The sequence below is a fragment of the Tenacibaculum sp. SG-28 genome (assembly GCF_002954385.1).
In the GTDB taxonomy this organism is placed as follows: domain Bacteria; phylum Bacteroidota; class Bacteroidia; order Flavobacteriales; family Flavobacteriaceae; genus Polaribacter.
On the sequence record NZ_MQVY01000002.1, the window covers coordinates 1 to 57,671 of the forward strand.

53 protein-coding genes, 2 tRNA genes and 6 pseudogenes (1 of these 61 running past the window's edge) are annotated in these 57,671 nt (G+C 35.0%); 36 read left to right on the top strand and 25 right to left on the bottom strand.

Going from position 1 to position 57,671, the window contains the following annotated elements:
• The first annotated feature begins 274 nt into the window (after window positions 1-274).
• The 6 genes and pseudogenes from thrS (at window position 275) to BSU00_RS05005 (ending at window position 6,325) form a co-directional block, all read left to right on the top strand.
• Window positions 275-2,222: pseudogene (gene thrS / locus BSU00_RS04980) on the top strand (threonine--tRNA ligase).
• 87 nt (window positions 2,223-2,309) lie between these two features.
• Window positions 2,310-2,805, top strand: a pseudogene (gene infC / locus BSU00_RS04985) (translation initiation factor IF-3).
• A 36-nt stretch (window positions 2,806-2,841) separates the two neighbouring features.
• Complete coding sequence (gene rpmI / locus BSU00_RS04990; RefSeq protein WP_093868708.1) at window positions 2,842-3,039, top strand: 50S ribosomal protein L35; 198 nt, start codon at window positions 2,842-2,844, stop codon at window positions 3,037-3,039.
• Window positions 3,040-3,132: 93 nt separating this feature from the next.
• Window positions 3,133-3,477, top strand: a complete 345-nt coding sequence (rplT, locus tag BSU00_RS04995; protein ID WP_105003424.1) for a 50S ribosomal protein L20 — start codon at window positions 3,133-3,135, stop codon at window positions 3,475-3,477.
• 81 nt (window positions 3,478-3,558) lie between these two features.
• Window positions 3,559-4,143, top strand: a complete 585-nt coding sequence (locus BSU00_RS05000) for a hypothetical protein (RefSeq protein ID WP_105003425.1) — start codon at window positions 3,559-3,561, stop codon at window positions 4,141-4,143.
• A gap of 277 nt (window positions 4,144-4,420) precedes the next feature.
• Window positions 4,421-6,325, top strand: a complete 1,905-nt coding sequence (locus BSU00_RS05005; RefSeq protein WP_105003426.1) for a ComEC/Rec2 family competence protein — start codon at window positions 4,421-4,423, stop codon at window positions 6,323-6,325.
• Between the two features lie 128 nt (window positions 6,326-6,453).
• Here BSU00_RS05005 and BSU00_RS05010 read toward each other — a convergent pair whose 3' ends face one another.
• The 5 genes and pseudogenes from BSU00_RS05010 to BSU00_RS05025 form a co-directional block, all read right to left on the bottom strand.
• A complete protein-coding gene (locus BSU00_RS05010) occupies window positions 6,454-6,972 on the bottom strand; it encodes a DUF255 domain-containing protein (protein WP_105003427.1) in 519 nt (172 codons plus the stop codon).
• 94 nt (window positions 6,973-7,066) lie between these two features.
• A complete protein-coding gene (locus BSU00_RS05015) occupies window positions 7,067-8,590 on the bottom strand; it encodes a peptide MFS transporter (protein ID WP_369820274.1) in 1,524 nt (507 codons plus the stop codon).
• Entirely contained in the window at window positions 8,587-8,814 is a 228-nt protein-coding gene (locus BSU00_RS13940) for a hypothetical protein (RefSeq protein ID WP_369820275.1), read from the bottom strand. Before BSU00_RS13940 ends, BSU00_RS05015 begins: the two co-directional genes overlap by 4 nt.
• 72 nt (window positions 8,815-8,886) lie before the next feature.
• Window positions 8,887-10,448, bottom strand: a pseudogene (locus BSU00_RS05020) (peptide MFS transporter).
• Window positions 10,449-10,461: 13 nt separating this feature from the next.
• Window positions 10,462-12,606: a S9 family peptidase gene (locus BSU00_RS05025; protein ID WP_105003905.1), complete on the bottom strand. Its 2,145-nt coding sequence runs from the start codon at window positions 12,604-12,606 to the stop codon at window positions 10,462-10,464.
• 145 nt (window positions 12,607-12,751) lie between these two features.
• Between BSU00_RS05025 and BSU00_RS05030 the strand changes: the two genes are divergently transcribed.
• The 3 genes and pseudogenes from BSU00_RS05030 to BSU00_RS05040 all read left to right on the top strand — a co-directional run bounded on the left by BSU00_RS05030 (window position 12,752) and on the right by BSU00_RS05040 (window position 16,245).
• Window positions 12,752-14,023 carry a hydroxymethylglutaryl-CoA reductase, degradative gene (locus BSU00_RS05030; RefSeq protein WP_105003428.1) on the top strand — a complete coding sequence of 424 codons (1,272 nt, stop codon included), beginning with the start codon at window positions 12,752-12,754 and terminating at the stop codon, window positions 14,021-14,023.
• Window position 14,024: 1 nt separating this feature from the next.
• The gene (locus BSU00_RS05035) at window positions 14,025-14,954 is read left to right on the top strand and encodes a GYDIA family GHMP kinase (protein WP_105003429.1); all 930 of its coding nucleotides are present in this window, start codon (window positions 14,025-14,027) and stop codon (window positions 14,952-14,954) included.
• 79 nt (window positions 14,955-15,033) lie between these two features.
• Window positions 15,034-16,245 (top strand): annotated as a pseudogene (locus BSU00_RS05040) (NAD(P)/FAD-dependent oxidoreductase).
• A gap of 10 nt (window positions 16,246-16,255) precedes the next feature.
• On the opposite strand, the gene BSU00_RS13220 reads toward BSU00_RS05040, so the two are convergent.
• The 6 genes from BSU00_RS13220 to BSU00_RS05070 all read right to left on the bottom strand — a co-directional run bounded on the left by BSU00_RS13220 (window position 16,256) and on the right by BSU00_RS05070 (window position 20,542).
• On the bottom strand, window positions 16,256-16,855 hold the full coding sequence (locus tag BSU00_RS13220; RefSeq protein WP_369820300.1) for an SMP-30/gluconolactonase/LRE family protein: 600 nt from the start codon (window positions 16,853-16,855) through the stop codon (window positions 16,256-16,258).
• Window positions 16,856-17,222: 367 nt separating this feature from the next.
• The gene (locus tag BSU00_RS05050) at window positions 17,223-17,453 is read right to left on the bottom strand and encodes a hypothetical protein (protein ID WP_105003430.1); all 231 of its coding nucleotides are present in this window, start codon (window positions 17,451-17,453) and stop codon (window positions 17,223-17,225) included.
• Window positions 17,454-17,459: 6 nt separating this feature from the next.
• Window positions 17,460-18,062 (bottom strand): thiamine diphosphokinase, encoded by a 603-nt coding sequence (locus BSU00_RS05055; protein WP_105003906.1) that lies wholly within the window; start codon window positions 18,060-18,062, stop codon window positions 17,460-17,462.
• Between the two features lie 62 nt (window positions 18,063-18,124).
• Complete coding sequence (locus BSU00_RS05060; RefSeq protein WP_146104794.1) at window positions 18,125-19,018, bottom strand: DUF6624 domain-containing protein; 894 nt, start codon at window positions 19,016-19,018, stop codon at window positions 18,125-18,127.
• A 16-nt stretch (window positions 19,019-19,034) separates the two neighbouring features.
• On the bottom strand, window positions 19,035-19,964 hold the full coding sequence (locus BSU00_RS05065) for a serine hydrolase (RefSeq protein ID WP_158254393.1): 930 nt from the start codon (window positions 19,962-19,964) through the stop codon (window positions 19,035-19,037).
• Between the two features lie 215 nt (window positions 19,965-20,179).
• Window positions 20,180-20,542, bottom strand: coding sequence for a hypothetical protein (locus BSU00_RS05070; RefSeq protein WP_105003433.1), 363 nt, complete (start codon window positions 20,540-20,542; stop codon window positions 20,180-20,182).
• 209 nt (window positions 20,543-20,751) lie between these two features.
• On the opposite strand from BSU00_RS05070, the gene BSU00_RS05075 reads away from it, so the two are divergent.
• The 7 genes from BSU00_RS05075 to BSU00_RS05105 are packed head-to-tail and all read left to right on the top strand — an operon-like array spanning window position 20,752 to window position 26,934.
• On the top strand, window positions 20,752-21,810 hold the full coding sequence (locus tag BSU00_RS05075) for a sensor histidine kinase (RefSeq protein WP_105003434.1): 1,059 nt from the start codon (window positions 20,752-20,754) through the stop codon (window positions 21,808-21,810).
• The gene (locus BSU00_RS05080) at window positions 21,803-22,519 is read left to right on the top strand and encodes a LytTR family DNA-binding domain-containing protein (RefSeq protein WP_105003435.1); all 717 of its coding nucleotides are present in this window, start codon (window positions 21,803-21,805) and stop codon (window positions 22,517-22,519) included. Before BSU00_RS05075 ends, BSU00_RS05080 begins: the two co-directional genes overlap by 8 nt.
• A 34-nt stretch (window positions 22,520-22,553) precedes the next feature.
• Complete coding sequence (locus BSU00_RS05085) at window positions 22,554-23,633, top strand: diphosphomevalonate/mevalonate 3,5-bisphosphate decarboxylase family protein (protein WP_105003436.1); 1,080 nt, start codon at window positions 22,554-22,556, stop codon at window positions 23,631-23,633.
• Between the two features lie 21 nt (window positions 23,634-23,654).
• A complete protein-coding gene (locus tag BSU00_RS05090) occupies window positions 23,655-24,146 on the top strand; it encodes a toxin-antitoxin system YwqK family antitoxin (protein WP_105003437.1) in 492 nt (163 codons plus the stop codon).
• Between the two features lie 44 nt (window positions 24,147-24,190).
• The gene (locus BSU00_RS05095) at window positions 24,191-25,117 is read left to right on the top strand and encodes a mevalonate kinase (protein ID WP_105003438.1); all 927 of its coding nucleotides are present in this window, start codon (window positions 24,191-24,193) and stop codon (window positions 25,115-25,117) included.
• A 14-nt stretch (window positions 25,118-25,131) separates the two neighbouring features.
• On the top strand, window positions 25,132-26,049 hold the full coding sequence (locus BSU00_RS05100) for a geranylgeranylglycerol-phosphate geranylgeranyltransferase (RefSeq protein ID WP_105003439.1): 918 nt from the start codon (window positions 25,132-25,134) through the stop codon (window positions 26,047-26,049).
• A gap of 45 nt (window positions 26,050-26,094) precedes the next feature.
• Window positions 26,095-26,934 (top strand): pseudouridine synthase, encoded by an 840-nt coding sequence (locus BSU00_RS05105; protein ID WP_199176762.1) that lies wholly within the window; start codon window positions 26,095-26,097, stop codon window positions 26,932-26,934.
• A 29-nt stretch (window positions 26,935-26,963) separates the two neighbouring features.
• On the opposite strand, the gene BSU00_RS05110 is transcribed toward BSU00_RS05105, so the two are convergent.
• From BSU00_RS05110 to BSU00_RS05120, 3 genes and pseudogenes are all read right to left on the bottom strand, one after another.
• Window positions 26,964-27,314: a heavy-metal-associated domain-containing protein gene (locus BSU00_RS05110; protein WP_105003441.1), complete on the bottom strand. Its 351-nt coding sequence runs from the start codon at window positions 27,312-27,314 to the stop codon at window positions 26,964-26,966.
• A gap of 2 nt (window positions 27,315-27,316) precedes the next feature.
• Window positions 27,317-29,561: pseudogene (locus BSU00_RS05115) on the bottom strand (TonB-dependent receptor domain-containing protein).
• 53 nt (window positions 29,562-29,614) lie between these two features.
• Window positions 29,615-30,073 carry a hypothetical protein gene (locus BSU00_RS05120; RefSeq protein ID WP_146104795.1) on the bottom strand — a complete coding sequence of 153 codons (459 nt, stop codon included), beginning with the start codon at window positions 30,071-30,073 and terminating at the stop codon, window positions 29,615-29,617.
• Window positions 30,074-30,132: 59 nt separating this feature from the next.
• On the opposite strand from BSU00_RS05120, the gene BSU00_RS05125 reads away from it, so the two are divergent.
• From BSU00_RS05125 to rodA, 7 genes are all read left to right on the top strand, one after another.
• Window positions 30,133-30,597, top strand: coding sequence for a GAF domain-containing protein (locus BSU00_RS05125; protein ID WP_105003443.1), 465 nt, complete (start codon window positions 30,133-30,135; stop codon window positions 30,595-30,597).
• Between the two features lie 357 nt (window positions 30,598-30,954).
• Window positions 30,955-32,487 carry a bifunctional phosphoribosylaminoimidazolecarboxamide formyltransferase/IMP cyclohydrolase gene (gene purH / locus BSU00_RS05130; RefSeq protein ID WP_105003444.1) on the top strand — a complete coding sequence of 511 codons (1,533 nt, stop codon included), beginning with the start codon at window positions 30,955-30,957 and terminating at the stop codon, window positions 32,485-32,487.
• Window positions 32,488-32,551: 64 nt separating this feature from the next.
• Window positions 32,552-33,580 (top strand): rod shape-determining protein, encoded by a 1,029-nt coding sequence (locus BSU00_RS05135; protein WP_105003445.1) that lies wholly within the window; start codon window positions 32,552-32,554, stop codon window positions 33,578-33,580.
• Window positions 33,581-33,596: 16 nt separating this feature from the next.
• Window positions 33,597-34,424, top strand: a complete 828-nt coding sequence (gene mreC / locus BSU00_RS05140) for a rod shape-determining protein MreC (protein ID WP_105003446.1) — start codon at window positions 33,597-33,599, stop codon at window positions 34,422-34,424.
• The gene (mreD, locus tag BSU00_RS05145) at window positions 34,417-34,923 is read left to right on the top strand and encodes a rod shape-determining protein MreD (RefSeq protein ID WP_105003447.1); all 507 of its coding nucleotides are present in this window, start codon (window positions 34,417-34,419) and stop codon (window positions 34,921-34,923) included. The genes mreC and mreD overlap by 8 nt, the downstream gene beginning before the upstream one ends.
• Window positions 34,920-36,800, top strand: a complete 1,881-nt coding sequence (gene mrdA / locus BSU00_RS05150) for a penicillin-binding protein 2 (protein WP_105003448.1) — start codon at window positions 34,920-34,922, stop codon at window positions 36,798-36,800. Before mreD ends, mrdA begins: the two co-directional genes overlap by 4 nt.
• The gene (gene rodA, locus BSU00_RS05155) at window positions 36,781-38,058 is read left to right on the top strand and encodes a rod shape-determining protein RodA (protein ID WP_105003449.1); all 1,278 of its coding nucleotides are present in this window, start codon (window positions 36,781-36,783) and stop codon (window positions 38,056-38,058) included. The genes mrdA and rodA overlap by 20 nt, the downstream gene beginning before the upstream one ends.
• Before the next feature lie 220 nt (window positions 38,059-38,278).
• Here the strand turns inward: rodA and rpsT are convergent, their stop codons facing one another.
• From rpsT to proS, 4 genes are all read right to left on the bottom strand, one after another.
• Entirely contained in the window at window positions 38,279-38,530 is a 252-nt protein-coding gene (rpsT, locus tag BSU00_RS05160) for a 30S ribosomal protein S20 (protein ID WP_105003450.1), read from the bottom strand.
• Window positions 38,531-38,565: 35 nt separating this feature from the next.
• A tRNA-Glu gene (locus BSU00_RS05165) sits at window positions 38,566-38,637 on the bottom strand.
• Between the two features lie 87 nt (window positions 38,638-38,724).
• Window positions 38,725-38,796, bottom strand: a tRNA-Glu gene (locus BSU00_RS05170).
• Window positions 38,797-38,870: 74 nt separating this feature from the next.
• Window positions 38,871-40,349: a proline--tRNA ligase gene (proS, locus tag BSU00_RS05175; RefSeq protein WP_105003451.1), complete on the bottom strand. Its 1,479-nt coding sequence runs from the start codon at window positions 40,347-40,349 to the stop codon at window positions 38,871-38,873.
• A gap of 144 nt (window positions 40,350-40,493) precedes the next feature.
• Here proS and BSU00_RS05180 point away from each other — a divergent pair, with 144 nt between their 5' ends.
• The 10 genes from BSU00_RS05180 (at window position 40,494) to BSU00_RS05220 (ending at window position 48,046) form a co-directional block, all read left to right on the top strand.
• Window positions 40,494-41,459: a hypothetical protein gene (locus BSU00_RS05180; protein ID WP_146104796.1), complete on the top strand. Its 966-nt coding sequence runs from the start codon at window positions 40,494-40,496 to the stop codon at window positions 41,457-41,459.
• A 21-nt stretch (window positions 41,460-41,480) separates the two neighbouring features.
• On the top strand, window positions 41,481-42,158 hold the full coding sequence (locus BSU00_RS05185; protein WP_105003453.1) for a hypothetical protein: 678 nt from the start codon (window positions 41,481-41,483) through the stop codon (window positions 42,156-42,158).
• 217 nt (window positions 42,159-42,375) lie between these two features.
• Entirely contained in the window at window positions 42,376-42,834 is a 459-nt protein-coding gene (locus tag BSU00_RS05190) for a porin (protein WP_105003454.1), read from the top strand.
• 101 nt (window positions 42,835-42,935) lie between these two features.
• On the top strand, window positions 42,936-43,832 hold the full coding sequence (locus tag BSU00_RS05195; RefSeq protein ID WP_105003455.1) for a NifU family protein: 897 nt from the start codon (window positions 42,936-42,938) through the stop codon (window positions 43,830-43,832).
• Window positions 43,833-43,858: 26 nt separating this feature from the next.
• Window positions 43,859-44,587 (top strand): bifunctional demethylmenaquinone methyltransferase/2-methoxy-6-polyprenyl-1,4-benzoquinol methylase UbiE, encoded by a 729-nt coding sequence (gene ubiE / locus BSU00_RS05200; protein WP_105003456.1) that lies wholly within the window; start codon window positions 43,859-43,861, stop codon window positions 44,585-44,587.
• A gap of 1 nt (window position 44,588) precedes the next feature.
• A complete protein-coding gene (locus tag BSU00_RS05205) occupies window positions 44,589-45,293 on the top strand; it encodes a porin family protein (RefSeq protein ID WP_105003457.1) in 705 nt (234 codons plus the stop codon).
• Window positions 45,286-45,438, top strand: a complete 153-nt coding sequence (locus tag BSU00_RS12880) for a hypothetical protein (protein ID WP_158254394.1) — start codon at window positions 45,286-45,288, stop codon at window positions 45,436-45,438. The genes BSU00_RS05205 and BSU00_RS12880 overlap by 8 nt, the downstream gene beginning before the upstream one ends.
• 150 nt (window positions 45,439-45,588) lie before the next feature.
• Window positions 45,589-46,452: an RNA polymerase sigma factor RpoD/SigA gene (locus tag BSU00_RS05210; RefSeq protein ID WP_105003458.1), complete on the top strand. Its 864-nt coding sequence runs from the start codon at window positions 45,589-45,591 to the stop codon at window positions 46,450-46,452.
• Window positions 46,453-46,581: 129 nt separating this feature from the next.
• A complete protein-coding gene (gene rpe / locus BSU00_RS05215; protein ID WP_105003459.1) occupies window positions 46,582-47,238 on the top strand; it encodes a ribulose-phosphate 3-epimerase in 657 nt (218 codons plus the stop codon).
• Between the two features lie 178 nt (window positions 47,239-47,416).
• Window positions 47,417-48,046 (top strand): Crp/Fnr family transcriptional regulator, encoded by a 630-nt coding sequence (locus BSU00_RS05220; protein ID WP_105003460.1) that lies wholly within the window; start codon window positions 47,417-47,419, stop codon window positions 48,044-48,046.
• Between the two features lie 399 nt (window positions 48,047-48,445).
• On the opposite strand, the gene BSU00_RS05225 is transcribed toward BSU00_RS05220, so the two are convergent.
• From BSU00_RS05225 to BSU00_RS05245, 5 genes and pseudogenes are all read right to left on the bottom strand, one after another.
• Window positions 48,446-49,249 (bottom strand): YgcG family protein, encoded by an 804-nt coding sequence (locus BSU00_RS05225; RefSeq protein WP_105003461.1) that lies wholly within the window; start codon window positions 49,247-49,249, stop codon window positions 48,446-48,448.
• A pseudogene (locus BSU00_RS05230) lies at window positions 49,249-49,688 on the bottom strand (TPM domain-containing protein). The gene BSU00_RS05225 and the pseudogene BSU00_RS05230 overlap by 1 nt, the downstream one beginning before the upstream one ends.
• 4 nt (window positions 49,689-49,692) lie before the next feature.
• The gene (locus tag BSU00_RS05235) at window positions 49,693-50,277 is read right to left on the bottom strand and encodes a LemA family protein (RefSeq protein ID WP_105003462.1); all 585 of its coding nucleotides are present in this window, start codon (window positions 50,275-50,277) and stop codon (window positions 49,693-49,695) included.
• A gap of 19 nt (window positions 50,278-50,296) precedes the next feature.
• On the bottom strand, window positions 50,297-50,626 hold the full coding sequence (locus BSU00_RS05240) for a MerR family transcriptional regulator (RefSeq protein ID WP_105003463.1): 330 nt from the start codon (window positions 50,624-50,626) through the stop codon (window positions 50,297-50,299).
• Between the two features lie 9 nt (window positions 50,627-50,635).
• A complete protein-coding gene (locus tag BSU00_RS05245; protein ID WP_105003464.1) occupies window positions 50,636-51,604 on the bottom strand; it encodes a M23 family metallopeptidase in 969 nt (322 codons plus the stop codon).
• A 153-nt stretch (window positions 51,605-51,757) separates the two neighbouring features.
• On the opposite strand from BSU00_RS05245, the gene alaS reads away from it, so the two are divergent.
• Entirely contained in the window at window positions 51,758-54,373 is a 2,616-nt protein-coding gene (alaS, locus tag BSU00_RS05250) for an alanine--tRNA ligase (RefSeq protein ID WP_105003465.1), read from the top strand.
• A gap of 104 nt (window positions 54,374-54,477) precedes the next feature.
• Entirely contained in the window at window positions 54,478-55,425 is a 948-nt protein-coding gene (locus BSU00_RS05255; RefSeq protein WP_105003466.1) for a GSCFA domain-containing protein, read from the top strand.
• Between the two features lie 12 nt (window positions 55,426-55,437).
• On the opposite strand, the gene BSU00_RS05260 is transcribed toward BSU00_RS05255, so the two are convergent.
• Window positions 55,438-55,746 (bottom strand): rhodanese-like domain-containing protein, encoded by a 309-nt coding sequence (locus tag BSU00_RS05260; protein ID WP_233188605.1) that lies wholly within the window; start codon window positions 55,744-55,746, stop codon window positions 55,438-55,440.
• Between the two features lies 1 nt (window position 55,747).
• The gene (locus BSU00_RS05265) at window positions 55,748-57,505 is read right to left on the bottom strand and encodes an aromatic amino acid hydroxylase (protein WP_105003467.1); all 1,758 of its coding nucleotides are present in this window, start codon (window positions 57,503-57,505) and stop codon (window positions 55,748-55,750) included.
• A gap of 114 nt (window positions 57,506-57,619) precedes the next feature.
• Between BSU00_RS05265 and BSU00_RS05270 the strand changes: the two genes are divergently transcribed.
• A protein-coding gene (locus tag BSU00_RS05270; RefSeq protein ID WP_105003468.1) for a M48 family metalloprotease crosses the window boundary here: on the top strand, window positions 57,620-57,671 show its start. 728 nt of this gene lie beyond the right edge of the window; 52 of the gene's 780 nt are visible here — the first part of the coding sequence; its start codon is at window positions 57,620-57,622; its stop codon lies off the right edge, out of view.

A 57,671-nucleotide genomic window follows, 5' to 3' on the forward strand; every position in this document is an offset into this window, starting at 1 on the left:
TGCATTATACATCGAATACACATAGTTCAAGAATAAAATATCTATAAGAAAGACAGATGTAACTCGTATTGAAAACCAACTACACGCAAAAAACAACACAATATAGCGCTACCACATAAAACGTATTCATAGAGTAACAAAACCAACCTTTGCAAGTCTTGGATAACTTAGCCCTAATTTTAAAAAATAGTATTGTGTGACTTTCCCTTTTACAATATCTTTGCAGGTTGAAAGTTTCCATTTGTAGGGAAACTACGATAAACAATATATACAAATGATTAAAATCACATTACCAGACGGAAGCGTTAAAGAATTTGAAGTTAATAGCACTGCTATTGACGTAGCAAAAAGCATTAGTGAGGGTTTAGCAAGAAATGTTATCTCCGCTAGTTTCAATGGCAACACTATTGAAACCTCAACCCCATTAACAACCGATGGATCTCTGGTATTATACACCTTTAACGACCCGGAAGGGAAAAAAGCATTTTGGCATTCTTCTGCCACGTATTAGCACAAGCAGTACTTGAATTTCATCCGAATGCAAAGTTAACAATCGGGCCAGCCATTGAGAATGGATTCTACTATGATCTAGATTTGGGAGAAGAAACTATTTCTGAAAAAGATTTCCCTGCTATCGAAAAGAAATTTTTAGAATTAGCCAGAGAAAAGGCAGTGTTTTCAATGCGAGAAATCTCTAAAGCAGATGCTATAAGCTATTATAAAGGTAGAAACAACCAATACAAAGTAGAGCTAATTGAAGGGTTAGACGATGGTGACATTACATTCTGTGATCACAGCAACTTTACCGACTTGTGTAGAGGTGGTCATATACCAAATACAGGAATAATCAAAGCCATTAAAATAATGAATGTTGCCGGTGCGTATTGGCGAGGTGACGAAAAAAACAACCAACTAACTCGTTTATATGGTATTTCCTTCCCAAAACAAAAACAATTGAAGGAATATCTGGAACTTCTTGAGGAAGCGAAAAAAAGAGACCATAGAAAGCTTGGAAAGGAATTAGAACTTTTTACGTTTTCACAACGAGTAGGACAAGGGCTACCGTTATGGCTGCCAAAAGGTGCTGCTTTACGAAGTAGATTAGAAGACTTTTTAAAAGTAGCACAAAAAAAGCAGGGTACGAAATGGTAATGACACCGCATATTGGCCAAAAAGAACTTTATGAAACTTCAGGGCATTATGCAAAATATGGGGAAGATAGTTTCCAACCGATTACTACACCAAAACTCGACGAAGAGTTTTTATTAAAACCTATGAACTGCCCCCACCATTGTGAGATTTATGCACACAAACCTTATTCTTATAAAGATTTACCAGTTCGATTTGCAGAATTTGGAACTGTTTACAGGTATGAGCAGAGTGGAGAACTTCACGGTTTAACAAGAGTTAGAGGTTTTACTCAAGATGATGCGCACATATTTTGTACACCAGAGCAATTGGATGAAGAATTCAAAAATGTAATTGATTTGGTATTGTATGTCTTCCGTTCTCTAGGGTTCAAGGATTTCACCTCGCAGGTATCTATACGAGATATGGCAACTCCAGACAAATACATCGGTGATGCTGCTACTTGGGAAACCGCAGAAAAAGCCATTATTAGTGCAGCAAAAGACAAAGGCCTTGATTATGTAATTGAGGAGGGAGAAGCCGCGTTTTATGGTCCGAAGTTAGACTTCATGGTAAAGGATGCTCTTGGGAGAAGTTGGCAATTAGGAACTATACAAGTAGATTATAATTTACCAGAGCGTTTTGATCTAAGTTATAAAGGTTCTGACAACCAATTACACCGACCAATAATGATTCACAGAGCACCTTTTGGTTCAATGGAACGATTTATTGCGGTTTTACTGGAACATACTGGAGGAAATTTCCCATTATGGCTTACACCAGAACAAGTTATAATACTGCCAATCAGTGAGAAATACCAAAATTATTCAGAAAAAGTTTTACATTTGTTAGAAAATTCCGAAATTCGCGCCCTAATAGATAACCGAAATGAGAAAACGGGTCGAAAAATTCGCGATGCAGAAGTGAAAAAGATACCGTTTATGGTCATTGTTGGTGAAAAAGAACAAGAGGATAATACTGTTTCAATAAGGAAACATGGTGAAGGGGATATAGGAACGTTTACTATTGAAGAGTTTGTTTCATTAATAAACAAAGAAGTAAGCAAAACTTTAGTCCCTTTTGGAAGTAATTAAATAGTAATTTTAAATTTATAAGTCATAGCTATAAGAAAAAAAGGTGGGCGCAGACCTGCTAGAGTAATTAAAGAAGATCAGCACAGAATTAATGAAAAAATTCGTTTTGTTGATGAAGTTCGTCTGGTAGGCGAGAATATCGAAATAGGGGTGTATCCTTTAATCAAAGCAAAAGAAATTGCGAGAGCACAAGGATTAGATTTAGTAGAAATTTCACCAAAAGCTGTACCACCTGTATGTAAGGTTATCGATTACAAAAAGTTTGTACGAACAAAAAAAACGTGAGAAAGCACTAAAATCTAAAGCTTCCAAAGTAGTAGTGAAAGAAATACGTTTTGGACCGCAAACAGACGAGCATGATTATGAATTTAAAAAGAAGCATGCTATTAAATTCTTAAAAGATGGAGCGAAACTAAAAGCGTTTGTATTCTTTAAAGGAAGATCTATCATATTCAAAGAACAAGGGCAAATTTTATTGTTAAAATTGGCTCAAGAACTAGAAGAATACGGTAAAGTTGAACAAATGCCGAAATTAGAAGGAAAGCGTATGATTATGTTCATTGCGCCGAAAAAAGTTAAATAAAGAAAGTAATAAGCAAGATAAAACGAAAATCAAGAGATGCCTAAAATCAAAACAAAATCTAGCGCCAAAAAACGTTTTAAGTTAACAGGTTCTGGAAAAATCAAAAGAAAGCACGCGTTTAAGAGTCATATCTTAACTAAGAAGTCGAAAAAACGTAAGCTTGCCTTAACACACGCTGCATTAGTACACAAGTCTGATGAAGCAAATATTAAGCAACAATTAGTTTTAAAATAATTGTTCGCTAGGTAGTAAATTAATTATTAACCATGGAGTTGGGCTCACAAAGTACTTACATTAAGTCGCCTACTACAAAAAACAATTTGAATTATGCCAAGATCAGTAAATTCAGTAGCTTCAAGAAATAGAAGAAAAAAAATCTTGAAGCAAGCAAAAGGTTACTTCGGACGTAGAAAAAACGTTTACACAGTAGCAAAAAATGCGGTTGAAAAAGGGATGTTATATGCCTATAGAGATCGTAAAAACAACAAGAGAAACTTCCGTTCTTTATGGATCCAACGTATCAACGCTGGTGCCCGTCAGTTCGGAATGTCTTACTCGCAGTTTATGGGTAAAGTAAAAGCTAATGACATCGAATTAAACCGTAAGGTTTTAGCAGATTTAGCGATGAACAATCCGGAAGCTTTTAAGGCAATTGTAGATAAAGTAAAATAAGTTTAATAACCTTGCTTATACTAAAAACCCAAACCTTGCGTTTGGGTTTTTTTACTATTCTTTTAATAACAAACAATCATCATGCGATTAATAAAAATTATATTTTTCCTAGTACTATCCAATGCAATTATAGCACAAGAAATAACAGAAAGTAAACCAGACAACTCGATAAAGAACCAATTCGAGACGCTTTATAAAAAATCTGGAAGTTATCAGGAATATAAGGTGGTTAAAAAAACAGCATACGCAAAACTTCAAAAAAACGTTTTAGACACCTTAAAAAATATCGAAAGCAAGGTGGTGAGCCAGCAAAAAAATATAGTTTCTCAAAAGAGTAATATAACTATCCTTGAGGAAAAAATAAAGGAGTTAAATAACACCATAAGTGACCTTTCAGACAAACAAGATGACATCTCTTTGTTTGGTCTTAGTTTTGCTAAAACTAGCTTTAAATTAGGTATGGCTATACTCACTGGTATTTTGCTGTTTTTACTGTTTTTATTCATCTATAAATTTAAAAATAGCAACACTGTTACAAAAGAAACTATTAAGATGCATAACGATATTGAAAAAGAATTGGAAGATTTCAGAAAAAATGCGATTGAAAAAGAACAAAAATTAAGAAGAAAACTGCAGGATGAAATTAACAAACAACGCGGTGTTTAGGCAACGTACTGCATCCTAAAAGTCATAATATACTACACATTTCCTGTCTTATGCGATACTTTATGTTCGTAAAGACAGGAATTTTTGTTTTCTTTTTAAAGTACTAGAGGTCTTTGTATCACTTTCTACAAACTAATCACCGAAGTTATTTCCTCGAGGCTACAAAATGTAGCAAAGAATACATAAACATTTACATTAGTTTACAAAAGTTATAACATTAGCTGAAAAATGAGATAAAATACTGATAATTAGTAATTTTTCATATCTTTACAATGCTATGAAAAATTTATTGGGCTTTGTACCGCTTTACACAGTGGTATGTCTTATTCTTGGTCTTTTACTACAGTATTATTGTAAAATTTGGCGCTATGGTATCGTCGAATTATTTGGAATTATAGCCAGCCTTTTACTCCTTTTATTCATTTTACATACCTCACAAAAACGTTTAGCGTTTGGAGTTACCTACCTCATAAGTATCATCGCACTTGGAATAAGCTCGCTTTTCTTAAAAAATCCGCAAAACTATCCAAATTATTTTATTAAATACATGGAGAAAAATGGGGTAGTATACCTGAGAATACAAAAGGTATTACGAAGTACAGATTACTATGATAAATACCTAGCAAAAGTAGAGCGTTTGAATGGAAGTATGGTATCGGGAACTGTTTTACTTAATATTCAAAAGGAAACAAATACATTGCCACTACAAACAGATAACCGGTTACAACTAATACCAACGTTTACAAGACTACCGAAAACTCTAAATCCATACCAATTTTCGTATAAGGATTATTTATCAAAGCAGGGAGTGTATTACCAAATACACACCAAAACAAATAAGTACAGAATGTTACCTACCGTATCAAAGTCACTATTTGGATTGGCAGAAACGATACGAAATTGGGTGAAAGAACGATTGCATTCTGCACATTTATCCGCAGATGTCCTTCAAATTACAAATGCATTTCTTTTGGGTGAAAAACAATTTTTATCCAAGGATATTCGCAATAGTTATCGCAAGGCAGGAGTCATTCATATTTTAGCAATATCTGGGCTTCATGTTGGAATTATATTTCTTTTATTACAACGTATACTATCCCTATTTGGAATTCGAAAAAGAGGAAGTACAGTTACGTTCGTATTTACTGTTGGATTTTTATGGTTTTTCGCACTTATAACTGGTCTATCTGCCTCCGTTGTTAGAGCGGTAACCATGTTTACCTTTATTGCCATTGGAGAAAAAATAAACCGACAAAGAGTACCCTTATACGCAATTCTGAATTCCATGTTTTTTATTTTGCTATTTCATCCATATTTTATTTTCGACATAGGCTTTCAACTTAGTTATATTGTAGTTTTTGCTATTGTACTGATACAACCAAAGTTAGTCGAATTATGGAAACCAAAAGGAAAAATAACGCAATTTTACTGGAAAACCTTTACCGTTACTCTCGCTGCACAAATAGGGATTACCCCCATTAGCCTTTATTACTTTCAAGAAACATCTTTGTGGAGTATTTTCACAAATATGGTGGTTGTTCCTTGGATAGGAATACTTGTATACACAGCAATACTGCTCTTAGTCATAACGATACTTAAAATTACGCCTGGATTTTTAACAGAGGTATATAACTTTTTAATAAGCGCAATGAATTCCTTTATTGCTTGGATCGCATCTATTCAAAACAATGGAAATTTAGTAATGTCTCTAAACATAGAAGCTTTACTATTATGGTACCTTTTACTAATCATTCTATTTGGAACATCTTTTAAAACTTCTTTTCGCAGGTTAGTGGCTATTTCCGTAGTAATTATCACCTTACAGACATGTTATATTTTGGATAAGATCAATCGAGAAAACAAAAAAGAACTTATCCTATTTCACAAAAACAAACTTAGTGTAATTGGTATACGTAATGGAAATAAAATACAAATACACCACAACATGGATACTAGTATTGTTGCCAAAGAAAAATTTCTTTCCTCCTACCGTATACACGAAAACATTACTATGAACTACACCACTAAATTACCAAGATTATATGCATTCGATAACAAAACTTTTATATGGCTCGACAAAAAGGATGTGAACCCCAATAAAAAAGTAAAAAACGCTATTATTATATTGCGAAATTCACCTAAAATAAACTTAGAACGAATACTTCTAGCGACGAACCTTTAGTGGTAATTGCAGATGGTAGTAACTACAAGAACCTGGCAAGAAAGTGGAGACTCACGTGTAAAACACAAAAAATACCATTTCACGACACGAGTATAAATGGTGCATATTGTTTTTCTAAGTAAAAGAAACTATATAGAACTCTTAAAATTCTTTTCAAACTCCTTCCAAGATGTCTTTTTGTAATTTTCATCATTAAAAAAAGCTAGAATAGTCTCAAACTTTTTCTTGTCTTGGTAGCCGGGAATATGTTGTAATACTTGCTTGTCTTTGTTCAAAAAAGTGGTGGCAGGATAACTTAGTCTTCCTTTCATTAGTCCTGCAGCCAACTCGTGGTAACCTCTCCTTCCTTGCGCTTGGTATACAAAAGTTTTCCCCATGAAAGTAATATCTCTTTTTTCTTCTCCATTTAACTTTACTGCGTAGTAATTTTCATTGATATAGGAAGCAATTACCGGATTTTGGTAAGTATCTTTATCCATTCGTTTGCACCACCCACACCAATCGGTATAAATATCTATTAGAATCGGTTTCGGATTTACGTTACTCTTTGCAACAGCCTCCTCTATGGTTAGCCATTTTACTGTATCTTGAGCGCTAACACCTGTAACGGTTAAGAGTAAAAACAATACTACGGTAAAAAATCTCATAACGAATGGGGTTCAAAATTGATACCAAAGTTACAAAAAAAACCTGCCAATTGCATATCATTGACAGGTTGCTGATATAATTACGGAATAAAAATTATTTTACGCCGTGCATTAATTTTTTCAAAATTGGATGTAATAGTAAAGCTACTAGGCCAAGAGCAAGTGGAACTATAGTAAAGATTAAGAAAAATCCAGACAAACTGTATTCTTTTGTAATCGACTCAATATCCCCTCCAACATAATGGGCTAATTTATTTCCAATTGCAATTGCAAGATAATATACCCCAAACATAAATGCGATCATTCGTGTAGGAATTAATTTACTCAAATAAGATAATCCCATAGGAGACAAACACAACTCTCCCAAAGTATGAAATAAGTATGCAAGTACCAACCAGGCCATACTTAAACTCGCTCCCTCGGCTCCTGCAGGTACATTTCTTGCGCCAAAAGCCAAGAAACCAAAACCTAAGGCCAATAAAGCCAAACCTAAAAAATATTTTACCGAAGCTGGTGGATTGTATCTACTATCCCACCACTTGGTAAACAAAGGTGCAAAAATGATAATAAATAAAGAGTTTAAAATAGCAAACCACGTAACAGGGACTTCTGTTTCAGGACTACTCAACTCTGTGTATAATTTGTATAAGACAATTGCCCAAACAATTACAAAACTTGTTCCTAAAATTATGTTAGATACACCAATTTTTGAATAGGTTTTCTTGAATAACGAAATCAAAACATACGTTATAATTCCAAGAGGAATAACCGTAACTAAAAGATCTATTATCTTAAAAATAGTACCCGAAGTACCCTCTAAAATTCTGTTGGTAAAGTCTCTTGTATATATTGGTAAAGAACCAGCTGCTTGCTCAAATGCAGCCCAGAAGAAAATCGTAAATAAACAAAAAATGGTAAAAGCGATCATTCTATCTCTCTCAATTTTTGTGTATCTAGGAATTCTAACAAGTAACAAAATAATAAAACTAATAGCTGCAATTAAAGCAAAAAATAAGGAGTCTGTCATTGCTCCTACGGCAAAATTCAGGGCATTGATGCCTCCTATTTTACTAAGTGGGTCGTTAATGATAAATATCAAAGCAGAAATGGTAAAAAGACCGATTAAAAAATAATCTACTATTGAGAACGGATTTCTTACTTCTTGTTCCAATTCAGGATTAGTCTCCTTCGCATCAACTTTTACTGGCTTATCTCCTAAAGATCCAAATAAAGATTGTGCATAATAAAATTGAAGCATTCCTAAAAACATAAAAATACCAGCGAGTCCAAAACCAAAGCTCCAACTTATCTTTTCACCAACCCATCCACACAACATAATTCCGATAAATGCACCAGCATTAACCCCCATATAAAAAATATTATAGGCACCATCTTTCTTGTCATCTTTCCCTGCATACATTTTAGATATTATAGATGTCATATTGGGTTTAAAAAAGCCGTTACCAACAATTAGCAATGCAATTCCTATGTAAAGTGTAGTAGGGGTCTCAAAAGCCATAGAAGCATGCCCCAAGGTCATTAATAATGCACCTATTACGACGGCCTTTCTGTAACCAATTTTATTATCTGCGAGCCAACCCCCAACTAAAGGCGTCAAATACACAAACAAAGCATAGGTCCTAAAAGGGATAATGCAGCAGGAGTACTCCATCCCCAACCTGGGTTATCACCTGTTACTATTCCTGTTAAAAAAATAACCAATATGGCCCGCATTCCGTAATAAGAAAAGCGCTCCCACATTTCGGTAAAAAACAAAACAAACAACCCTGCAGGATGCCCTAATACCTTATCTTTAAATAGATTTTCTATATCTGTACTCATTGTTAAAAATTTAAGTTATAAACAAAACAAACCCCATAAGTAAAGTTATGAGGTTTGTAAATTATTTTTTAATTAATTTGCTTCTGCTGTTTCTCTAGAGTGGTTCTCACCATGGGCAATTTCTCTTTCGTTATCCTCAGCTCCGTGAATAAGTCGTTTCAAGGGTTTTAACATAGCGATTACTAACAATCCAAATATTACACAGAAAATAGTAATTCCGGTAAAAATTTGCAATTCTCCAGCTGATTCGGCAGATTCTCCAATGATACCCGCAACTTTGTTACCTAAACCTGTTGCTGCAAAATAAACACCCATCATCAAAGCTCCATATTTAACCGGGGCTAGTTTCGTGATAAAAGATAACGCTACAGGTGATGCACAAAGTTCGCCTAAAGTATGAAATAAGTATGCAAATGCTAACCAATACAAAGCAGATTCACCAGAGGCCTCGTATTGTCTGGAAGCAAAGATCATAAATACAAAACCTAAGCCCATAATAATTACACCGGTTGCCATCTTAAAAATAGAAGAAGACTCTTTATTCCTATGTTTCCACCAAAGCCAGAAGTTTGCTACTGGAACTCCAAAGATAATGATATACAAAGGGTTAAAAGACTGCATTATAGCCGAAGGAACTTGCCATCCTCCAATAAATCTATTAGTTTTTTGCTCTGTATAAATATTCATCAAACCTCCAGCTTGTTCAAATGCACCCCAAAATACGATAACAATTAAAAAAGAGAGTAATAGAACTATAAATCTATCTTTTTCAATTTTTGTTTCTAAATCATTAAATACGGTCATCATAAATCCAACAACTATAGATAAAAACAAGAAAAACACAGTGTACTGGATAACTTCTTTTTCCATAAATAGTTGCGGTATTAGAACTGATACCAAAGCACATAAAGCAAGAACTACAACTGTCTTTTTTGTATTTACCATAGTACTAAAGATTTCTCCTATGGATACATCCTCTGAGCTTTCGGTTTCATGTGTAGGTTTATTACCTACTTCTGTTAAAAATTTTTGCCCAAATAAAAATACTAATTGCCCAAGTATCATCCCTATCGCAGCTAAACCGAATCCATAATGCCAACCGTATTTTGCAGCTACTAATCCAACGATTAAACTTGCTGCGGCAGCACCTAAATTAATTCCAATATAGAAAATAGAAAAACCTTTATCTCTTCTCTCATCACCTGGCTCATATAATCCTCCTACCATGGTAGAAATATTAGGTTTTAATAATCCAACTCCCAAAATTATTAAGAAAAGTCCGGCAAAAAAGGCCCAATCTTGCTCTATGGATAAAATTCCGTGACCGGCAACCAATAACCAACCACCATACATAACGGATTTCTTTTGGCCTAGAAGTTTATCTGCAATAATACCGCCAGGAATTGAAGCAACGTAAACTAACATTGTGTACCAACCATATAAGGCAAGTGCTTCCCCTTGAGTCCATCCTAATCCGGGATTAAGATCAGTAGTTTTTGCAACCATATATAAGGTAAGAATCGCTCGCATCCCATAGTACGAGAAGCGTTCCCACATTTCTGTAAAAAACAGAACGTAGAGCCTACTGGATGTCCAAATAATTCCTTTTGTTGAATAGAAGTAGAATTTGCCATAGTTTTCTATAGTTTATAAATTATTTTTTAAAAAATTAGTCATTTTCACGTACAAATGGTAGCGTGTATTCCCGCCATATATACCGTGATTTTTATCTGGATACATCGCCCAATCAAATTGTTTGTTTGTCTGTATCAAAGCCTCTGCCATACGGTAGGCATTTTGAACGTGTACGTTGTCGTCTGCTGTTCCGTGCACTAACAGATACTTTCCCTTTAATAATTCAGGATAATTCAAAGGAGAATTGTCATCATAACCAGCAGGGTTTTCTTCCGGCGTTCGTAAAAAACGCTCGGTGTAAATCGTATCGTAGAAACGCCAAGTAGTTACCGGTGCTACTGCAATGGCAGTGGTAAACACATCATTACCTTTCAGCAGACAATTGGTACTCATGTGTCCGCCAAATGACCAGCCCCATATACCAATTCTGTTCGCGTCGATATACGAACGTTTCGCTAATAGTTTTGCTGCAGCTATTTGATCTTCCGTTTCATATTTTACCAAGTTAAGATAAGTCGCCTTTTTAAAATCTCTCCCCTTAAATCCGGTTCCACGACCATCTACACAGGCTATAATATAACCCTGCTCTGCCAACATTTGGTACCAATAATCGTTAGAATTATTCCACCTATTTGCCACACTTTGCGAACCAGGACCAGAATACTGATACATCAAGAGTGGATACTGTTTACTTGCATTAAAATTAGGTGGTTTTATCATGAACATATTGAGGTCGTTTCCGTTAACTCTTACAGTAGAAAATTCTTTCTCACTAATATTAAACTCAGCAATTTTAGCTTTTAGAGCAGCATTGTCTTTAATGGTTTTTAATACATCTCCTTTACTATTGCGTAAGGTATACACGGGAGGAGTATTGGCATCAGAGAACGTATTGATAAAATAGTTCATATTCTTACTAAACGCACCGTTGTTGGTTCCTGAGGAGTCACTGAGTAATTTTTTGTTTTTTCCTTGTAAAGAAATGCTGTAGACCCCTCTATTAATAGATCCATTTTCTACAGACTGGTAGTAAATTGTTTTCTTCTTCGGATTAAAACCATAATAGGCAGTTACCTCCCAGTCTCCATTGGTTATTTGGTTTAGCAATGTACCTGTTTTCGAGTAATGATAAATGTGATTATAGCCATTTTTTTCACTTGTCCAGATAAAACTATTGTCTTCTAAAAAGGTCAAGTCATCTGTAATATCTATGTAAGCTTTATCCGTTTCGTGTAACACTACAGAATTCTGTAAGGAAGTAGCATTTACAAAATACAATTTTAAGTCATTTTGATGGCGATTAAGCGTTCTTACCGATAGTGTATTTGCATCTTTCGTCCAGTTTATTCTAGGAATGTATTCGTAGTTACCCAGGGCAATTGTTTTGGTGGTATTGTCTCCTAATGTGTATACGTGTAGGGTAACTTTCGCATTGTCTTCTCCTGCTTTTGGATATTTAAAGACATGTTGCGAAGGATACTTGTCGGTACCATATACGTCCATGGAAAAAGTACTTACCGCACTTTCATCAAATCGCAAAAAGGCTATTTTTTTACTATCTGTACTCCATTCAAAAGCCTTTACAAATCCGAATTCCTCCTCGTACACCCAATCGGTAATTCCGTTGATAACTTCATTTTTCTTTCCATCTTTGGTAATCTGTACCTCCTTTTGGGTGGTAAGATCTTTCACAAACAAATTGTTGTCTTTGGCATATGCTACTTTTTTACTATCAGGTGAAAAAGTTGGTCTTTGAATATCTTCACCAATTAGCGCTATCGATTTCGTCGCTATATCGTACACGTAAAAAGTACCTAAAAAAGATCTTCGGAAGATTGGTTTGAAATTAGTTCCTAGAATTAACTTTGTCTCGTCATTGTTGAATTGATAGGATTGAAAACTACTAATTTCATTAATCTCTGCACTAGATACAATAGTAGCTACTTTTTCTAGGGTTTGGTAATTGTATTTGTCTACTGATGTTCCGCCGCTTTGATAGTTTAATAGGGAATAAAAATCACCATTCATAGAATTCAAGGAATTCATATAATCGGATCTAAATGTACCTTTTTTCCATATATCCTCTAGCGTAATATCCTTTTTCTGAGCGTGAAGTATCGTGGACAACCCAATAAAGAATACGATCATTTTTTTCATGTGTAGTTGTTGTTTGAATAAAAAGTTTGCCAAGTTTACGGAAAATTCGACGAAAATTAAGACAAAAACCATAGAAATATCAATTATAAAAGTGATTTTAACAGGATTCATTTATCTTTGACCCGTCTAAAAACAGCAAAACAGAATGTCTAAAGTTATTTCAGGGTTTTCAAAATTCTCGAAAGAAGAAAAAATTACATGGCTCGCTGCAAATTATTTCAGTAACCAACAGGAAATCATAAAAACACTCAAACAGTACTGGAATGAAGACTCTGCATTACAGCAACTTCACGATGATTTTATAGAAAATACAATTACTAATTTTTACATGCCATATGGTATCGCCCCTAACTTTGTAATAAATGGGAAAGAAATGGTGATTCCAATGGTAGTAGAGGAAAGTTCTGTAGTTGCAGCCGCGTCACTGGTAGCCAAATTTTGGAGTACGCGAGGAGGATTCAAAGCTTCGGTAGTGTCTACCAAAAAAATTGGACAAGTACACTTCATGTACCAGGGAAAAAAAAGCGATCTTTCTACCTATTTTGAGGCAAAGAAACCAAAACTTTTAGAAGCAACCGCAGCGATCACCAAAAATATGGAAAAACGCGGAGGAGGAATTCTAGATATTCAATTGGTAGATAAAACAGATGATCTCAGTAATTACTACCAACTTTTTGTGACGTTTGAAACAAAAGATTCTATGGGAGCTAATTTTATTAATTCATGCCTTGAAGCCATGGCAAACGAGTTTAGAAATGAGTCTGTAGAAATTGTAATGAGCATCTTATCTAATTACGTTCCCGAATGCCTTGTTAGAGCGGAAGTTAGCTGTAAGGTAGAGGAGTTGGGAGGCGATAATCCGAGAAGGTTTGCTAAAAAGTTTGAACAAGCGGTTAAAATTGCTGCTGTAGAACCTTATCGTGCAGTAACCCACAATAAAGGTATTATGAACGGAATCGATTCGGTTGTACTTGCTACTGGTAATGATTTTAGAGCGATAGAAGCAGGTGCCCACGCCTATGCAGCCAAAGACGGAAAATATAAAAGTTTAACGCATTGCGAAATAACAAATGGTATTTTCAAGTTTTGGATAGAAATTCCTCTTGCAGTTGGTACAGTTGGTGGACTAACTGCATTACACCCAATGGCTAAGCTGTCTTTAGATATGATGAACAGACCTAATGCAAGAGAATTAATGGAAATTATGGCTACGGCAGGTTTGGCACAAAATTTTGCCGCGCTCCGAGCCCTAACCACTAAGGGAATTCAGCACGGTCATATGAAAATGCACTTAATGAATATTCTAAACCAATTAGGTGCTAACGAGCAACAGAAAGATTGTATTGTAAAGCAATTTGAAAATAAAACAGTATCTCATAGTGCTGTTGTAGAGGCTTTTAACCAATTAAAAAATTAAATTGAACAGGTATTACAGTAATGGTAAATTATTACTAACAGGAGAATACGTAGTCTTAGATGGCGCGAAATCGCTGGCAGTTCCTTGCAAGTTTGGACAAGATTTAGTGATTAACAGCATAAATGAACCCTTATTAGTTTGGGGAAGTTTTACCAAGGAAGGGCAATGCTGGTTTGAAGCTTCGTTTAGTCTACCACAGCTTCGTTTGGTTTCTGCCACCTTTAACTCTAATAAAGAGGGCAGTTCTGAATTTATTGCAGAAACACTACAAAACATCCTTCAAAAAGCGAAAGCCTTAAACCCAAATTTCTTAAAGGATACTAAAGGATATATCGTAAAAACACACCTAGGATTCCCCCAAAACTGGGGCTTGGGAAGTTCCTCGACCTTAATAAACAATATTGCTAATTGGGCACAAATAAACCCATACACTTTATTGTGGAACGCTTTTTCAGGAAGCGGATATGATATTGCGTGCGCCAAACACGACTCCCCAATAGTGTATTGTTTAGAAAACAAAGTACCATCGGTAACAGAAGTAGCTTTTAACCCTTCTTTTGAGGAAGAGCTATACTTTGTACACCTCAACAAAAAACAAAACAGTAGAGAAGGTATTGCCACCTATAAAAACCGAAAAAAGGAAGCCAGGTTTCAAATAAATACTATTGATACTTTAACAGAAGAATTTATGAGAGCTTCCTCTGCGAAAGACCTAAGTAAAGTTATTCAGTCTCATGAAGCAATAATAAGTTCGATTATTCAGCAAAAACCAGTAAAAGAAATCTTGTTCTCTGATTATTTTGGAGCAATTAAAAGCTTAGGTGCCTGGGGTGGCGATTTTATTTTGGCGACAGGAAATAACGATACACCAAGCTATTTTAAAGAGAAAGGATTTACAACTATAGTTCCTTATTCAGAGATGATATTGTGAGACTACAACCTAGTCTTTTAGCTTTATTTTTCAACAAAAAAGTAACTTAAAAAACCTGGAGTGATATTTAAATTTTAACATGAAAACAGTAATTATTATAGGAGGTGGTGCAGCAGGTTTTTTTACTGCCATTAATTTAAAAGAAAAAAATCCAAATTACGAGGTTATTATACTTGAAAAAGGCAAAGAGGTCTTACAAAAAGTAAAAATCTCTGGGGGAGGGCGCTGTAATGTTACCCATGCCTGTTTTGATCCTCGAGAATTAACTACATTTTATCCAAGAGGCGAAAAAGAACTTTTGGGTCCTTTTCATCAATTCATGACCGGAGATACTTTTGCCTGGTTTGAAGACAAAGGAATTCCCTTAAAAATAGAAGAAGATAATCGAGTGTTTCCCGAATCAAATTCTTCACAAACTATAATTGATTGTTTTTTAACTGCAGCGGCAAACTTGTATTACAATATTAAAAAGTACAGGAGTTACTGGTATAACTAAAAAAGAAAACACTTGGATTGTTAGAACTAAAAATCAAAATTTTACAGCAGATTATCTCGTAGTAGCTGCGGGTAGTAATAAAAAAATATGGAGTGAATTAGAAAGCCTAGGACACCGTATAATTAGTCCAGTCCCTTCATTGTTTACCTTTAATATCAAGGATACAAGAATCCAAGATCTGGGTGGTGTGTCTGTTCCGAACGCCAGTGTTCAAATCGCCAAAACAAACCTAGAAAATTTCGGCCCTCTATTAATAACACATTGGGGATTGAGTGGACCTGCTGTATTAAAACTATCGGCTTATGGCGCAAGAATTCTAGCCGATAAAAACTACCAATACAATGTGGTTGTAAATTGGCTGGGAATACCTACAGAAAATATACTTAACGATCTGCAACAATTAAAAAATAAGCACCCAAAAAACAAGTTATCGCAAAAAGTCCTTTCACGGAAATACCGAGAAGACTTTGGGAACGATTAGTTACTGCTGCAACTATTGAGCGTTTCCAGAATTGGGCAGATCTCAGCAATAAACAATTGCAAAACTTAGCCAATCAACTGAGCTACTGTGTTTTTAATGCGAATGGAAGAACCACCTTTAAAGAAGAATTTGTAACTGCTGGTGGTATCGATCTAAGAGAAGTTGATTTTAAAAAATTCGAAAGTAAGCTGCACCAAAACCTATTTTTTGTGGGAGAAATTTTAAATATTGATGCGGTCACAGGAGGTTTTAATTTTCAAAATGCCTGGACTGGCGGTTATATTTGCGCAACCACTATTGCTAACCGAACATAATACAGCTTTACTACTGTAAATACACTATCTCTATGCAACCTCTATCAGCCATGGTTACATAACAGGTATCGTAGGTATTGGAAAAAGTTATATTACTTGGTTTTTGACCGATAAGCTCAATTTCGTACAATACATCTCCTTTTGGCGAGAGAACAACAACGGTACCTTTCCCAAAACGAGTTATAAAAACATTCCCGTTCGCGTCACATCGCATACCGTCCAGACCAAAATCAGAAAAGGAAGTAAATTCTTTTTTGTTTGCAACATCGCCATTAGAAAGAAGATCATATACCCAAACTTTTCGTTGTATCGATTCGTTTACATACAATTTTTTCCCATCAGGACTTACGCATATTCCGTTAGTGGTTCCCATGTTCGATTCGATTAACTCAAAACCCTTTTCCTCTGTAACCCTCCACAAATTCCCTGTATTATTTTTCCAATTGGGATCACTTGCGTAAATAATTCCATTGGGTGCGATTGCAATATCATTTGGTTGGTTTGCAGTTGAATCTTTTGCGAATATGGATATGACCTTAGACGCATGGCAATCTTTAAAATGGCATGATTGGTATAATCTGCCACAAACATGGTATTGTTTTTCCCAAATCGTATCCCATTTCCGATACTACCATCGGGCAACGATACGAACGTAGTACTTTTACCATTTGGGGTAACTTTACCTATGGTACCTTCTTCTTTAAAATTTACCGCGTATATGCTACCATTTGCATCTACAGCTGGCCCCTCTATTCCTTGGGTGAAAGATCCGGGCTCTGTAAAATCTTTGCTTTTGAGTTGTGGTTTACATCCACTGAGAAAAATTGCTGCTAAAAATAGTATTTTTAATGAGGTATGCATTTTATACGATAAGAAATAATAGGTAACGAAGATGAAAAGATTTATAAACAAACCAATACTTCTTAGCTAAACTCTATAAAAAACTCGACAAAAAACAAACATTCGGTATATAAATGCTATGCTAAAACACCACGATGCGGTTTTAAGGCATCCCTGTACGTTTTCATGTAGGCTTCGTTTACAACAACAAACGCAATCGCATGCATATCATGAAGTACAGAATGGTTAATTTCCTCAAAAGGTAATTTTTCTACCGCTGCATACTCGTGTAAATGAACGCAGTGATGTTTCGCGGTTTCTGAAGCATCGGGACCTTTAAAGTCCCAAATTAGTTTTATTTTTCTCATGTTTATTTAATGATACACAAAAATAAGCAAATCTCCAGTATCAAAGGAGATTTCTACGGTGTCATGATTCGCTTTGTTTCTTGTTCCAATTCTTTTCCCAAACACTAAATCCTCCTGCGCTAATGCATATTGTAATCCCGAAGTGGTGATGTTAGTAACTTCTGAAAAGGGAACTAAAGAAATGGTCTTACCGAGACAGTCATGGATTTTTGTATATGGTTTTGCCACAAAATAAAAACCATACGCATCAAAAAAAGTAAGGTTTACTTTTTCTTTCCAATAGATTGCTGTGTGTATGTTTCCTAAAAAATGATCTTGTTCTCCACCACTTGCACCATAAACATCAATATCGGTATACTTTTGTTCGAATAGAATGTTTACTATTTTATCAAAATCTGTAAAATTTTGGTCAGGTGTATGCACCACTTTAATGTCGGCTGGTAGGTGCTGTAAGGAATCTAAATCACCGCTTATAAAATTGGGACGAATATTGTTTTTCTTTAAAAAATCATATGCGCCATCCGTAGCACAGACAATATCGTACTGTAAAATATCAGGCATAGATTTTGGCCTGGATCCATTTAAGAATAAAGCGACAGATTTCTGCATAAAACAAAAATACCCTTTTCTTTGCAAGAAAGGGTATTTTATAAAAAAAACTAAGATGAATACTACTCTTTCTTCACAACCCAATCGTAATCTATTTTCTTTTTCAAATACTTTTGAAGAGGCTCCAAACCTATTTTTTTTCTTCGTTTATCTACATGTTCAGGCTCATAAATAGGAAAAGGCTCTAACTTTCTACTAGCATTAAATCTAAATTGCATCCCATATATTTGGGGCTTACCTGTATTTACCAAAATCCTATCTTGAATCTTTGCATATTCCACACAACTACCTTCTCCATTCAAACAGGCCTCCTTAATCTGAGGTAAATATTTAATTCTTACGGCTTCACATTCGTGATGATTAATAATCAGTAGCGGAGCATCTGCTGCCAGTTTTCCAACACTGCTAATGGTAGGCCATCCTCTTTTTTGAACTAATTTTTCCATTTGTTCAAAATTTTCCTTGCCGATTGATTTTTTATAGGATGACAAAGCATAATACCAGTGTGGCAGATATCCATTATTCATGTAAAATTTCTTCGCCATATCAATCTGATAATCTAAAACCTGGTCTTTCCTTAATAATGCTAAGAGCTTTTTGGCATATAAAGGCTCTTTTAAATGATTTTTATTAAGTTGTTGATTTTCAATTTCTTTCCAACGTGGATCATTGGACAATGTATACAAATCATTGTCTGCTAACACCCATAAAGAAGTATCGTTTCGTAAAGAAATCTTTAAAAATTTGAATGCCTTATCTATCTGATTCGTTAAAGCATATGCACAGGCTAAATTATATGAATTATTCATATTATCCGGGTATATATCGTATTCGATTTTATATGCTGAAATCGCCTTATCTAATAAACCATTCGCTCTATGTTTGTCCCCTTCGCTTTGAGAAAACAAAAATTGCGACAAAAAAAACATAATTATATAAAAAAACACTTTCATCATTTCAATAGGTAGTTGATTAACGTGAAGTATTTGAACTCATAAAATTTTGTAAAAACTGAATAGCTGTTTCTGTCATATTCTCGGTAGACGCATTAAAAGTCATACATGTTGCTAGCTTTAATTCTGGAATATAAAAAGCAATTGACGTGTATCCATCAATTCCACCATCATGGCCGTATATGATTAATCCGTTATAAGAGACTACAGAAATACCCATACCCATTTCATCTTTGGGAGTGGTCATGAGTTTTAATGATTCTTTCGTTAATAATTTCCCTGAAAACAAACTATGGTAAAAAAATGCTACTTCTTTAGATGTTGAGACGATGCCTCCAGCACCCATAGTTGCATTTAAATAAGTTTCTTTTGGTATACGTTCCCATACATTACCTTTTCTGTAATATGACAGTGCCTGATTACTTGAGGGATTTAATTGTCCTCCAAAATTTGTTCTTTCCAAACGCAACGGGGTAAAAATTCTAGTTTGTAATACTTTTTCAAAAGCCATATTATCGACATCCTCTGCAATATAACTTAGTAAAATATAATTGGTATTAGCGTACTCTTTTTTCAGTCCTGGATCAAAATTAGTACCATTATTTTTTATTTTTGCTAAGATATCTTCCCGAAAACGAGGCTTTTGAATCCATTTGCTAAACCCATCCTCTTCCGTAAGATTAAACAACCCACTTCTATGATACAACAAATGTTCAATAGTTATCCTATTTGCATTTGGAATATCTTTAAAATACCTACCAATTGTTGTATTTAAGGATATTTTACCCTCTTCAATCATTTGTAATATAACGGTAGAGGTATAAGTTTTTGATATAGACCCAATCCTATATTGTGTATTCGAATCTGGTTTAGATTTTGGTAATTTTGCTACACCTATGGATTTTTGATAAACTAGAATTCCATCCTCTATAACTGTGGTAGTCCCCATAGCCATATTATTAGACTCTAGATTATCAAAATTGATCTATTGGTTGTTGTTGTAAAGCATAGCTTTGTGTCACAATTGAACATAAAAATGCCATTAAAAGTATGTTACTTTTTGTCATAATTTAAAATTTACAGTTAAATAAATTGTTAGGCCGCTTTGAAAATATATTTCACTACGAAAGGAAAACGTAAGTACATAATGAATTAGAAATGATTTTATTTGCTAGTCTTTAAAGATAAAAACATCAAGCATACCCTTACTATTAAGAACACTAACATCCCAAAACTTGGGCTTAGTAAACTTATTTTTAGGCCACCTGCAAAAATTGGATTAGCGACCATTCCTTCCGATGTAGAAATAGCGTCCAATGCTTGTATCATCCCAAGCATAAACCCTAAAAAACCGTATACCAAAGCAAATAAACTGAGATGCCCCAATAGATTTTTTAATTTTCCATGGGCATCCCCTTTGCGCATAGAATAAATTAAAATCACCATACAAGCTATCAAAAGCAATAATATTGGATACATAAACATTGGCCCTCCATCATGTAATAAATTAGCTACTAAAAATTTCATAATTAAATATTATTTGGTTTATCTATACAAACATATCTTTAAGGTTTGAATTGTTTAGACAAATGCGACGAGCAACAACTTAAACAAACCAAAATACCATAAACAAAAAGGTTTTGACAAAGGTACCCGAATTTGTTATTTACGCCTACCATCTTGTAGTTCATCGCAAAAAATAATACATTCCACAAAAAAAACTACATTTGTTTATAATGATGACTACTAATTTTTCTGCTCGACTAATCGGCCATATCGTATTACATAGTCTCTTTTGGATTGCAGTATATTTCTTTTATACCTACTTTTTAGGATATGGAAGTAATAACATCTCCTATGTGAATTTGTTTTCTCTATACTTAATGCCTATAACTGTTGGGATAGGTTATTTTTTCTATTTCTATTTAATTCCAACCTATAACACCGCACAAAAACAAGGCTACTTTTTACTGTACACACTTTACACATTTGTAGTATCCTTTTTTCTAATTATTATTTCTATTTTCTTCGGTTTAATTTTCTCCTCTAATTTACTCAAGGAGAATGTCATACCGCTTACCAAAGGCGTTATCTTCATAATATTTGGGGTATATTTTGTTCTTGTAATAACAATAATTCTAGGAATGATAGTACAGAACTATACCGCTAATTTTAAAACAGAGGAACTAAAAAGGAGATATCTTGAGACAAAACTGCAATTGAAGGAGCAAGAGTTACGTTTCTTAAAAATGCAAATCCATCCACACTTTCTTTTTAACACTCTTAATACGCTGTACGGATTTGCATTAAAAAAGGCAGAAGAGACACCAGAGATGATACTGAAATTATCGAATTTATTAGATTATATTTTGTATCAAGTTGAAAAACCATCTGTTCTATTAACCGACGAAGTTACGCATATCGAAAACTACATTGCCCTTGAAAAGATGCGATTTCAAAAAGGGCTACAAATGCATATTACCAAAAATATTGCAAACAAAAATCTATGTGTGGCACCAATGCTTTTACTGCCTTTCGTAGAAAATGCATTCAAACATGGCAGACAGATAAATAACGTCCTACACATTCATATTTCTATTGAAAGCAGAGATGAAAATATAGCCTTTACAATAAAAAACAATGCTAAAAAAACAAAAAAGGAAGGCAATGGAATCGGGCTAGAAAACATACGTAAAAGACTAATTATGCACTATCAAAACAAGCACACCCTTGCTATAAAACGAGACGAAAATACGTTTGAGGTAAAACTTAAAATAAACTGTAACTATGCGTAAAACATCGTGTATTATCGTAGATGACGAACCTGTAGCTAGAGAAATTTTAGAGAACTATATCGCTAAAATTCCCTCCATAGAAGTTATAAAAAGTTGTTCGAATGCCCTAGAGGTAATGGAAGTATTAAACCGACAAAAAGTAGAGTTACTTTTTCTTGACATTAATATGCCAGATATATCTGGTTTAAGTCTTGCCAAATCGATACGAAATCAAACTAAAATAATTTTTACCACCGCATACCGCGAATATGCAATAGACGGCTTTGACCTGCATGTGGTTGATTATTTACTTAAACCATTTTCGTTTGATCGATTTTTGGAGGCAATTCAAAAATTTCACCGACAAAGACAAATGCAAGGAAACGAAAAACCCAGCAGCACCACGAACAAAAATATTGCCGATTTCATTTTTGTTAAGTCGGATAGAAAAATGTTAAAATTAAACCTAAAAGATATTCTTTATTTAGAGAGCTTAAGTGATTATATAAAAATTCACACCACGGAAAAAACAGTTATCACCAGAGAAACTTTTGCCAACATTGAACGTAAAATACCTGCTTCGCAATTTTTAAGAGTTCATCGTTCCTTCATTATTGCCATAGCACATATAGAGTCCTTTACCAAGGAACATATTGAAATACGTAAAAAGGCGATTCCTATCAGCAGAGGCTACAAACAAGAAGTCTTGGCTAAACTCAATTTTATTTAGACGTAAACATTTATCTTTGTAAAAAACTACAACATTGAACACAGCTGATTTTATTTACCAAGGAACTAAAAAAAGTATAGAAAAAGCATCTTTCACTTGCCAAACACCAAGTAATATAGCACTGGTGAAATATTGGGGAAAGAGCGACCCGCAAATCCCAAAAAATGCATCTATAAGTTTTACTTTGAATCACTGTCATACAAAAACAACTATTGCGTTTACTAAAGTAGACAAGAGTACTACGATAACTTTCGATTTGTATTTTGAAGGGAAAAAGAAAGAAGATTTCAAACCTAAAATAAGTAAATTCTTCGAAAGAATTGCAAGCTATTGCCCCTACCTGTATGAATATGAAATGGTAATCCATTCAGAAAACTCCTTCCCGCACAGTAGTGGTATTGCCTCCTCTGCAAGTGGCATGAGTGCAATTGCAATGTGCATCATGAATCTGGAAAAAGAATTAACTCCAGATGCAGAAATAGACTATATTCATAAAAAAGCTTCTTTTTTAGCACGTCTCGGCTCCGGTAGTGCTAGTAGAAGTATAGAAGGACCTTTGGTAGTCTGGGGAAAACACCCAAACATACCAGAGAGTTCGGATCTTTACGGAGTTAAATTCCCATTCAAAACCCATCCAATTTTTAACGAATACCAAGACACGGTTCTTTTAGTAGACAAAGGAGAAAAGCAAGTTTCTAGTACTGTAGGACACAACTTAATGCACGACCACCCTTTTGCAACGCAACGTTTTAAACAAGCAAATGAAAACTTAGAAAAATTAAGCACTATTCTTCAAAACGGTAATATTAAGGATTTTATTCAACTCGTAGAAAGCGAAGCCCTAACCCTACATGCTATGATGCTTACTAGTAATCCGTATTTTATACTGATGAAACCTAACACGCTTGAAATCATAAATGCGATATGGAAATACCGAGAAGAAACCGATAGCAATGTATGTTTTACCCTAGATGCAGGGGCTAATGTTCATGTACTTTACCCAAAAGAAGAGAAGCAAAAAGTGGAAAAATTCCTAAAAGAAAAAATGTTAAAATATTGCCAAAAAAATCATTATATTTGTGATAATGCGGGGTTTGGCGCACAGACCTTTTAACTAAATTCCCTTTTTACTCTTATGAAAATAGCAACAACATTTATTGTTGTATTTGTTGGAATGTTAAGTTACACCACAAATGCACAAGAAACAATTTGGTTCGATGCAAACTGGCAAGAAACCTCTCAAGACAAGGCAGAATACTACCGACCTGTCCCAAAAAAAATAAAAGAAGGATTTTGGATTGTAGACTATTACAATAACGGTCAAATTCAAATGGAAGGCTACAGTACGGTAAACAAGCCTGGAGAAGAAGAATTTGAGGGCTTAGTTGTATATTACCATGCCAATGGAAACTTTTTTCACAAAGCGAATTACAAAAACGGAAAGCTCCATGGCGTTCGCATGGTGTACTATGAAACAGGGAACCTGAAAGAGCAAGGAAATTATGTAGAAGGCAAACGACAGGGGAATTGGAAAACATTCTACGAGAATGGAAAAATTAAAGAAAAAGGAAAATATCAAAATAGCGAGAAGGTAGGGGTTTGGAAAACTTTTTATAAAAATTTATAGTAATAATTTGGAAACTAGTATCTTTGTATAAGAAACTACCGATTATGAAAGGACCATTGTTTTATGCTAAGATTTTACTCTTTGGAGAATACGGAATTATCAAAGATTCAAAAGGTCTTGCTATTCCATTTAATTCATACAAAGGGGCGCTAAAATCAGCTACTACTTTAACTGGAGAAGCATTAAAATCAAATAAGAGTTTATACAATTTTTATCACTATTTGCAAGGAATAGAAATTGATGGCGTTTCTTTCGACTTCTCTAGCCTTCAAGCAGATATTGAAAATGGTATGTATTTTGACTCTTCTATTCCGCAAGGGTATGGTGTAGGAAGTTCAGGTGCACTTGTAGCATCAATTTACGACAAATACGCCAATAACAAAATTACTGTTTTGGAGAACCTCACGAGGGACAAATTGTTAAGCTTAAAACATATTTTTTCACAAATGGAATCTTTTTTTCACGGAAAAAGTTCCGGCTTAGACCCGTTAAATTCTTATCTGAGCATTCCGATATTAATCAATTCTAAAGAAAATATCGAAGCAACCGGTATACCGTCTCAAAAAGAAGGTAAAGGTGCCGTTTTCTTATTAGATTCTGAACAGATAGGAGAAACTGAGCCTATGGTTAATATTTTCATGAATAAAATGAAAAATGAAGGATTCCGAAAAATGATTAGTGAAGAATTTTCTGCCCACACGGATGCATGCATAGAGGATTTTCTTCAAGGCAATATTAAATCGTTGTTCCACAACGTTAAAATGCTATCCAAAGTAGTACTCACCAACTTTAAACCAATGATACCCCAGCCTTTTCATAAAGTTTGGGAAAAGGGGATTCAAACTAATGATTACTATTTAAAGCTTTGTGGTTCTGGTGGCGGTGGTTACATATTAGGATTTACAGAAGATTACGATAAGGCTAAAAAGAGTTTGCAAGATTACAGATTAGAGTTAGTATATCGCTTCTAATTAACTGTTTTGCTATGAGTACCCAAAAAGCTAAATCGCTTTTGTTAAAAATACTAAGTCTCCTATCGGTAATCAGAGGATATAATATATTTGTTTTAATAGCAGCACAATACCTTGCTGCTATTTTTATTTTTTCAGAAGATCAGTCACTTAAAAATATAATTTTAGACCAACATTTACTTTACATAGTTTTAGCTACAGTTTGTGTAATAGCTGCTGGATACATCATCAATAACTTTTACGATGTCAAGGCAGATAGAATTAACAGACCAATCAAAACCGGTTTAGACTCTTATGTAAGACAAGAAACCAAACTAACACTATACTTCGTTTTAAATTTTATTGGATTTTGTTTTGGAGTACTTGTTTCGTGGAGAGCAGCACTATTTTTTGCAGTGTATATTTTTGGTATTTGGCTGTATTCTCACAAACTTAAAAAACACCCAATATCCGGTTTGTTTGCTGCTACCTGCTTAACCGTTTTACCTTTTTTCGCAATATTTGTACACTACAAGAATTTTTCCAAAGTAATATTTGTACATGCTTCCTTTCTTTTTCTCGTGGTCATGATTCGAGAACTTGTAAAAGACTTAGAGAATATTAAAGGGGCTATTGCCAATAATTACAATACATTTGCCGTAAAATACGGTGAAAAACACACCAAATACACAATCTTATTACTACTTGTATTAACCTTAGTTCCGGCAACAATTCTTTTTAATTACCAAGGTTTAGAAAACATGAAGTACTATTTTTATACCGCCGCTTTTACCTTAATTTTTATCGGCTTTTACACCATCAAAGCAACCGATAAAAATGAATACCGACTAATTCATAACATTCTAAAAATTTTACTATTGGTTGGTGTTTTTAGTTTGCTACTAATAGATAGAGAGATAATCCTAGACAAAGTAGTACATGTTTTAGACTAAACATTAAATATTTAACGTACCTTTGCGCACATTTTTACATTTATCATGAATTCAAAAAACTCGTCGAGAGGACGACAAGCTGGAAGCAACAGCAATCCTCGCAAGAAAAACACTTTTCAAAAAGATTTTAAGAAAGCTGTAAACCACAACAAAACATCAATACAAAAAACAAACCAGGAAGGAGTCCGCTTAAACAAATACATAGCTAACTCCGGAATTTGTTCCCGTAGAGAAGCAGATACCTATATCGAACATGGAAGTGTTACTGTAAATGGACAATTGGTTACCGAAATGGGGTACAAAGTAAAAGCAACCGATGAAGTGCGCTTTGATGGTTCGCTTATTTCTATGGAACAAAAGCGTTACGTTCTTCTCAATAAGCCAAAAAATTACATCACTACGATGGAAGATGATCGCGGAAGAAAGACAGTTATGGAGCTGATACAAAATGCAACCAAAGAGCGCATCTACCCTGTAGGTAGATTAGATCGTAACACTACCGGATTATTACTTTTTACAAACGATGGTGAACTTGCTAAAAAGCTAACACACCCTAAACATAATGTTAGAAAGTTGTACCATGCCTCTCTAGACAAAAAATTAACCTTATCGGATTTAGAAAAACTTAGGGGCGATGTCGTTATAGAAGGGCGAAAAGTATTTATAGATGCTGTTTCTTACGTTAATGGAGAGAAAAAGACAGAAGTTGGCATAGAAATACACTCTGGAAGAAATCGCATTGTTCGAAAAATATTTGAACACTTTGGATACAGTGTTTTAAAACTCGATCGTGTAATATTCGCAGGTCTTACCAAGAAAAATCTTCCTCGTGGAAGATATAGAGAGTTGACTAAGCAAGAAGTTGTTAATTTACAAATGTTATAAAAAAAAAACCGAGATAGTATCTCGGTTTTTTATTGATGATCTTTTACAACCTCTTCATCCCTATAACGACAGCATGGATCTAAAGTCTCATAAGCTTCTTTTGTAGCTTTAATTTCTTCGGTATCATGCCCTACTCCTGCAACGGTTTCTTTTATAGCAGTAACTGAAGTTTTACGTTCGTTAAAGATCACGTTTAAATCATGGGTCTTTACATTCCATACTGCATATTTAACCCCCTTCATTCCCAGGGTCGCCTTTTCAATTCTCTTTTTACACATCATGCAAACCCCATCTACTTTAAAACTGGCTTTGGCATTTTTCTTTTGTGCAATTACAGTACTACATACCATAAATGCAATTACTAATACTATGTTTTTCATTGTTAATCTAATTTAAATCGTAAACCTGTATAAAAATTTCTTCCAAAAATAGGAGCATATACTATTGTAGAATCAAAATATGCTCCAAAAGGATCATCATTGCCCAATATAGGATTTTTTGTCGGTAATCTGTTAAATTCTCGGCACCTAAATATACTTCAAACTTTTTAGAAAACACTTTTGTAATTTGCGCGTTTAGCAAACTATAGCTTGGCGCGTAATTTTGCAAACGATAAATCTCTGGATTACTTTGTGTATTGGGTAAACGTTGCTCCCCTAACCAGTTAAAAGTAGTATCAAATTTCCACTTTGCTCCATTTTCTTTGGTTCCTGTTTCGTATGAAATATTGGTAAAGAAACGCTCTTCTGCCTGCAGAGGATTTGCCAAATTCCCTACTTTATAATCTTTGGAAACATCAAATACTTTATACGCTAATCGTATATCTAGATTCGAAATAATATTTTGGTTTACCTCTATTTGAAAACTATTAGCGATACTTTCTCCGTCGAGGTTATAAAATGAAATTTCTTGTGGGTTTTCCCAATCTACCACCACTTGGTTTTGAAAATTAGTTTGGTAAAAGTCTAGAGTAATATCTCCTTTTTTTCCAAATAGTCTATATCCTTGCATAAAAGAAAACCCATAGTTCCAAGCAGTCTCCGGATCTAAACCATAGATATTTCCACCGGAATTTTCAACCGTAATAGTTCGCGAAGAAGCAAATAACTGTTGGTTTTCTGCAAATATATTAGCACTTCTTTTCCCTCTTCCTGCAGAAACTCTAAACACCCCTTTCTCCCATGCCGTATATCGCAGGTGTACTCTTGGAGTAAAAAAAGTACCTAACAAATTATGGGAGTCTAATCGGACTCCGGCTGTCATGTTTATATTGTCTCCGTTGTCGTAGGAATATTCAAAAAACCCACCAATTGAATTTTCTTTTCTTTGATAAGACTCGGCGTCCTCTAACGACATCCCTACGAGTTCGTCATAAGTATCGTACATTACATTTATACCTGTTTTAAACTTATGCCTTGTATCGCCAATAATAGAGTTAAACAAAAAACTTCCGTATGCACTTTGGTGCTCAATATTATAATCTCGTATACCAAAGTAAGCATCCTGATTATGGTTACTGTAAGCCATTTGAAAACCAAAACTTTGAAATGGTAAATCCGGAAAAACATAACCAACTTTAGTTGAAGCATCCAATCTTTGCGTATGAATTTTACTACCCCAGGCATTAGTTGTTCCCTGATCCACGGCCTCGTTAAAGCTAATTTGTCCAGATCTTTTTTCATCGTTTAATACCCTAATATTGAAAAAGCTAACCCATCCTTTTTCAGGGTTTGTGTACTGCCAACGATTCATAATATTAAACTGATTTGTTAACGGATTATCAAGAAAACCGTCTTGGTTATTATCAAAACGACGCTTTCTATTGTCTGCATGGATATATAACCCTGTACTCCATTTATCAGAAACCTTTGTGTTAAAATGTGTATTCAACTCCAATCGCCCTCCCAAAGAACCGAAAGCATTTACAAATATTCGATTATCGGAAAAAGGCTTAACTAATTCGGTGTTAATTTGACCAGAAATACTTTCAAATCCATTAACAACACTTCCAGCTCCTTTTGTAATTTGAATACTGTTTACCCAAGTACCGGGTGTAAAAGTTAAGCCATATGCTTGCGAAGCCCCTCTAATAGATGGAATGTTTTCTTCGGTAATAAGAATGTAAGGACTTGTAAGGCCTAACATTTGTATTTGCTTTGTACCGGTTAATGCATCTGAAAAATTAACATCAATAGACGGGTTGGTTTCAAAACTCTCCGATAAATTACAACAAGCCGCCTTTAGGAGCTCATCACTGTTTATCGTAACTAGATTTTGAGATTTGAGGAAAGACTTTTGCGTGGCACTTTTTTTTACATCAAGAGAAACTTCCTCTAACACATTTATTTCTTTAAGGACATGACGAATTGGGCTAGTATTTTCGACGGTAATCGTATCCGTTTGAAAACCGACAAAACTAAATACTAACGTTTTGTATTCTTTGCGGTATGGTATAGAAAAGGTTCCATCATTAGCGGTACTGACACCTACATCAGTTCCCTGCCAATACACAGAAACTCCATATAAAGCTTATTGTTCTCCTCTAAAACTACGCCTTTTAAATTGTCTTGCGCACGAATAAATGAGAAACTAACTAGCATTAAAATGCTAAATATATATACTTTCATTACTTATTTTTAAACGATTATTACTATTTAATTTTACTTGACAATAAGAAAAATCAAATAAGATACGTTTCGTAATGCGTTTGAAAATCAAAAATAAGGTTTGGTGGGACATAAAGAAGGTCCTCTACAGCAAAATCTTGAGTCTCTTGAAACAACAAGAAAGACATGGTAAAGGAAAGCACAAAATCTTTAACTTGATTTGTTGAAGATAATTTTTCAAGCGAATTTTTTACGATATCTTGTTGTCCTTCAACTTTTAAAACTTCGTCTTTACAACAGTTTTTTTTCTTCACCTGTACTTTGGATTCACACGAATCAACAGGAGTATCAGAACAAGGAGAAGCGTTACCCAGATAGGAAACATCTACTAAATAATCGCCACAGAAGTGTTTTTCAATAGCAAAAGAAAAGGTGGAAAACACCAATAAAAATGCCAGGATAATGGCTGTTATTTTTTGAAAATTATTTCTCATTCGAAGTGCAAAGATACAAAAAATGAAAAATATTTTCAAAAAACAATTGTTACACATAATTTTACAAATCAAAATACCTAACTTAAAACGAACATGTAATGAACGATTTCCCCAAATTAAAAAATGAAATCAAAAACATTTTTGAGAAGCAAAATCCAATCGAAGAAACACTACAAAAAACATGTGATATTTTAGCTAATTCCATCGCTTATTACGATTGGGTTGGATTTTACTTCAAAAACGGAGATAAAAACGAACTTAAACTTGCTCAATTTCATGGAGAACCTACAGACCATACCATAATTCCTTTTGGTAAAGGTATTTGTGGACAAGTCGCAGTAAGCAATGAAAACTTTGTAGTTCAAGACGTTTCAGAACAAGACAACTATATTTCTTGTGGATGGAAAGTAAAATCTGAAATTGTAATACCGATATTTGTAGGTGGAGAAAACATTGGTCAAATAGACATTGATTCCCATTCGGTTGCTCCATTCACGAAAAAAGACGAAGAATTATTAGAATATGTTTGTGAAAAAGTTGCCAAATTACTGGATCAAAGCTAGAAATCCTGTAAATATTTGAAAGCTAACTATTTTTTACTATATTTGATTCAACATATTAACAACTTTATTAACATTTTTAACCCCTTAAATTATGAGTAGTAAAGATTTCCCCTCTTACGCTGCTTTGAGCAATTCTGCTCAAACAAAAAATGCAACTTTTTTCGAAAGATTTACAGATTGGTTCCGAAATTTTTTGGAGACTTCGGAATAATAGTAGTCTTACATTAATTGCAAAAAATCAAAAAACACTGTTTAGATTTCAATTTAAACAGGTTTTTTTATTCTAAAAAAAGTACATTGGTTTATTGTGAAACCAACTAGCTTTTAGTAATTTTGTTCGCTTAACTACACAACAAAATGAACAATACAAAAACTATCAAATCTGCATTAATTTCGGTATTTCACAAAGACGGATTAGAACCCTTGGTGCGAGAACTTGACCGATTAGGTGTCGCTATATATTCCACAGGTGGTACCGAAAAATTCATTTTAAATTTAGGCATCAATGTAATTCCAGTAGAAGATGTTACCTCATACCCTTCCATCCTTGGAGGAAGAGTAAAAACGTTACATCCAAAAGTTTTTGGAGGAATTTTAAACAGACAAGATCACGAAGGTGATGTTGCAGAGCTAGATGCTTATCAAATTCCACAAATAGATTTAGTTATCGTAGACTTGTATCCTTTTGAAAAAACTGTGGCATCTGGAGCAGCGGAGCAAGACATAATAGAAAAAATAGATATTGGTGGTATTTCTTTAATTAGAGCTGCCGCAAAAAACTTTAAAGATACCGTAATCTTATCATCTATGGATCAATACGATGCATTTCTTACGGTACTTAAGGAAAATAACGGAGAGACCTCTTTGCAAGAAAGAAAGCAACTCGCTTCCCAAGCATTTAATATTTCTTCACATTACGATACTGCCATTTTTAACTATTTCAATCAAGAATCTAAAGAAGAGGTATTGAAAATTAGTGAGCTTCAAGGAAAGGTTTTACGATATGGTGAAAACCCACATCAAAAAGGATATTTTTTCGGTGATTTAGATAAAATGTTTGATAAATTACACGGTAAAGAATTAAGTTACAACAACCTGTTGGATATTGATGCTGCGGTCAACCTAATGAACGAATTCACAGGAGAAGAACCAACTTTTGCCATTTTAAAACACAATAATGCTTGTGGTTTTGCACAACGAACAACCATTAACCAAGCATATAAGGATGCCTTGGCTGGAGATCCAGTATCTGCATTTGGAGGTATTTTAATTTCCAACGTAGCAATAGACAAAGAAACAGCAGAAGAAATTCATAAATTATTTTGCGAAGTAGTTATCGCACCATCCTTTGCGGATAGTGCTTTAGAAATTTTAAAAGGAAAGAAAAACAGAGTTCTTTTAGTGCAAAAAGATATTGCGCTTCCGAAAACGAATCTTCGAACGTGTCTTAACGGAACTTTAGTACAAGACAAAGACAACATAACAGATTCGCTTAAAGACTTGACATATGCAACAGAAAATAAGCCTTCTGAAAGAGAATTAGAAGACTTGATATTTGCTTCTAAAATTTGCAAACACACGAAGTCTAACACTATTGTACTCACCAAAAATAAGCAATTATTTGCTAGTGGAACAGGACAAACTAGTAGAGTAGACGCGCTCCGTCAAGCGATTGAGAAAGCCACTAACTTTAGATTTGATTTAAACGGTGCTGTTATGGCAAGCGATGCCTTCTTTCCGTTTCCAGATTGTGTAGAAATAGCAAATACTGCTGGTATTAAAAGCGTGATACAGCCAGGTGGATCTATAAAAGATCAGTTAAGTATAGACTATTGCAACAACAATAACGTTTCTATGGTATTCACAGGAACACGACATTTTAAACATTAATAAAAAAAGGAGCACAAACGCAGTGTTATTGCTCCTTTTTATTTGAAGATAAAACAGTAACAATATGGGTTTTTTTGACTTTATGACCGAAGATATTGCAGTAGACTTAGGAACTGCAAATACACTTATTATTCACAACGGAAAAGTTGTCATAGATAGCCCTTCTATAGTTGCCAGAAATAGGCTAACAGGAAAAATCATTGCCACGGGAAAAGAGGCAAATATGATGCAAGGAAAAACACATGAAAACATTAAAACTATTCGACCTTTAAAAGACGGGGTGATAGCTGATTTTCAAGCATCTGAAGAAATGATCAAGGAGTTTGTCAAAATGATACCTGCGATTAAAAAGAAACTTTTCCCACCATCGTTGCGCATGGTAATTTGTATTCCTTCGGGAATTACAGAAGTAGAAAAAAGAGCAGTAACCGACTCTGCTCGTCACATGAATGCTAAAGAAATTTACCTTATATACGAACCTATGGCAGCTGCAATTGGTGTTGGTATTGATATAATGGAACCAAAAGGGAACATGATTATTGACATAGGTGGAGGAACTACCGAAATAGCAGTAATTGCCCTAGCAGGAATCGTATGTGACCAATCGGTAAAGGTAGCTGGTGATTTGTTTACTAGCGATATAATGTACTACATGAGAACGCAGCACAACCTCTATGTTGGAGAGACAACTGCAGAAAAAATAAAAATCCAAATCGGTTCTGCCACAGAAGACCTAGATACTCCTCCAGACGATATGATGGTACAAGGAAGAGATTTACTTAGTGGAAAACCAAAACAGGTACAAGTTTCTCATAGAGAAATAGCAAAAGCATTAGACAAATCTATTTTGAGAATCGAGGACGCTGTAATGGAGACACTTTCTAAAACACCACCTGAATTAGCTGCCGATATATACAATACTGGAATCTATCTTGCAGGAGGGGGTTCTATGCTAAGGGGATTAGACAAAAGATTATCGAGAAAAACAGATTTACCGGTATATGTTGCCGAAGATCCATTGCGTGCCGTAGTTAGAGGGACAGGAATCGCGTTGAAAAATCTTGAGAAATTTAAATCGGTATTAATTAAGTAAGAAGGGATAATTTTTTATGCAACATCTATTCTATTTCCTGAGAAAGTATAAATACTTATTGTACTTTTTATTTCTAGAAATAATTGCAGTTGTTTTAATTATCAATAATAATAATTTTCATCGAAGCAAATTCATTAATACTACCAACACGCTTACAGGAGGACTATTAGAAAAAGTAAATTCCATTTCTGAGTACACCAATCTCGAAGCGATTAATCAAGAGCTTATTTTAGAAAACAAAAAGCTTAAAAACGATCTGGCGAAATTACAAACCCTATTAGACACGGTTACAGTGCAACAGGTAAAAGATGCATCAAAATACAAACAGAAGTACTTTTATATTGAAGGCAAAATTATTGCAAATAGCTTTCAAAAAACAAATAACTTTCTAACCGTAAACAGAGGCTACGAAAATGAAGTTAGTTCAGAAATGGCGGTAGTCAATAGTAAGGGTATCATTGGGATTACAGAACACGTGGGACCAAAATACACGAGAGTGCAATCTATACTTAATAAAAATAGTAAAATAAACGCAAGCTTTAAAAACAGTAATCATTACGGAACCCTAGAATGGAATAGTAAAAATTACAATGTTGCACAGCTATCCGATATCCCTAGACAAGCAAAATACAAAATAGGTGACACTATCGTTACTGGTGGAAAATCTGCTATATTTCCTGAAGGAATTCCTATCGGAACAGTTAAGAACACACCTACAAAACTATCGGCATTGAACACCATTGATGTACTGTTATTTAATGACATGAGTAATTTAGGTCAGGTATACATTATTAAAAGTTTTGACAGAGAAGAAATACTAAATCTAAATTCGCAAAGTGAATAAAACGCTGTATTACATATTACTATTTTTCTCTTTTGCGTTGCTTCAGGTCTTAGTGCTCAATAGAATTGAACTGTTTGGGTACGTCAATCCATATCTCTACATAGCCTATATTTTTATTTTGCCCTTAAATCAAAAACGAATTTCTGTTCTTACCAGTGCCTTTTTATTAGGATTGTGTATCGACATTTTTTGTAATTCAGGAGGAATACATGCTTTCGCTACACTTTTTATAGCTTACATTCGCTTGTTTTTTATTAGAGCTATTTTCAAAAAAACCGCCTCGGAATATGCATTATTTGACTTAAATTTAGAAACTTTTGGTAAAGTATTCAATTACACTGCAATTTTAACATTTATTCATCACTTTATTTTATTTAGCTTTATTAATTTTAGTTTCTATAATTTTTACAACGTAATACTCAACACTATACTATCGAGTATTTTCACGTTGTCATTATATTATATAGGAAGTTTTGTTTTTAGAAAGAAATCAGTATGAAGCGAAGTTTGTTGTTATTATTTTTAATTACTACAGTTGGTCTTGTATATATAGGCAGACTGTTTCAACTACAAATACTTCGAGAAACCACTAAAAATCCTACCATAAGTTCTACGGTAAAAGTAGAGTACGACTACCCTGAAAGGGGATATGTTTATGACAGAAACAAACAGTTACTTGTAGCAAATCAACTTTCCTACGACGTAATGGTTATTCCTAAGGAAGTAAAACAATTAGACACTGTTCAGTTTTGTTCCCTATTAAAAATCTCAAAAGAAGACTTTGTAAAACGACTTACAAAAGCAGAGAATTTTGCGAGGTGGTTACCATCGGTATTTCTAAAACAATTAGCTAAAGAGGACTTTGCTTTTTTACAGGAAAAACTTAAAAACTTTAAAGGATTTTATATCCAAAAACGTGTTATCAGAAATTACCCTGTAAAATCAGCGGCGAATGTTCTGGGTTTTCTGAGTGAAGTAAATGAACAAGTAGCAAAAAATAGTGCGTATTATGAACAGGGTGAACTTATTGGAAAGCTCGGAATTGAGAAACAATATGAAAATGTTTTAAGAGGAGTTAAAGGTAAAAAATATTACTCTAGAAATAATTTAAATATTATTACAGGTACCTATAAAAACGGAAAATACGACACCCTTGCTGTAGCTGGAAAAGACTTAATGCTAACAATTGATTCGGATTTACAGCACTACGGAGAGACCCTGATGAAAGGGAAGCGAGGTGGAATTGTCGCCATTGAACCAAAGACTGGAGAGATATTAGCATTAGTTACCGCACCATCCTATGACCCAAACTTATTAGTTGGAAGAAAAAGATCGCCAAACTCTGTAAAATTATTTTACGACTCCATAAACAAACCTGCCTTTGATAGAGGATTGCAGGCAATGTACGCCCCAGGTTCACCATTCAAAATGATTACCGGACTTATCGGTTTAGAGGAGGGGGTGATAGATGAAGATTTTTCGGTACGTTGCTATAATGGATATCGTTATGGTAGAAACAAACGAGATTTTATGGGCTGCCACTGTGGTATCGTTGGCTACCCTGTAAAACTTAAAACAGCAATAGCAAGATCTTGCAATAGTTATTTTGCGACTACCTATCGTAAGATAATTGACAATGCCGAAAATTCAAAAATTGGTTTAAACACCTGGAGTAAACATGCCAAAAGCTTCGGCTTAGGAAATTATCTAGGATACGATTTACCAACTGGTCAAAAAGGAAGAATTCCAGACTCCAGTTATTACAATAGACAATATCGATACCGATGGGGAGCAACTACGACCATATCGAACGCAATTGGGCAAGGAGAGGTAGAAGTAACCCCTATTCAATTGGCTAACATGACAGCAGCAATCGCCAACAAAGGCTTCTATTACAAACCGCACATTGTAAAACAAATCGATAATAAAGCCATTGTTAACCCTGTATACACCAAAAAGAGAAATACCACTGTAAGTCCAAAACATTTCCCGGTAATTATCGATGCAATGTATGATGTATTTACAAAGGGAACCGCAAGAGCTAGCCAGGTAAAAGATTTAAAAATCTGCGGAAAAACTGGAACTGTTGAAAATTTCATTAGAGTAGATGGTAAAAAAGTTAAACTCCCCGACCATTCTATCTTAGTAGCATTTGCGCCAAAAGAAGATCCAAAAATTGCAATGGCAGTGTATATCGAAAATGGTGGCTATGGCTCTGCAATAGCTGCCCCAATTACAAGCCTTATGATCGAAAAATACCTCAAAGGAACGGTAGAAAGAATAAACATTGAGAAAAGGATGCTCGATTTGAGTTTAGAAGATGTATACGCTAAATTAATACCTAAACAAGATAGCATTGCGCAAAACAAGAAATAACATATTTGAAGGCATCGACTGGATATTAATCCTTTTGTTTGTAGCCTTAGTATTTTTTGGATGGATAAATATTTATGCCGCTTCTTCCACAGAAGAGACTAGGGCAGTTTTTGATTATTCTGCCAGATATGGGAAACAACTAATATTTATAGCACTTGCTATACCAATTATAGTACTAATTTTATTTTTTGACTCTAAATTTTACGAAAACTTTGCAAGTATTTTTTATGTCATATCTCTGCTTGTATTAGCGGGCGTTTTAGTTTTTGGAAAAAAAATAAATGGCGCAACTTCGTGGTATAGCTTTGGCGGTATTGGTTTACAACCCTCTGAGTTTGCAAAAGCTTTCACTGCATTAGCACTTGCTAAGCTAATGAGTGATCGGAAATACAACTTGAAACTAATAAAAAATCAGCTCAAAGCATTTATAATAATTCTAATTCCTGCGTTTTTAATCGCACTGCAACCAGATATGGGATCTGTTCTCATCTACCTAGCCTTTTTCTTTGTTATGAACAGAGAAGGGCTGACAGTATCGTATTTTGTCCTTGGAGCTATTGCTCTCACGCTATTTTTAGCTACGATTTATGCAGGGGTAACATGGGTACTTTCCATATGTTTATTGCTTATCACATCCTATGTAATATACGGTGCTTATAAAAATAAAAGATTCTTACGATTCAATATTGCGGCAATTATAAGTACGTATGTCGTATCTACTGCATTTATTATCGGTATAGGATATGCATACAACAACATCTTAGAGCAACACCAACGTGATAGGTTTGATATTTTATTAGGAAAAATAGAAGATAAAAAAGGAGTAGGTTACAACATTTATCAGTCGGAACTAACAATAAGTTCTGGTGGCCTCACTGGCAAAGGATTCTTAGAGGGAGATAGAACCCAAGGTGATTTTGTACCAGAGCAGGATACGGATTATATATTTAGCACTGTTAGTGAAGAATGGGGCTTTGTAGGAAGTGCCGGAGTTATCATTCTATTCATGGTGCTCCTGTATAGAATCATATATTTGTCGGAACTACAACGCAATAAATTTGGGAGAATATACGGCTATGGAGTGGCTTCGATAATTTTCTTTCACGTATTAATAAACATAGGTATGGTAATAGGAATATTACCAACTATTGGAATACCACTACCATTTTTCAGCTACGGCGGTTCTTCCTTATGGGGATTCACAGTACTATTATTTATTTTTATACGACTGGATGCCCATAAAAAATACGAGTGGTAAAAACGAAATTTTAAGCACTCTTGCTCAATTCCCCACAGTACGAGAAAGGATTTTTACAATACTATTACGATAACAAAGCAAAAAGCACTTGATAGAAGACCAAAAGTTAGAATTTCTAAAGCATTTTCTATAAACTATTGGAGACTGCAATTCTCAAAATATAAAACAAAAAAAGTACTCCATAGTGGAGTACTTTTAATTAATTTTATTTTGGCGCTTTTTATAAGGCAGCAACGTGCTTTGCTAATTTTGATTTTAAATTAGCTGCCTTGTTTTTATGAATAATATTATTCTTTGCTAATTTATCCAACATTGAAACCACAGTTGTAAACATTCCTTCTGCTTCTTTCTTATCGGTAATAGCCCTTAATTTTCTTACCGCATTACGTGTAGTTTTGTGCTGGTATTTATTTCTTAAACGCTTCGTCTCGTTACTTCTGATTCTTTTTAATGCTGACTTATGATTTGCCATTTTACTTAATTCGTTTTATGTTTATAAAAACTTTGTAGTCCGTACGGGAATCGAACCCGTGTTACCAGGATGAAAACCTGGCGTCCTAACCCCTAGACGAACGGACCAAAACATCCATTTGGATAGCGGATGCAAATATACAATTCTTTTTTTAATCGTATATATTTTTCTTTTATTTGTTAAAATAAAAATTGTAGTCCGTACGGGAATCGAACCCGTGTTACCAGGATGAAAACCTGGCGTCCTAACCCCTAGACGAACGGACCAAGACAATCTTTTTGTGATTGCGGGTGCAAATATAAAAACTCTTTTTATTTACACCAAAACTTTTTAATTTTTTTTAATATGCTTTTGCAAATAATACCTTACGGCTAGATTTTGCTCCAGAAAAAACACATATACCGTGCTCTTCTTTAGCATCATTTGGTATACATCTAATAGTAGCTTTTGTTAATTCCTTTATTTTCATTTCTGTTTCTACGGTACCGTCCCAATGTGCAGAAACAAAACCACCTTTAGTAGCAATCACCTCTTTAAATTCGTCAAAATTGGCAACCTCAGTAATGTTTGTCTCTCGGAAGGAAAGTGCTTTCTTATACAAGTTTTGCTGTATCTCTTCCAAAAGACGAACAATGTATCCAACCATTTCCTCTTGTTGTACTGTAGACTTTTCAAAAGTATCTCTTCGCGCTATTTCCACAGTTCCATTTTGAAGATCTCTGTTACCTAATGCAACTCTTACAGGAACCCCTTTCATTTCGTATTCAGCAAACTTGGCCCCCGGACGCATAGTATCGCGATCGTCAAACTTTACAGAAACGCCTTTGGCACGCAAATCTTTAACAAAGTCACTAACTTTTTCAGAAATGGCTTCTAATTGCTCTTGCCCTTTGTAAATTGGAACTATGACCACCTGGATTGGGGCTAGTTTTGGCGGTAGAACTAATCCAGCATCATCAGAATGGGTCATGATAAGACCTCCAATTAGCCTGGTAGATACTCCCCATGATGTCGCCCATACAAATTCTTGCTTTCCTTCTTTAGAAGTATATTTTACATCAAATGCCTTGGCAAAATTTTGGCCTAAAAAATGAGAAGTTCCTGCCTGTAAAGCCTTTCCATCTTGCATTAAAGCCTCAATTGTATAGGTTGCATCGGCTCCAGCAAAACGCTCACTCTCTGATTTCGAACCTCTTATAACAGGCATTGCCATAAAGTCTTCTGCAAAAGTTGCATAGACTTCTTGCATCTGTTTCGCCTCTGCTAACGCTTCTTTTTTAGTTGCGTGTGCAGTATGTCCTTCTTGCCATAAAAACTCCGCCGTTCTTAAAAAAAGACGCGTACGCATTTCCCATCGAACTACATTTGCCCATTGATTGATGAGAAGAGGTAAATCTCTATGCGATTGTATCCATTTCTTATAGGTATTCCAAATAATAGCCTCTGAAGTTGGACGCACTACTAATTCTTCCTCTAATTTAGCCTCTGGATCTACTTGTAATTTACCCTCATTTTCAGGGTCACTTTGCAATCTGTAATGCGTAACAACAGCACATTCTTTTGCAAATCCTTCTGCATTTTTTTCTTCTGCCTCAAACAAACTTTTCGGAACAAATAACGGAAAATAGGCATTTTGATGACCGGTCTCCTTAAACATTCTGTCTAATTCTGCTTTCATGTTCTCCCATATAGCAAATCCATATGGTTTTATTACCATACAACCTCTAACTGCTGAAGTTTCTGCTAAGTCTGCTTTAACCACCAACTCATTGTACCACTTTGAATAGTCGTCTGCTCTTTTTGTTAAATGTTTACTCATGATAAAAAGTTTGGCATAAAAATTGTTATTATTAATGCGAATCGTGTATGCAAAACTACATTAAAAAGGTAACAAGCCCAACAAATTTTACTTTTTTGCGTAAATTACATACGAAATTAATCATCTTAACAAAAAACAACACAAATGACAACAAAGAACCCAAAATACCCGAATTCTGTTTTACTTTTGATATTATCGTTTATGGGCGTATTAATGTCATGTGGAGCAATGCAAACCGTTTCTAAATCTGCAGACGGTATATACGATCAGGAACCTGTATATCAAAAACAAACGCAAAATGTAGTAGTGATCAAAGAAGAAGAGAATTCCTTCTCAACGGCATTAGAAAGAAGTAGCCTGTTAAATGGTTCCGACATTCTTACCGATATTGAAAATTACAAATCAGATGCAGCGAACTTTGTACCAGAAGATGAGGTACTTCAGGAAGAAACTGCAATAACCTATAGTTCTAATAGTCCTTGGGGATATGATAATGACGACGTTGTTGTAAATATTAATTTAAACACTAATTGGGGATGGAATACCTGGGGATGGAATACTTGGGGTTGGTACGGTAACCCTTGGTTTTATGGTGGCTATAATCCTTGGTGGGGATATCCTAATGGATATTGGAACCGTTGGGGATGGGGATACAATAATTTCTATTATGGCCCATACTATAGACCGTATTATAGACCATACTACAGTCCTTACTACAGAGGCGCGAATCCTTATCGACCATATTACAACGGAAGATATAACAACAGAAGAGGTGTTGCATATGACTCTCCTTATTCGTACGGAAGATATAACAATAGAAGAACTTCAAATTACAACTCAAGAAGAACTTCTACCTCTAGAAATTACGATACAAAAAGAGCCAATACTTCGAGAAATACCAAAAGAACTTCTGTGAAAAATTACAACACAAGAAGCAATACTAGAAGTACAAAAAGATCCAACAGCAGAAGCTACAACACAAGAAGTAGTAATTCTTCAAGAAGCTCCAGAAGTAGCTACTCGAGAGGTTCTTCAAGTAGAAGTAGTTACTCCAGAGGTTCGTCTTCGGGAAGAAGTAGATCAAGATCAGGAGGCTCAAGAGGAAGGTAAACGAGATAAATAATTCTAGATATGAAAAAAGATAAAATTTTAACACCATTACTTTTGCTCCCTTTGATAGCTTTTTCGCAATCGTTATCTTATAATGAACTCGGTTTTATTTTTGCCAAAGATGATGGCTATGGAACTGCACGATTTGAGGCAATGGGGGGAGCTTTTGGCGCCCTAGGAGGAGACGAGTCGGCTTTTAGCATCAATCCTGCTGGAAGTGGGGTTTCAAAATACAGTAGTTCTTCTGCTACTTTCTCCAACACAAATACAACATTAGAAGCTAGTTATTATGGAAATAACTCCAATTACGATAATAATGTGTTTAACTTTACCCAAGCTGGAAGTATCTTGACTTTTGACGCTGCCTTTAGCAAAGATTGGACGAGATTTGCACTAACTTTCAACTACAAAATCAAAAGTGATTACGATGCTTTCTACAGCGTAAATGGTAATAGTGGTTCTCCAAACTACACCCAACATTTTATGGATGATGCAGTCCCTAAAAACGAGTTTAACCAAGCGATTCAACAAGATATTTCTTCCTCAAGAATGGAATATCAAGTGTTTTTAATATGGGATTTTCTGCAGTACATCGCAATAAATTACATCTTGGAGGAGGCATTCACTTTCATAACTTCAACTTCAATAGAGTTACACAACTTCAAGAAAACAACAAAGATAACGATGACAATGTCTTAATTGCAAACGAACTAATTGACAGTTATATTCAAGGAAACGGTGTTTCTTTTAGTTTTGGTTTCATCTATAAATTGAAGCAAAATATTAGATTTGGATTGGCATACGAAACGCAACATGGTACAATGAAATTACCGAAGACTATTACGATAGAATTGAACTTAATTCCATTCCTAATAAGGATATTCCTTATGGATTTGAATCCTCACAAGATTTTTATGTGTATGATTTTAGAACCAATAGCAGGATTACAGCGAGTGGTGCCTATATTTTTGGCAAACAAGGTTTAATCAGTTTCGACTACACTTTTAGAGATTATACCAATATGGCCTTTTCTGGTGGTAACTTCAATGATATTAATCAGAATTTTGAGAGAGAATATCGAAATACCAACGCGATAAATATTGGAACAGAATGGCGATTTGATCGACTAAGTGTTCGAGGCGGTTATCTCTATGAAGAAAACCCAAATACAGTCGCAGCTAAGGGAGGAACAAATAACGATGACAATACCCAAGGATACTCTCTAGGTTTGGGTTATGATTTCGGTAGTATTCTAGTAGACCTTTCCTATCGAAACACAGAACGTCAAGATTTTGAAAGCATGTATCGCCCCGGAGATGTTGCCATCAATAGTAACGCATGCAGATTTTCCGGCACTATTAGAATCAATTTATAAAAGATTCCAATATTTGTACTACGCAGCCTTGTAATTTACAAGGCTTTTTTTACATCCATATATCACTTTTTTAGTGTAATTTTGCATTTTATTTTCAGCATATGGACACAGTACAAATAAACATACAGGAAACTGGCAATGAAACCATAGTTAAATTCGTAAGCAATTCAATTTTAATTAATGGTGGGAGTTATGAATTCAATAATATTGACGAGGCAAAGAATTCGCCTCTTGCACAAACCTTATTTTATCTTCCCTTTGTAAAAAAAGTGTTTATAACCGCTAATTTTATTGCGATACAACGTTACGATATTGTTAGCTGGGATGATGTTGCTGAGGAAGTTAAAGACCAAATTCAAACCTACCTTATGGCGGGCAAAACTGTTGTTCTCGAAGAAAAAACAGCAAAAATGAATCCTATTGAGGTATATGCAGAGGTTACTCCAAATCCAGCGGTTATGAAATTTGGAAGTAATAAAGCGCTAACGCAGACCGATGTAGAATTCAAAAACATTGATGAGGCGAGCAAATCTTCTCCTCTAGCGCAAGAACTTTTTAACTTTCCATTTGTAAAGGAAATCTTTATCTCAGAAAATTACATTTCCATAACCAAATACGACATGGTAGAATGGAATGACGTCTACCAAGACATACGAACTTTTATTAGAGCATACCTGCAAGAAGACAAAGTAATTATCGCTGCATTACCACAACAAGAAACTAAAAATAACCCAGAGACAGTAAAGAAAAACCTAACAGATACAGAAGCAAAAATAGTAGCTATTTTAGACGAATATATCAAGCCTGCCGTTGCTTCAGATGGAGGAAACATCGCCTTTCAATCGTATGACGTAGACAGCAAAAAAGTTAGTGTAATATTACAAGGCGCTTGTAGCGGCTGCCCTTCCTCAACCATTACTTTAAAAAATGGAATTGAAACCATGTTAAAGGAAATGCTACCAAATCAAATAAACGAAGTTGTAGCTATTAACGGTTAATACGAGAAATCACTAGTACTTAATTTATGTCAAAACAAGTAAAACCATACAAAGATTCCGATTTAGGAAAGAAAGAGCAAGTGGCACAAATGTTTAATACCATTTCGAAAGATTACGATGGCTTAAACAGAGTTATTTCCTTAGGGATTGATGTTAGTTGGAGAAAAAAAGTAGTTGCTCTTGTCGGAAAAAAAAATCCAAAACAGATCCTAGACATTGCTACGGGAACCGGTGACTTAGCTCTAATGATGGCAGATTTACATCCGGAGAGAATTGTCGGACTAGATATCTCAGAAGGGATGTTATCGGTTGGAAAACAAAAAGTTGCAAAGGCGAAATTATCTGAAAAAATAGAAATGGTGGTTGGCGATAGTGAAAATATTCCTTTCGACAATGATTCTTTTGATGCCATAACTGTTTCTTTTGGGGTTAGAAACTTTGAAAACCTAGACAAGGGTCTGAAAGAAATCTTACGAGTACTTAAGCCAGGAGGAACCTTTGTTGTTTTAGAAACCTCGAACCCGACTAAATTTCCATTCCGACAAGGATACCAATTTTACACCAATTTTATCTTACCTGTGATAGGCAAAGTATTCTCCAAAGACAAGGTGGCCTATAAGTATTTATCAGAAAGTGCAAATTCTTTTCCATTTGGAGAAGCTTTCAACAATATTTTAGAAAAAAATGGGTTTAAGAATGCAAAGAATATCCCAGTGACCTTTGGAGTTGCATCAATTTATACAGCAAACAAATAAAATGATCAAAAGAACAGCGTTATTACTCACAATTTTACTCGGCTTTTATCAGGGCTTTAGTCAAGTAGAAAAAGTCCTTAAACTTCCTAGTTTTGACAAACCGCTATTTCACTATGGATTTTATTTAGGGTTAAACAACAATAGTTATAAAGTTGCCTACAAACCAAGTTTTATTAACCAACCTGACGTTGCGGTAAATCCCTCTATTGGTTTTAATGTTGGGCTGATTGCTGATTTAAGACTGCACAACAACATAAACTTGAGATTTGAACCAGGTCTAATGTCGAATGCTAAAACACTTGTTTTTAACCATATTGAAGGAGAAAACGAAGTTGTTAAAACGAGAGAAGTAGGTGCAACTTTTTTACATTTACCACTAATATTAAAACTGAGCACAAACCGAATCAACAATGTAAGGCCTTATGTTTTAGGAGGCGTGTCTTATGACCACAATTTCTCCAGCAACGAATCTAGCAGTGACGACAATTTTGCAGGGAAATTTAGAACTACTACCGGGAACTTCATGTATGAAATCGGTATTGGAGTAGATTTATACTTAAACTTCTTTAAATTCTCCCCTTCCATTCGAGGTATTTTTGCCATAAATAATGAATTGGTTTATGACAATTCACCGAATAGTCAATGGACAGACCCTATTGACTTTCTCGGGACAAGAGGTGTTTTTTTACACCTGTCTTTTGAGTAGTAATGTAGTACTATTCTCGTTAATTTTATCCTTTGGTATAAACATTACACTTCTTGCTATTCGTGGAAGTAAATACAGGCATGATGAAGTTAACAAAGAGTTTGGAAACTCTTTAGGCAACAAAGCTTCATTTGAGCAGTGCTAAATATAATTTTACCATATTAAAAACCAAGGGTTTAACACACCGTTATAAACTTTCTTCAGAAAAATATTTGTTTTTTGTAACATTATGAGACCTGCATACGTATAAGTATATGGAGAGTGAATGATAATTTTAAAAACATAGTTTTACCGCATGAGACAACTGAAAATTACAAAGCAGGTAACGAATAGAGAAACTGCCTCGTTTGACAAATATTTACAAGAAATAGGAAAGGTAGATTTGATTACAGCCGACGAAGAGGTAGAATTAGCACAACGTATCAAGGCAGGAGACCAAAGAGCTCTAGAAAAGTTAACCAAAGCCAATCTTCGTTTTGTCGTTTCTGTTGCGAAACAATACCAAAATCAAGGGTTAACCTTACCTGATTTAATTAACGAAGGTAACTTGGGTCTCATTAAGGCAGCAAAGAGATTTGATGAAACACGTGGATTCAAATTTATCTCGTATGCGGTTTGGTGGATTCGCCAGTCGATTTTACAAGCTTTAGCAGAACAATCTCGTATTGTTAGACTTCCATTAAACAAAATTGGATCGATCAATAAAATTAATAAAATGTACGCTTTCCTAGAACAGGAAAACGAACGTCCACCTAGTGCGGAAGAAATTGCAAAGAAGTTAGACATGACGGTTAATGACGTTAAAGAATCTATGAAAAATTCTGGACGTCACGTATCTATGGATGCACCTTTAATTGAAGGAGAAGATTCAAACCTGTACGACGTACTCAATTCTGGAGAATCTCCAAATCCTGACAAAACCTTATTGCATGAATCTTTGCGCATTGAAATAAATCGTGCCCTTGAAACACTAACGCCACGGGAAGCTGATGTTGTAAAGTTATACTTTGGTTTAGGAGAACATCAACCAATGACTTTAGAAGAAATTGGAGAAACTTTTGATCTAACCAGAGAGCGTGTTAGACAAATAAAAGAAAAAGCAATCCGAAGACTTAAGCACACCTCAAGAAGTAAAATACTGATGACCTACTTGGGCTAACAGAACAAATACTTATAAAAATAAAACCCTTGAAAGCCTCAAGGGTTTTGTTTTTTATTTGTTCCGTCTCTTTAAGAATTGCCTATATTTGCCAAATAATAAACATCACAACAACAAACAAGATTACATATGGAAAAACTTATTGCTCCTTCCGTTTTAGCAGCTGACTTCGGAAACCTTCAAAGAGATGTAGAAATGGTTAATGAGAGTAAAGCAGACTGGTTTCATATTGATATTATGGATGGTGTATTTGTACCAAATATATCCTTTGGAATGCCGGTGTTAAAAGCTATAACTGGTCATGCCAAAAAAACTATCGATGTACATTTAATGATTGTAGATCCCGATAGGTACATCCAAACATTTGCAGATCTTGGTGCTGATATTTTAACCGTACACTATGAGGCTTGTACGCATTTACACCGAACAATTCAAGCTATCAAAAATGCCGGAATGAAAGCAGGTGTAGCCTTAAACCCACATACACCTATAGCAGTTCTAGAAGATATCATATCCGACTTAGATTTAGTATGTATTATGAGTGTAAACCCAGGTTTTGGAGGACAATCGTTTATCGAAAACACTTACAAAAAAACAGCGCAATTAAAAAACCTTATTTCCTTTAGTAACGCAACTACTTTAATCGAAATTGATGGTGGTGTAACCGATAAAAATGCGAACAAACTTATCGAAGCTGGAGCGGATGTACTCGTAGCTGGTAGTTATGTTTTCAAAAGCGACAACCCAACCAATACGATTGAAAATTTAAAAAACACTATTAACTAATATCTTCGTAATATTTACTTCAAAAGAAGCTAATTCAACTATCAGGTTGTATGTACTATTGTAATTGTATTATAATATTTAAAAACCCGGTCTAATCTCCTGTTTTTAGCGCTGTAATTTAATTGTATCAAAAAGAAAATGAAGTTTTTGGTGCCAAAAAAAACACAAAAAATTGTTTATGGAAGAATTAAAAAAAAGTTACGGATATTTATTTGAAAACAAACTATTAGAGGAAATTGATAAAATAGCTGTTTATAAAAAGTTTAAAGCAAATACAACTATCATAGACACTAATAGCTACATCGCCTCTATACCACTTTTGCTTAGCGGGGCTATAAAGATATTGCGAGAAGACAAGAATGGTGATGAATTAGTACTGTATTATTTGGAGCGTGGTGACACCTGCGCAGTTACACTTTCTTGTTGCATGGGACAAACTAAAAGTAAAATTCGAGCAGTTACAGAAAATGACGTGACGCTTTTAATGATACCGAAAGAAAAAATGGGAGATTGGCTAAGTAAATATGCTTCTTGGCAAGAGTTTATATTACAAAGCTACCATAATCGATTAGAAGAATTTATCGAAGCCGTCGATACCATTGCATTTTTAAACATGGATCAAAGACTTTTAAAATATTTAAAAGACAAAGCCCTAGTAAACCATAGCGACACTATAAATGCGACACACCAAGAGATTGCAAACGATCTTCACACTTCGAGAGTTGTTATATCAAGACTTCTTAAATCTTTAGAAAATCAATCTAAAATTTCCCTACAACGAAATCAAATTACATTACTTGAACTGTAAAACTTTAAGCAATGTAAAACTCGAAATTGGTGATTAAAAATAAAACATAATTGCGCGACAGAGATTTAGTGAATTGTATAAACATTTCGCAGGTATATATCGTATATGGCGAATTGTAAACCTACATCCTCCTATGCTCAAAATGAAATAAAAATAGCCCTTAAAAACAGTTCGTATGAACAGAATTATATGGAGCTATCAATACTCACCGGAAAATATAGTTTAAAGAGTCAACTGGTAAAAGACAGCTCGCAAAGAAAAAAAGGTTCTATTGTAGTTTAAATATATAAACACTCTTCAAAGAAACCCCTAAAAAAATATTTTTACTCGTGTAAAATTAGCGTAAAAAAAGCTACAGATCACTGTAGCTTTTTTTAAAGTTTAATAATATGTAGAAATTTACCAACCTCCAGTAGCGCCTCCGCCACCAAAGCCGCCGCCACCAAAGCCACCGCCAAAACCACCTCCAAAGCCTCCGCCAGACGACCCAAAACCACCGCCAAAACTTCCGCCTCCGAAGCCACCACGGCCAGAGTTACTCAGGATAATTGTATCTAAAATACTTGGAGATCTTCTATATCCTCTACCTCCACCTCTATTGTTTTTATTTCCTCTAGACAGTAAAAGTAAAAAAATAATCACCATAATGATAAAGATAACTATACCACCATCTAGACCATCAGGTTTTGGTGGAGAACCTTTAAATTCTCCATTGAGTACCTCAAAAACAGCATCTGCTCCCTTATTTAAACCCCCATAAAAATCTCCCTGTTTAAAATTAGGTAAAATAACGTACTCAATAATTTGACGAGAAGTATAATCGGTTAGTAAGTGCTCTACTCCATATCCAGTGCGAATCGTTACTTTTCTGTCGCCTTTTGCAACTAATATGAAAACACCATTGTCTTCTTCCGCTTGACCGAAACCCCAATCTTCAGCCCAATTGGTTGCTAAATACCCTATATCTTCTCCTTTTGTAGAATCAATAAGAGCAACAACAATTTGTGTGGAAGTAGAATCAGAATAACGGATAAGCTTGTTTTCTAAGGCATTCTTTTGACTTGTAGAAAGCAAATTAATATAATCGTACACACTTGTTTCAAGAGCTGGTTTTACAGGTATTTGAAATCCCTGTGCAAGAAGTGTCATAGAGGATAAAAAAGCGACAAGAAAAACCATTTGTTGTTTAAAATACATTCTCATCACCCTTTGGATATTTCGTTAGACAACTCATCTCTATCCCCTGTATGCCAAGGAAAGTGGCTTTCAACTCTTCGCCTGCTTTCAAAACCCCAGTCACAATTCCGGTTTTAAATTCCCCTTTTTTAAAGTGGTCTTGTATGGCATCCTTAGTAGAGTCCCAAAAATCATCGGATACTACCGCATCGATGCCTTTATCTCCGAAAATAACAAAAGCGTGATCTTTGACAGCAATATAAAGTAGCACCGCATTCCGTTGCTGTGTGTTGTACATTTTTAGTGCTGCAAAAATCTCTTTTGCACGATCGTAATGCGCTAATGAAGCAGTATGTTCGATATGAACTCTGATTTCACCAGAAGTATTTTGTTCTGCTTTCCGAATTGCGCTAATAATTTCTTGTTCTTCAGACGCAGACAAAAAACTCTCGACATTATCTGACATGACTTTAAAATTTAAAATCTACATCTGGTGCTTTTTCAGACCCCTCTTCTGATTTATATCGCGGCATTTGATCAAATCCAAAAATCCCCGCTAATAATACTCCTGGAAATTTATCAATTTTTGTATCGTAAATATTCACCTCATCATTATACCTATCTCTTGCAACATTTATTCTATTTTCTGTTCCTTCTAACTGACTTTGTAATTCTAAGAAATTTTTATTGGCTTTGAGTTCTGGATAACGTTCAACGGAAACGAGTAATTTTGATAATGCACCACTCAAACCCTGTTGTGCCTGTTCAAATTGCGCAATATTTTCCGGAGTTAAATCTCCTGCATTGATAGTAGCTTGTGTTGCCTTTGCTCTTGCATTAATAACATCGGTGAGTGTAGACTTTTCAAAATCTGCAGCACCTTGTACTGTTTTAACTAAATTTCCTATTAAATCGTTTCTACGTTGGTAAGAACTTTCTACCTTAGACCACGCGGTTTCAGCACTATTTCTTAGTGTAACAATATTGTTATACCCAGAGATTGCCCACAGTACTATTGCCCCGATAATAAGGATTGGAAATAACCATTTTTTCATAATTTTCACGTTTTTTAATTTATAATTGATTTTTAATTTTAATTAATTCGGCCTTAACGGCTTCCAATTTACTAATAATTTCATGATTGCTTATTACTTTTTCAGGATTTCCTTTCAGCTTTTGCTTGGCTCCATCTAACGTAAAACCTCTTTCCTTCACTAAATTGAAAATTAATTTAAAGTTTGCAATGTCTTCTTTGGTAAATAATCGATTTCCTTTGGCATTTTTTTTAGGTTTGATGACATCAAATTCTTTTTCCCAAAAACGAATCAAGGAGGTATTAACATCAAAAGCCTTAGCGACTTCTCCTATTTTGTAATACCTTTTATCTGGAAGATTTATATGCATAGAATACCATTAATCATACGATTGCCCTTTTTGTTGCGATGCTTTTTGCATCGATGCGAATTCTTCTGGAGTCAAATCACCGTAATAGTAGTAAATTGGATTTACAGGGCGGTCATTTTTATGCACCTCATAGTGAAGATGTGGTGCAGCGGAACGTCCTGTGTTTCCAACATATCCAATAATATCTCCACGTTTTACTTTTTGTCCTTTTCTCACGGCAAACTTACTCATGTGTGCATACACTGTTTTGTACCCGTATCCGTGGTCTATGTATACGACATTTCCAAACGTTGCGCTCCGGTGTGCTTTGATTATTTTTCCATTTCCGGAAGCGAAAATAGGAGTTCCGGTTGGAGCAGTAAAATCCATTCCATTATGCATTCGCCAAGACTTCAATATTGGGTGTAATCGCATTCCATAACCCGATGCCATTCTTTTCAAGTCTTCATTTTTTACGGGTTGTATCGCAGGAATAGAAGCCAACATTTTTTCCTTTTCTTTGGCTAAATCTACTATCTCGTCTAAAGATTTGGATTGTACAACCATTTGTTTCGACAAAACATCTAATTCTCTAGTAACATTTTTAATCATAGAACTATTCTCAAAGCCATCGAGACTTTTGTAACGATTTACACCACCAAACCCTGCTTTTCTCTGCTCATCAGCAATGGGTGTTGCTTCAAAATAAGTTCTGTAAATAGCATTATCTCTTTGTTGTAATTCTTCCAAAACCTGAGCACTTTCTTCCATTCGTTTTGACAATAACTCATAGTGTAATTGTAAGTTTTCTAATTCTCTTTTTTGCGAGCGTTCTCTCGGCGTTAATAAAAACTGACTAAAACCAATAAAACCGAGAAAAGCAACGAGACATAAACCGGTAACACCAATAAATAACTTTTTGTACTTCTCACTTGTTTTACTTTCTATTTTTCTATAGGATAAGGTATCTGGATCGTAATAATATTTTACTTTCGCCATAATGCTAAATATACTATTTTTGTGCTTTTTGAGGGCACTAAATTTTTAAGGGGTGATATTTGTAAACCATCAAATTTACAAAATGTTTTAAAACTTCTTTTTTAAAGCCGACCTTTTAATAAAAATTAACATTTAATTCAACACTGGAGTAGCATGAGATCCCAAGATATCAGAACTAAATTTTTAGATTTTTTTAAATCAAAACAACACAGTATCGTTCCTTCAGCACCTATGGTGTTAAAAAACGACCCTACCTTGATGTTCACCAATTCCGGGATGGCACCATTCAAGGAATACTTTCTCGGCAATGCCACTCCAAAAAATAATAGAATTTCCGATTCGCAAAAATGCCTCCGTGTTTCTGGTAAGCACAATGATTTAGAGGAAGTTGGCTACGACACTTACCATCACACCATGTTTGAAATGTTAGGAAATTGGAGTTTTGGCGATTATTTCAAAAAAGAAGCCATTGCTTGGGCATGGGAACTACTTACTGAAGTATACGGAATTAGCAAAGACATTCTCTACGTCACCGTTTTTGAAGGAGATACAAAAGACGGCACTACTATGGATCAGCAGGCGTATGACTTTTGGAAAGAAATTGTTCCTGAGAGTCAAATTTTAATGGGGAACAAAAAGGATAATTTTTGGGAAATGGGAGATCAGGGTCCGTGTGGTCCTTGTTCTGAAATTCACGTTGATATTAGATCTGCTGCTGAAAAAGCAAAAATTGATGGAAAATCATTAGTAAATGAAGATCATCCTCAAGTAGTAGAAATATGGAACCTTGTTTTCATGCAATACAATCGAAAAGCAGATGGTTCGTTAGAAGAACTACCATCAAAACATATTGACACTGGTATGGGATTTGAGCGCTTGTGTATGGTATTGCAAGGAGTACAGTCTAACTACGATACCGACGTCTTCACTCCTTTGATTAGAGAAATAGAAACCATAACAGGAACTGTCTATGGTAGCGATGAAAAAACAGACATCGCTATACGCGTAGTTGCAGACCATGTTCGTGCGGTGGCTTTTGCTATTGCCGACGGACAATTACCGAGTAACAATGGTGCGGGGTATGTAATTCGTAGAATTCTTCGAAGAGCAATTCGCTACGGTTTTACCTTTTTAAATCAAAAAGAAGCCTTTATCTACAAATTAACAGAAACTCTAGCACAGCAAATGGGAGCTGCTTTCCCTGAAATTAAGAAACAACAAAGACTGGCCCACAATGTAATCAAAGAAGAAGAGGTATCTTTTCTGAGAACCTTGGACCAGGGCTTAATTTTGTTGGATCGTGTAATTGAAACTACTGCAAACAAAGAAGTTTCCGGAAGAAAAGCATTTGAACTTTATGACACCTATGGATTCCCTCTGGATTTAACGCAGCTTATCGCACGAGAAAAAGGCTATACAGTAAACGAAGAGGAGTTTAAAGCCGGAATGCAAGCACAAAAAGAGCGATCTCGTGCAGCATCTGCTAGTGAAACAGGAGATTGGATTACTTTATTGGAAGACGATGAACAAGAATTTGTGGGCTACGACACCCTAAGCACAAATGTTAAAATAGCTCGGTATAGAAAAGTTAGTTCTAAAAAAGATGGAGACCAATACCAATTAGTATTTAATATCACCCCATTTTACCCTGAAGGTGGAGGACAAGTTGGAGATAAAGGATTCCTAGAGGCTCCCAATGGAGATGTATCCTATATCACAAACACGAAGAAAGAGAATAATATTATCATTCACTTTACAAAAGAATTACCAAAAAATCTAAACGAGACCTTTAGAGCAGTTATTAACGCCGACTTTAGAAGGTTATCTTCAAGTAACCACTCTGCCACACATTTATTGCACCAAGCATTGCGATCTATTTTAGGACCCCACGTGGAACAGAAAGGATCATTAGTTAGCCCTAAATATTTACGCTTCGACTTTTCGCACTTCGCTAAGTTAGAAAAGGAACAGCTCCAAGAAATAGAGGAATTTGTGAATGCTCGTATTCGAGAAAATTTACCATTAGAAGAAAAAAGAAATGTACCAATGCAAGAAGCTATTGACGAAGGAGCACTAGCTTTATTTGGAGAAAAATATAGCGATAGTGTGAGAAGTATTCGATTTGGGCAGTCTATGGAACTATGCGGTGGAACGCATGTACAAAGAACCGGTGAAATTTGGTACTTTAAGATAAAGTCGGAAGGAGCAATTGCTGCAGGGATAAGACGAATTGAAGCCATAACTAATCTTGCTGTACGCAGGTATTTTGAAGAAGTGGAAACGAATTACAGTGGCGTAAAAGAATTATTGAAAAACCCAAAAGATTTAAGCAAATCGGTGAGTAATCTACAGGAAGAAAACTCAGCCTTGAAAAAGCAAATCGAACAATTACTAAAAGATAAAGCTAGCAACCTAAAAGGCTCTCTTAAAAAGCAAATACAAGAGGTAAATGGAGTGCATTTTTTAGCTACTCAAGTAGATTTAGACCCGAATAGCATTAAATCTTTATTGTTTGAGTTAGGCGGTGAAATAGATAATTTATTTCTGCTTTTTGCCAGCGCTCCCTCCAAGGAAAAAGTCATGTTAACCTGTTATATATCTAAAAATCTTGCTAATGAAAGAGGGTATGACGCAGGAAAAGTGGTACGAGAGTTAGGTAAATATATCCACGGAGGTGGTGGTGGACAAAACTTCTTTGCTACTGCTGGCGGAAAAAATCCAGGGGGAATTCCAAAAGTTTTAGAGAAAGCAAAAGAGTATATTGCATAAGAAAATACATTACATAATTGCAGTTTAATGTAGTATTTAAAATATACCTTGAAAAAAGTATGTTTTAGATGTATATAACTTTACTTTCTTTTTATATAAAAAGCATGAATTTACGTACACATATACCATTACGCCCTGCTAGAAAGCAGATTAGTTACTCGGAAAAAATAGTGCTGTTTGGTTCTTGTTTTTCAGAAAATATTGGGGATAAATTAACATACTTCCAATTTCAAGCTATTCAAAATCCTTTTGGTATTTTATTTCACCCAAAAGCAATTGAAAACCTTGTACAACAAAGTATTGAAAAGAGAACGTATACAGAAAAAGAGGTTTTCTTTCTCAATGAACGATGGCATTGTTTTGCGGCACATTCTTCGCTGAGTAACCCCGAAAAAGAAGTTCATGTAAAGCGATTGAACACTACTTTAGAACAAACACGGAAAACGATTAAAAGTGCAGACGTTGTCGTTATAACGCTCGGAACTGCATGGGTATATCGTAATATTGAAACCAAAGCTATTGTCGCAAACTGCCACAAGGTTCCTCAGAAAATGTTTACAAAAGAACTTTTATCTGTTGAAGAAATACGACAAAGTCTCCAAAATATTTACACTCTTTGTAAAGGATTAAATTCTTCCACCCGTTTTATTTTAACCGTTTCCCCCATAAGACATATAAAAGATGGCTTTATAGAAAATCAGCAAAGTAAATCGCATTTAATAAATGCTGTACACCAATTCATAAAAAACAAACGGGATGCGTCCTACTTTCCATCGTTTGAAATTATGATGGATGAATTAAGAGACTATCGTTTTTACAAGGAGGATATGATTCATCCCAACACTACGGCAATAAATTACATTTGGGAAAAATTTTCAGAAGTGTGGATAGATACCGATGCACAAAAAACTATGGAAACAGTCGCTGCAATTCAAAAAGGACTAGCACACAAGCCTTTCAATCCTGCATCCGAAAAACACCAATTATTCCTTAAAAAATTGGCACAAAAAAAGGAAACACTACAACAAGCGTTTCCTCATATGTTATTTTAAGTACCTTTCTTTTTACAAGAACTTATCTACGTTTTGCCAAGGCCCACCATTGATAACATCTATCCCATGACCACTGAGAAAATCGGCTGCCTGTCCGCTTCTACCTCCGCTCCTACAAACGGTTATCACAGACTTGTTCCATTCTTTAACCTCAAATACTCTTGCTGGTATAGTATTTAGTACGATATGTTTTGCGCCTTCAGAATGCCCTTCATTCCACTCCTCTAGTGTTCTGACATCTAAAATAACAGCTCCTTTTTCTAAATACTCTTTAATTTTATTATCCATATTTTTAGTTCTAAATAAATTAAACAATCCCATCTTAGGCTTTTTGAAAATTACCCAACAAATGTAATCCGTTTTCTATTAATGTTTTGTAAGTTTTGTTACTTTGTAATGTTTTTAAGTATTTGGTAAGTGCATCTTGAACGGCATACTTTTTTTCTACCGCCACTTCTAATAATTCTAAAGGCAGCAACCAATCGTTTTTAAAATCTACTTGCAACACGGCGAAAACTTCTTGAATAAAAGATTCTGAAATAGTACCACTCTCTCTTTTTTCTCTTACAGATTGGTATAATTTATACAAACTTTTCTCCCTCGCATCGTAGGTAATTTTATGTGTTTTTGTTTCGGAAACCTTTCCAATATCTTCAAAGGAATTGTTATCCGCAGGACCTGCATATGCAGATTGTACTGTCACACCCACAGCCATATCATATATACCCCAATCTGGATGAAAAAGTACCTGATCACCAAGGGTAACTTTACAATCTTTAAACGATATGAGAAGAATCTTACCCCATAAGTCACGTGTTCCGGTAATCACTTCCCCTTCCACAAGTACACCACCTTCAAAAGTTAGAGACACTCTTTTACCTTCATATATGCCATACGCTTCTAAATCTCTAGGGCTCATATCTTCGATTGGAATATTTATACCCTTTAATTTACCAATTGGACTTCCGAAACCTTCAGCATGGTAACGCACCCCGTGTCCTATGAGCTCCTTATCTCTACATGACAAGGCAGTACCGCCTTGGGTTTGCACATAAATTGGGCGATTTTTAGCATCCGAAATTACATTGGTAAAAACACCGGAAACTTGAATTCCAGTGCTAAATACAATAGTCCCTAAATTGTTGGAATCAATTAGCTTTTGAATCCCAGATAAACCACCAGTACGGAGCCCCATTGTATTGGCATACTGTTCCAAAACTAAACTTAAATGTGCAAAATCTGGAGTTACAAATAACTGAGGCTGTGGTTTTGTAATATCAAAACTCACCGAAGCTGCAGCGACGCTGTACGATTCTTTTTTAACCGTATCCTGCATACACCACGCACTCTCTCCTATTGAGGAAAGCAAACCTGCTCCGTATATCTTTGGATTTTGCAGCGTACCTATTAAACCGTATTCTACTGTCCACCAGTGCAGGTTACGAATTTGAGCCATCTCTGACAATGCTCCAAGATTATTTTGTAAATACTCTACTTTTTCTTGCGCTTCTTTAATAGCTTTAGCATCAGAATTTGGGTCCTCCTTTAGGATTGACAATAGCCGCACTGCCTCGTACATTTCATAATCTTTAGCAGATGAAATTGCTTTAGAACCTATCTCTCCAAAGCGACGCAAATATTCCGCGTATTCGGGGTTTGCTATAATTGGAGCATGCCCAGCTGCCTCGTGAATTATATCTGGAGCTGGGGTGTATTCTATGTGTTTTATCGTTCTCATATCAGAGGCAATAACTAGTACATTGTAAGCTTGGAACTCCATAAACGCGTTTGGAGGAATAAAGCCGTCTACAGAGACAGCTGCCCAACCGATATCTTTTAAGATTCGATTCATTCCTGCCATGTGAGGAATTTTTTCCACAGAAATACCTGTTTTATCCAAACCTTTTAGATACGATTTATGTGCTACTTTACTTAAATAATCGACATTCATTCGCATTACGTAGCGCCAAACTGCTTGGTTTTGGGAAGTGTATTCATCATACGGTTGCTTTACAATAAATTTATGCAAATGTTTTGGCAGTTTCTTAGTCACCGCATTCCATTCAAAATTCGAGTCCATAAAATGATATTTTAGCACTGTAAAGTTACTTCTTTTATAGGGTTAAAAAAAAATGAAGATTAACAAAAAATATAATTTCTTATTTTTGTTAAGCTTAAAAAACTTTGAAAGAATATGAGAAGAGGAAATCTAAAAATCCGTTTATTAATAGGTTTTGCGATTGTTG

Excerpts from the sequence above, each read along its gene's own strand:
- BSU00_RS05185 (WP_105003453.1), top strand. The coding sequence starts at position 41,481 with ATGAAAAAAGATAAAATTTTAACACCATTACTTTTGCTCCCTTTGATA.
- BSU00_RS05245 (WP_105003464.1), bottom strand. The coding sequence starts at position 51,604 with ATGGCGAAAGTAAAATATTATTACGATCCAGATACCTTATCCTATAGA.
- BSU00_RS05030 (WP_105003428.1), top strand. The coding sequence starts at position 12,752 with ATGTCTAAAGTTATTTCAGGGTTTTCAAAATTCTCGAAAGAAGAAAAA.
- BSU00_RS05125 (WP_105003443.1), top strand. The coding sequence starts at position 30,133 with ATGAACGATTTCCCCAAATTAAAAAATGAAATCAAAAACATTTTTGAG.
- rplT (WP_105003424.1), top strand. The coding sequence starts at position 3,133 with ATGCCAAGATCAGTAAATTCAGTAGCTTCAAGAAATAGAAGAAAAAAA.
- BSU00_RS05105 (WP_199176762.1), top strand. The coding sequence starts at position 26,095 with ATGAATTCAAAAAACTCGTCGAGAGGACGACAAGCTGGAAGCAACAGC.
- BSU00_RS05205 (WP_105003457.1), top strand. The coding sequence starts at position 44,589 with ATGATCAAAAGAACAGCGTTATTACTCACAATTTTACTCGGCTTTTAT.
- BSU00_RS05240 (WP_105003463.1), bottom strand. The coding sequence starts at position 50,626 with ATGCATATAAATCTTCCAGATAAAAGGTATTACAAAATAGGAGAAGTC.
- BSU00_RS05025 (WP_105003905.1), bottom strand. The coding sequence starts at position 12,606 with ATGAAAAAAATGATCGTATTCTTTATTGGGTTGTCCACGATACTTCAC.
- BSU00_RS13940 (WP_369820275.1), bottom strand. The coding sequence starts at position 8,814 with ATGAGTACAGATATAGAAAATCTATTTAAAGATAAGGTATTAGGGCAT.
- BSU00_RS05195 (WP_105003455.1), top strand. The coding sequence starts at position 42,936 with ATGGACACAGTACAAATAAACATACAGGAAACTGGCAATGAAACCATA.
- BSU00_RS05070 (WP_105003433.1), bottom strand. The coding sequence starts at position 20,542 with ATGAAATTTTTAGTAGCTAATTTATTACATGATGGAGGGCCAATGTTT.
- ubiE (WP_105003456.1), top strand. The coding sequence starts at position 43,859 with ATGTCAAAACAAGTAAAACCATACAAAGATTCCGATTTAGGAAAGAAA.
- BSU00_RS05095 (WP_105003438.1), top strand. The coding sequence starts at position 24,191 with ATGAAAGGACCATTGTTTTATGCTAAGATTTTACTCTTTGGAGAATAC.
- BSU00_RS05135 (WP_105003445.1), top strand. The coding sequence starts at position 32,552 with ATGGGTTTTTTTGACTTTATGACCGAAGATATTGCAGTAGACTTAGGA.
- BSU00_RS05265 (WP_105003467.1), bottom strand. The coding sequence starts at position 57,505 with ATGGACTCGAATTTTGAATGGAATGCGGTGACTAAGAAACTGCCAAAA.
- mrdA (WP_105003448.1), top strand. The coding sequence starts at position 34,920 with ATGAAGCGAAGTTTGTTGTTATTATTTTTAATTACTACAGTTGGTCTT.
- BSU00_RS05000 (WP_105003425.1), top strand. The coding sequence starts at position 3,559 with ATGCGATTAATAAAAATTATATTTTTCCTAGTACTATCCAATGCAATT.
- alaS (WP_105003465.1), top strand. The coding sequence starts at position 51,758 with ATGAGATCCCAAGATATCAGAACTAAATTTTTAGATTTTTTTAAATCA.
- rpmI (WP_093868708.1), top strand. The coding sequence starts at position 2,842 with ATGCCTAAAATCAAAACAAAATCTAGCGCCAAAAAACGTTTTAAGTTA.
- BSU00_RS05055 (WP_105003906.1), bottom strand. The coding sequence starts at position 18,062 with ATGCAGAAATCTGTCGCTTTATTCTTAAATGGATCCAGGCCAAAATCT.
- BSU00_RS05100 (WP_105003439.1), top strand. The coding sequence starts at position 25,132 with ATGAGTACCCAAAAAGCTAAATCGCTTTTGTTAAAAATACTAAGTCTC.
- BSU00_RS05235 (WP_105003462.1), bottom strand. The coding sequence starts at position 50,277 with ATGAAAAAATGGTTATTTCCAATCCTTATTATCGGGGCAATAGTACTG.
- BSU00_RS05065 (WP_158254393.1), bottom strand. The coding sequence starts at position 19,964 with ATGGGGACTACCACAGTTATAGAGGATGGAATTCTAGTTTATCAAAAA.
- BSU00_RS05260 (WP_233188605.1), bottom strand. The coding sequence starts at position 55,746 with ATGGGATTGTTTAATTTATTTAGAACTAAAAATATGGATAATAAAATT.
- BSU00_RS05060 (WP_146104794.1), bottom strand. The coding sequence starts at position 19,018 with ATGATGAAAGTGTTTTTTTATATAATTATGTTTTTTTTGTCGCAATTT.
- rpe (WP_105003459.1), top strand. The coding sequence starts at position 46,582 with ATGGAAAAACTTATTGCTCCTTCCGTTTTAGCAGCTGACTTCGGAAAC.
- BSU00_RS05075 (WP_105003434.1), top strand. The coding sequence starts at position 20,752 with ATGATGACTACTAATTTTTCTGCTCGACTAATCGGCCATATCGTATTA.
- proS (WP_105003451.1), bottom strand. The coding sequence starts at position 40,349 with ATGAGTAAACATTTAACAAAAAGAGCAGACGACTATTCAAAGTGGTAC.
- BSU00_RS05090 (WP_105003437.1), top strand. The coding sequence starts at position 23,655 with ATGAAAATAGCAACAACATTTATTGTTGTATTTGTTGGAATGTTAAGT.
- rpsT (WP_105003450.1), bottom strand. The coding sequence starts at position 38,530 with ATGGCAAATCATAAGTCAGCATTAAAAAGAATCAGAAGTAACGAGACG.
- purH (WP_105003444.1), top strand. The coding sequence starts at position 30,955 with ATGAACAATACAAAAACTATCAAATCTGCATTAATTTCGGTATTTCAC.
- mreC (WP_105003446.1), top strand. The coding sequence starts at position 33,597 with ATGCAACATCTATTCTATTTCCTGAGAAAGTATAAATACTTATTGTAC.
- BSU00_RS05010 (WP_105003427.1), bottom strand. The coding sequence starts at position 6,972 with ATGAGATTTTTTACCGTAGTATTGTTTTTACTCTTAACCGTTACAGGT.
- BSU00_RS05225 (WP_105003461.1), bottom strand. The coding sequence starts at position 49,249 with ATGAGAATGTATTTTAAACAACAAATGGTTTTTCTTGTCGCTTTTTTA.
- BSU00_RS05080 (WP_105003435.1), top strand. The coding sequence starts at position 21,803 with ATGCGTAAAACATCGTGTATTATCGTAGATGACGAACCTGTAGCTAGA.
- BSU00_RS05255 (WP_105003466.1), top strand. The coding sequence starts at position 54,478 with ATGAATTTACGTACACATATACCATTACGCCCTGCTAGAAAGCAGATT.
- BSU00_RS05180 (WP_146104796.1), top strand. The coding sequence starts at position 40,494 with ATGACAACAAAGAACCCAAAATACCCGAATTCTGTTTTACTTTTGATA.
- BSU00_RS05050 (WP_105003430.1), bottom strand. The coding sequence starts at position 17,453 with ATGAGAAAAATAAAACTAATTTGGGACTTTAAAGGTCCCGATGCTTCA.
- BSU00_RS05210 (WP_105003458.1), top strand. The coding sequence starts at position 45,589 with ATGAGACAACTGAAAATTACAAAGCAGGTAACGAATAGAGAAACTGCC.
- BSU00_RS05110 (WP_105003441.1), bottom strand. The coding sequence starts at position 27,314 with ATGAAAAACATAGTATTAGTAATTGCATTTATGGTATGTAGTACTGTA.
- BSU00_RS05220 (WP_105003460.1), top strand. The coding sequence starts at position 47,417 with ATGGAAGAATTAAAAAAAAGTTACGGATATTTATTTGAAAACAAACTA.
- BSU00_RS05005 (WP_105003426.1), top strand. The coding sequence starts at position 4,421 with ATGAAAAATTTATTGGGCTTTGTACCGCTTTACACAGTGGTATGTCTT.